This is a genomic window from Aliiglaciecola litoralis (genome assembly GCF_039523355.1).
Taxonomy (GTDB): domain Bacteria; phylum Pseudomonadota; class Gammaproteobacteria; order Enterobacterales; family Alteromonadaceae; genus Aliiglaciecola; species Aliiglaciecola litoralis.
The window spans coordinates 115,343-173,013 of the sequence record NZ_BAAAFD010000005.1 but is presented as its reverse complement, the minus strand read 5'-3'; the positions used below and the strand labels follow the sequence as shown (position 1 = coordinate 173,013).

Here is a 57,671-nt window from a genome sequence, read left to right as displayed (position 1 = left end):
ACCGAGGTAAAAAGCATTTCAAATTTTTGTTGCGCTTTACTGACGGCATAGTCACTGTCAGCGATGCCCTCAAACAACACCTATTGCAAGAGTATGGCTATTCAAACGTAGTGGTAATTCCAAATGGTGGAGAAAAATTCGATGAAAAGACGTTTAACTCATATTCCCCAGAACCGAAGTTGGAATCGTTTTACTTAACATTTCCAAAACGGATAATATGGGTGGCGAATTTTGAATACATTCAAGGCTTAAGTGAAGCGCAAAGACTAAGCGAGCAATGCAGCAATAATCATATTGGGCTTATTATTGTGGACAATAGTGTTAATGGGGAACTGGCAAAATCCTTTTCTGGAGAACACGTTTATTTCCTAAGAAATCCTTCGCGAGATGAAATAGCTTATGCAGTGTCCCATTCAATGGCTGGGATTGCCTACTATGATATGCAAAAATATGAGGATTTGGGCCTTCCGTTCTATAATAGTCCGTTAAAAATTTATGAATATCTAGCTAATGGATTATGCGTCATAACGAATCTCTCAGAACAAGATATCCCCCATACCTATGGACGGCTAATTCCATCAAATAGCATTTCTGATCTAGAGCATTTATTAAGTGGAAATGGTGCAAATGACACTTATCGCTCTTGGAAAGAAGCCGCTTTGGAAACAGAATTATTTTTGAAAAGCCTTTCACACAAAACAGGAAGACTTCCGTGAGCAGTTCAAAAGTTGCTGTCATTATCCCTGTTTTTAACGATACCAAACGGTTAAAGCTTTGTTTGACGGCGTTATCACAGCAAACCTACCCGACAGAGTTATTTGATGTTTTGGTAGTCGACAATAATTCAAGCGAGGATATCAAGTCGGTTGTTCAAGAATTTCCGTTTGCACAATATTTGTTTGAAGCCAAACCTGGTTCATATGCAGCAAGAAACAGAGCATTAGAAAACATAGACGCAGACTTTATTGCGTTTACAGATTCTGACTGTATTCCTCAGCCAAATTGGCTGGAAGCCTCTATCCATTGTTTGCACAGTGCGTCTGAAACGGTGGGTGCTGTAGGTGGAAAAGTAGTTTTGTTTGCAGAAAACGAACGACCTAATCTTTGTGAATACTACGACATGGTGACAGGTTTCAATCAACAAAGTTATATTCTTAAAGATAGATTCTCCGTCACTGCCAATTTGATTATTCGACGGATCGCGCTTGAAAAAACAGGTCCTTTTAATGACCAATTAATGTCAAGTGGAGACAAAGATTGGTGTTTGCGAATGCAGCAATCTGATTTTGAGTTAGCATATTGTGAGAAAAGCCAAGTTGCACACCCAGCGCGGCACAGTATCAAACAAATTAAGACCAAACTTAGGCGTTTGTTTGGCGGCTTTTATCATAATCACAAACATGTAAAAAAAGATAGACTCTTTCAACCGCTAGGTCTGCTAGAAGCGGCAATGCCACCGATGAAAAACATTCGTCAAATGCAACAAGCAGACATCAAACTTTCGGCCATAACAAAGGTTAAGTTAATCGGCTTTTTTTACTACCTTAAGCTCTATACCCTGTTTTTTAGATTGGGATTGATTTTCGGTTTAATAAATACCACTGAGCGCCTTTAAATATATCAATCAACAAAATAAGATTGCCAACGGGTAGCGCTGAAGTGCGCTTTTAATTCTTCGTAATTATCAATAATTTGAGAAAGTGAACGAGTTTCCTTTTTCAGATCATTGACGGGTAGTTCAATTGGATTAATACCTATAAATTCCTGAACCAGATTAAAGTGTTTAGGAATATCTGAAGCAAAGGTTTCGTAACTGATTTCGAGTAGTTCTCGATCTTTAAACTTATCTCTTACCATTTGTGCGTACAACTCACGTTGCTCAAAAAATTTCTCACATTCTGGAATACTTAACGTGATGGTCAAAGTTGGGCGCTTAGTTGCGTCATTAATCCCCCACACACCGGTTTTTTTTGCAATGGTAACCGAGCATAGCGTAGCTAAGGAGTTATCTCGGTTAAGCATAATTAGTGAGACATTTTCGTTGTCAGCAAGCCATCGCCAGACGTCCTGAAATCTTTGTTTATCTATTTGGTCGGGGAAAACCTTAAACCCTACAGCCTCAACATTTGCTTGTTGAGGACAAAAAATTATTTCTTCAAGAAACTTTCGATTATCACGATCTCGTAATGCCAACATAGAAAGTGACTTATTGTCGTAACCTGGATAATTGAAGGTGATATGGTTGGAAGTAAAAACCTCAGCAAAAGCTTTGACACCAGGGTGAGACTTTAGCCCTGAAGTTAGTACCGACGATCCACAGCGCTGGTGTCCAAAAATCACATAACGTTTGTAATCATTATTGTTAGCATTGTCGCCAGCTAATCGCGAAACCAATTCTCTTGACGGGGACGGTGACACATATGACAAAGATCGCCGAGCCAGAGCTCGTAACATTCCTTTCATTTTTAATTCTCCGTTAGAATTGCGTTTTAAGTCACTTTCAGTTTATAACGTTTGTCATTATTAACTCGTTCAAAGTTAGATTTTAATGCAAGCCTAGAGTCCGTTTAGCATTGGCTCTTTTTACTAAAAAATGACACTATAGGCTGTCAGCAGTTTTAACTCGACGTTTTTGATTATAGTTATTATCCCGCCAATGAAGGGTAATAAGCACAATAAACCATCGATGTTAAACTCAAAACCTACTTACAGTCGAATACAATGTCAAAAGTGAAACGATACTTCCATTTATTTATTCTCCAACATTTTGATTTGTACCCATACAGAAATTATATGACGAAACACAAATGTGTATTTATTCATATTCCTAAGGCCGCAGGCACCAGCATACTTCAAACTTTGAACGGCAAGAATACGCATATTCAAAGAGACCATGCTAACGTCCAAACGTTTATTGCATCTAACAAAGCACTATTTGAAAAGTCATTCACCTTTACGATTGTAAGAGAGCCAACAGATCGCGTCTTATCAATATACAAATATCTAAAAAACGGCGGTAACGGTCGAGGAGATTTGAAAACGGCAGATTTAATTAATGCTAAATTTAAAAACATTAATGACTTTGTCATGCACTACATGAGTGTTGATCTGTTATCAAATCAACTTCTATTTAAGCCTCAATATACTTTTATTTGTGATGAACATTACAATATTAAAGTAGATTTTGTCGGACGCTTTGAAAGTCTGGAACAGGACTTCGCACATATATGTAAAGTATTGAACATTCATCGCAAGCTGAAAAAAGTTAATACATCAAAACACACAGACCAAGATTTAGTTCTTTCAGATGAGTCTAAGCAGAAAATCTCGCAACTTTATAATAAAGATTTCGAACTCTTCTCTTACAAAAAGCCAGTTTAAACTTCGGTTGATTTTCCGTTGGAAAGATAATCGACTGACCTACGACTATTCAAGTGGTATTGCTTGCTTTTCGCTCCGAAAAATCATTTTTCTGCAGCGTGTAATTGGATAAATAAGCTGCAACATGACAACTTTAAACAAAGAGCCTTTTACTTTTGTTTCGCATGGAAAGTTAGGGTCTGGGACGCCTGTGGTTGGGTAAACGTTATAATCTTTACACTGGGTTCCAAAAAGGTGATCCCAGATGCTAAACGACACGCCAAAATTCTTATCATAATATTCTTTTTCACCAGAGTGATGAACTCGGTGTGACTGAGGTGTTACCAGCACATAACGCAACCATCCCCAATTGCTTTTGATGTTTGAGTGAACCAATCGGTCTTGCAGTTCATGAAAAAACATATAGCCAATCGCAATGCTAAGCCCATCTTTGAAGAAAACGGTAGGTAACAATTTAATGGTGCGGGCTATAAATTGATCAAATGGGTGCACTCTGGTTACCGTCAAAGGATTCATAAAGGTTTGAGAATGATGAATTTTATGAAATTCCCAGAACAACAAAATTTTGTGGCGAATTAAGTGGTGGAACCAACCCAAAAAATCAGCAACAAAGTAACCAAGCACAATGACTTGCCACTTAGGCAGGCTAATTTGTAATTGGCGAACCCAGTCGATAAGTGGTGCGGCTGTCGTTTTCAAACCGTACCAGTATAGTGGCATAAATAGACACATATTGGCGATCCAAACAAACGTCCAAATTAGATCGATTTTAATGTGGCGAACGCTGTCATGTGAATCTTGGGCTGGAATAAATTGCTGTGCAACAAACACTATCGCAAATGCGGCGTATAACTCCCAACTACCGAAAGTTTTAGTCCAAAAATAACGATAGATGAGTTCCACTTCCATGTTCCAAGCAGCAGTAACATGGCTATTGGTATGCAGGTCGTATTTAAAGGTTACAACACTCACCAATGCAGCAAAGACTAAAGTCACACTTATCAGTATGACCAGTATAGAACTTCCATTTAAATGATGACGCATAGTTTTCTAAGCCTTAAAAAAACTGTGAGCTTTGCTAAATAATCAGCGCAAGGCAATATTCAATAGTTAAATTAAAACTTAACCATTGAAAAACGCTTGAGAATTCTCTACACGCTTATGAGTCAACTATATGCTGATTGAAGCGCTTTTTGAAGTGTCTTCAGCAAGCACGGGTATGAGAAGTTGGATTAACCGTCCAGCTTACATTTATCTAATTTTACGCCAAAACACTTTAACACGCCAAAAATTCATTTATTGCTGTGTGGGCTGCTGACTTCTTCCCTCAATGTTTGGTGCTCTTCCTAAAAGTTCTGAATAAATAGACTGCAACTGCTTAGCACATCTAATATCATTGAACCGTTCTACAATCATATCTCGCGCGTTTTGAAGGGCTGCAAAATCCAGGGAAGGGTAATATTCAACAAAATACCCTAAGGCTTCGACTAAATCGTCTAAAGATTTCTCTTGTACCTGTTTGTAAAAAATCCCACTCGAATCTTCAAATATCTCAGGTGTACCGCCAGATCCAAAATACACAACGGGTTTCCCAGAAGCAACGGCTTCTAGAACGGCAACACCAAATGTTTCTGCATGGCCGTTACTAGCAGTTATTGATGTATGAACATATAAATGGCTTTGACTTACAAACTTAAAGATATCAACATGATTCACGGCTCCTTTAAAGTGGCAACTCTCTTCCACGTTGAGAGACTTCGCAAGCCACTTACAATGGCTTAAGGTTTCGCCTTCCCCAATGAACACAGCTTCTACACAGGTAATTCCTCGTTTTTTCAGTTCCGAAATTGCCTCGATTAAATACTTCTGACCTTTTAAGTCTATAAACCTTCCGACGTGAATAATCTTAAAAGTTTGACCTGCACAAAATGGCAGATAAGACTCGTAAAAAAGTGTTGAATCAAAGCCATTGTGTACTACCCTGACCGACTCTTCATCAAAGCCAAAACGTGACACTGCATGCTTTTTCAAAAATTTGCTTGGTACTGTCACTATCAATCTATTATTTTGCGCGTGTTTTTTAATGATCTTTTCATAAGGATAAAACGCTTCGCTCTCGACAAAAACATCAAATCCGTGCATCGATAAAACAACTGGCGTTTCATTTTTGCAGACTTGCTGAATGTAATATAGAAAATAAGCGGCGGTACCAAAATGGCAGTGAATAATTTCTGGTTGAAATTCTTGGAGTATATTGTCTGCCGCTTTAAAGTCCGTATTGTGACATCGCCCTCTGAGAAAATGAATTAGATTAACCGCTTTCCGCATCAGAGAGTTGCTGTAATGCGTCGATACATCATAGAGCATCTCGTTGGTAGCTTTATTGGACTTCATTACAACATGGGTCATTATTGCATTCTGGTTTCCCAACCGTGCTCCGTTTTCCAGTACCGTTTGAACAAACGTTTGAGAGATAGGGAGATAACGCCTGATGTAATGCAGTATTTTCATAGGTTTAAAGTGTCTTGTATCCAAATATTATTGACCAAATTAAGCTCATGAATGATTGTGGGTTTCTTTATATTTTTTCATTTTTCAGATTTTCCAAGCTATTTTTGATTGATTTATCAAATTCATAGATTGCGAACGTAAGCACAGAGAAAGATATCCCATAAACGCAGAGACTTACTAAGAAGTTTCCCATATCGAGTTGAGCGATAACGATACTAACTGCATAGATTCCTAATACCAAAATCGACATAGGCTTTATCATCATCCAAACTACACGCCCAATTTGAACGTTGAGAACTTTGTTGATGACAAAGTATTGCGCAGCAGGAACACATAGCAGCTGAAAAATAAGCATCGATGTGACAAGGGTAAATATTCCGAACCCTGATGAAAAGTACATAACTATGGCGTTCAAAGGCAAAATATACAGATTCCAATAAAAACTCAAATGTGTCTTGCCTGAAACTTGCACAACCGGACCATTTAGGTTTGAGGACGCAGTTCGAACGAACCAAAAAAGAGATAAAGCTGCTAGCACAGGTGTATAGTGGCTCGCTAGTTCTTCACCGTAAATCACGTATAGAGCAAAATGTGAAGCTCCAACTAAAGGAGCATAAAACAGGGATAAGACAAACGCTTGCACACGGAAAATATCATAATAGGCGGTAACAAACCGCTCCTGTGACTCTTGTACGTGACTGAATAACGGTAGTGCTAACTTATTAACAATCGGCTGAATTGCCTGTGCTGGCTTGCTGGCCAATTGTTTTATTAAGTGGTACGCACCTAGATCTTGAAGCGGTAGGATCATTGACAAAATGATTGTATCAATCTGTCTTCTTGTTATATTTAACCACTGACCACCAAGATCATACATTCCAAAACGAATCGCATTTTTTAAGATACTTGGCTGCCAACTTAATGTTAAGTTGGCAATGTCACTAAATGCAATGAAAATAGCTAACAGACGAGTAAACTGAAAGCTAAGCGCTGCACCAATAAGACAATATAAGCCCAAATCCATAGTCAGCAAGGCAACGATAAACGCAATAACGCGAGAGAAAATATCTATTTTGGCTAACGTATGGTGTTTGAAACTCAGCAATGCCAAGGTTTGATATTGTGAACCCACGGCATGAATGATTAATAGCACACTGAGAATAGACAGTGGATGTATTAATTCAACTTGGTTAATTAAGTAAAGAAACGGATAAGCGACGATTAAAACGACGAAAAAAGAAATTAGGCCAACGATAATGGAAAGTAAAAAAATCGTATTTCTTTCGTTTTCTGTTACAGCGCGATTATGCATCAAATAATTGGAAATACCACCTAGGGCGACGGCCGCAAAAATCTCGACGAACACGTTTAGAATAGCAAATTGACCAAAGACAGCAGTCTCAATATATCGAGCAAGTATCGCCAATTGCAAGAGTTGCAAGGCTATATTTACTAAAGTCGCCATCGTTGTCCATTTTGCAGATCGCGCTATGATGCTCATACTTCCCTAGAATATTTGTGATGGTTTGCACTATTGAAGTGATACCCATACTAACGTATTTAATGAGCTAAAAGCGAGATACATGTTAGTTTTACCTAGGTTTATTTCACATTTCCGTATCTGCAATGAGTGCGACTTAGTAACCAAGTTTTTTCCGCTTAAGCTTAATAAAATTAATAGTTTTTTCTCGCTGAGGATAATTTTTTTAAATACGAGAGTTCATCGAACAGCATGACTAAAAAATTCCATCGATAGGCACTCTAATATTCAACCGGTATTCACTTTTGACATAAGGCTGGTATGTTGTATGCTTATTTTCCACATACTCGTAAGAATTAAGAATTAAGGAAAATTCGAGTGTTATTTAATTCTCATGAGTTTATCTTGCTCTTTTTGCCCATCTGTTTTGTTTTATTTTTTGCTTTATCCAACATACATCGACGGATATCGATAAGCTTTTTAATTTTAGCTTCACTGTTTTTTTATGGATGGTGGAAAGTAGAATATCTCGCCCTGATTATATTATCCATCGCATGCAATTATGCTTTTGCAAAAGCCATTTCCAAATGGCTAACATTATCAAAATTCAAGTCTAAATTGTTACTTACATGCGGAGTATCGGCGAATTTGCTTTTGCTTGGTTATTACAAGTATGCCAATTTCTTCGTAAGCCAAGTAAATGTATTGCTTGTGGATGATATCTACTTTTCAAAAATTATACTTCCTCTAGCAATTTCCTTTTTCACATTTCAACAAATTGCATACTTAGTGGACTCATATCGAAAAGAGATCGAGCATCACAGTTTTTTAGAATACTGCCTTTTCGTCACTTTTTTCCCGCAACTCATAGCCGGACCCATTGTCCATCACAAAGAAATGCTGCCACAGTTTTTTAATGAATCGAGTTTTAAACCTAATGCAAATCACATCTCGATTGGACTAACACTTTTTAGCATCGGCCTTTTTAAGAAAGTAGCGCTAGCCGATAATGTTGCAGTTTATGCCACTCCAGTTTTTTCCGCAGCAAATGGCGGTATTACGATGTCAGTCGCTTTAGCATGGCAAGGAGTCTGCGCATATACATTGCAGCTATATTTCGATTTTTCAGGCTATTCAGATATGGCATTAGGCTTGGCAAGGTTGTTTGGTATTAAATTACCTGAAAATTTCAACTCGCCATACAAATCAACTAGCATTGTCGAATTTTGGCGTCGGTGGCATATAACATTAAGCCGCTTTCTTCGGGATTACCTTTACATACCACTTGGAGGTAGCAGGACAGGCAAAAGTCGACGATATTTAAATTTAATGCTTACGATGGTTTTAGGTGGCTTATGGCATGGTGCTGGATGGAACTTTATTATATGGGGTTTTCTGCATGGCTCATACTTGGTAATCAATCATTTTTATACTGCAATTAGAATTAAACTTTCTTCAGCTCCACCGTCTACCGTTGAAAAGCTATTTTATTGGCTTCTCACCATATTTGCAGTCATCGTAGCATGGGTGTTTTTTAGGGCTGAAACGTTAGATGGCGCATTACATTTACTTAAATCAATGTTTGGTTTTTTAGAAGTTCACGGTTCGCAACCTAAAAGTAACTATTATGCTTGGTGGCTTATAACCATGCTATTTTGCATCGCTTTTCTTTTCCCAAACAGCAATCAAATTATAACTTGGGTTGAAAATGTTGTGCTCTGCACAACGGCTAAACGTCGTTACCTGAGTGTTTCTGTTTCTGCTTTTTTCGCTGCTCAATTCTTTATCAGTTTTGGATTAATCAGCGAACTCTCAGAATTTTTGTATTTTAATTTCTAAGTGAGCGGGACCGGGACATAATGAGCATACTCCAAAAATATATATGGTCGTGGTTTACCAGCTTAGCCGTTTTACTTGTTATTATCGCAACGATCAATTTTACAATTGATCCGCTATCTATGATGAGTTTAAAGCCTCCTACGGTTATTGCTGCAGGTTATGAAAGACAATTTAAGCCTTGGCAGGTAAAAATCAAGCAACCCTCAACAATATTATTGGGAAATTCTAGAAACCTTTATAGTTCAGATACAACCATAATAGGTGGTGCTGACAGTTATAATTTTGCCGTAGCTGGAATTGGAATGAATGAGCTATTAGAGCAGTTCAAACACTTGTTATATGTGAATCACCCCAAAAACGTTTTTTTAGCTGTAGATTACGTATGCTCTAATTCACCAGCTCAAACTTACATACACTTTTACCACTCGCCAATACAAGAATTCAAAGCACAGTTATATCGACTTAAGTATCTGATTTCCACCAAGACCTTAGTTAATTCAGTTAAGGTACTGCGAGAAAACGTCTCTTTTTTTTCTCCCTCCGGACAAAGAGAAACATTTCTATTTAATTCAGTAAATGGTTATTCACTTCAACAACGTGTAGAAAACCGGGAAGCAAGTCGAAGTTCAGGGGGCAAACAAAAAAATCCAGTGTGCAATACTTCGAGCCTAAAATCGTTACTTACGTTAGCACATCAATCAGAAATTAATTTAGTCTTGTTCACTAATCCAGTGCACGCTCGCTATTTAACACTAGACACCGAACTAAGCTTGCCTGGCTTTGGATTGCTGTCAAATAAAAAACGCACTGTTGAAATTAATTTGCTGGTTGCAGAAGAGCTTAACAAGCAGCCATTCCCTTTTATCGATTTTATGCTAATTAACGAACTCACAACAGAAAGTTTAGACTTTACCGCGGCTCATGAACCGATTTATTGGTGGGAGTCATCTCACTATAAAACAATCCTTGGTGACCAAGTGATGAATTGGCTTTCCAACTACCCTCAACACCAACAATCGAATATCGGCTTTCCGATAACAGCAAGCAATGTCACTCAACACTTACAACAACAAACTATCCAACTCGAAGCCTCGAATAAAGCAGCTTTGCATGAGTAAACAGTTTGGTGAAACTAAAATAAGTTCTGCTTTAAATTACTTTTGGCCAAGAAAACGCTACTGTTTATGCAGTTTCTCTTTATTAGTTCAATGAATCATTGAATAATGACAGTATATAATTTATCCAACCCTTCAAATAATAAGCCAACGTTGATACCTAAACCTGAGATGCAAGTAAGTGCTTAAAAATATTAGAAACAAAATAAAACACATACTTGGTAATGAGACAAACTCATCAATTTTAACCTTGTTATCAGGTTCTACTTTATCGTCTCTCATCGCCTTAGCAATGCTTCCGGTAATTACGCGTATTTACAGTCCAGAAACGCTTGGTGTCTTTTACTTTGCTGTATCATTAAGCTTAACCATATCACCCGCCATCGCATTTCGGTACGAAATGGCTGTGGTACTGTCAAAAGCTCGAACGGCAGCGAATAATGTTTGGTTTCTAAGCTTATTTTTAATAACGATAAACACCTTATTTTTGTCTCTCTTAGTGTTGCTCAGCACTCTTTTGGATTACAAGTTACTAGGCCAAAGCAGCAGCATTATCGCTATTGCTGTTATCTTCACTTTTTTAAATGGGGTAACGCTGTTAAACCAACAAATGCTGGCGAGTTTCGCTGATTTTTCTCGTATTGCTCAAAACAACTTAGCTAAAACAGCAAGTTACAGCATCTTGGCTGTCATTTTGGGATATCTGTCTAACAGTTTTGAAATGTTAGCTCTGGCACACGCCACGGCGATGGTTTTAGTAATTTATTTGGCATTGAAAGGAAAATGGAAGCTCATCAACGTTCGAATTAGCCGACTTAGAATTAAGTATGCTGCCAAACGATTTGATAAATTTCCTAAAATAAATACCTTAAGCGTTTTTCTGAATAATTTATCTCTGTACCTGCCCGTTTTCATGATCACAAAATTTTTTACCTTAGAGGACGTGGGTTTTTTCATGCTCGCAACTCGCATTGTGGAGGTTCCATATCGTGTGTTAATGGATTCGTTTAGAGGCGTTTATTACAAACATGCAAGTCATGCATTCCATGCAAACGAACTAAAAGCAAGCTATCTTAGTATGCTAAAGAAACTCATAATTGTAGGTTTACCAGTCACTTTAGGATTATTCGTTTTTTCTGAGCTATTAATAGTGACGCTATTTTCAGAGGAGTGGAAGCGAGCGATACCCTTTATTTATTTGCTTTTAGGGTTTAAGTTTTTTCAGTTGCTGTACAACCCTTTAGCATCAACTTTAGTGATTCTTGAAAAACAACACTTTATTCTTATATTGGTTACAGTTTCGCTGGTATTTAGATTCTTTATCATGCTCATATTCAACGAAACCGTTTTTGAGTTGTTAACAGCATTCGTCATCTCTAGCGCGTTTTTTTATGTTTTATATAACCTTGTAATATTTACGATGGTTAAAAAGCAAAAACCAAGCATAAAACCATGAAGGATTGAATAGTTGAAAAAACTCATTCTACACGTTGGATTACATAAAACGGGAAGTACATCTATCCAACAAAGTCTTTTTCAAAATAAACATAAACTGCGGGAACAAGAGTGGCACCTTTTTAATTATGCGCCTAACGGTGCGTCAGAGCCTACTGGAAATGCGAATAAGTGGGTTCAGTTTAGTGGTGAAAAAGAACACTTTTCGGCAAAATTAGACCTGAATATATGTAGTCAACTAAAAAAGATTTCATCTAACGTGATTATCACAGCTGAAGAAATGGCTTGGATAAACTCGCCTGAACACGTGCAAGAAATCAAACAAGCATTCGATGACATATTTGATGACATTAAAATAATAATGTATCTACGCCGTCAGGACCGTCACTTTATTTCTCATTTTCAACAGGGCTATAAATACTTGCATTCCACAGCCCGCACCTTTTATGGTGATCACTTGCTTGACGAAATAAAGCACTCCCCTTATTACGCAAACTATTTAAATTATTATGACAAGGTGCGTTTATGGGCAGATTCCTTTGGTAAAGACAATATTGTCGTTCGAGTTTTCGAGCGTGAAAAATTAGTAGCTAGGGATATTGTCACTGATTTTTACTATCATTGCGGTCTAGATAAATCACTTGTCACTGCGATTTCTACTAATGAGGCATTTTCACTGCATAGACAAGTAATCAATCGCGCTCTATTTAACTTTGCAGAGCCTAGTTGGTATTCATTTAAAAAATTAAACTGGCAACGACCAAAATCGGAAAGATTAAATAGACCAATTGGTTTGGACTCTAAACTATCAGAAAACATAATGAGAATGTATGACTTATCTAATTCGCAATTGGCACAATACCTTGGATTAGATGGGGCTCTTTTTTCGCAAGATGATCAACAATTTTTAAAGAGCCATGATAATTCGATTAGTGTTGAGGATGCATCTGAGATTTTAGGTAGCGTATTAAACACTTTCCATAGTATGTCGATAGCCAGATTTTCTTACTTAAAGTATAAAAAATACAAGAGAAAGCTGTATGATCGAATAAAAGAAACAATAAATAGCAATTCCCATTGAATTAGTTAAGGACAAGTTAAAATGACATCTTCAAGGTTAGATAATGTCCAGAATATTTTGCTAATGGGTATCTTCGCTTTTCTGATCGTAACCGTCCCAACCAATTGGATTCAATTTCCCGACTCCGGTTACTATCTTGCAACATCCGAAAATATGCTAAACGGATTGGGTTACTGGTTTAATGGTTACCCGAACCTGCAATATTATCCAGGTACTTCTACAGTAATTGCAATTCCTCTATTTTTATTTGGCCTTAACTTTACACTCCTGCAAGGTTTCATGGCGCTAATATCCCTTACTGGAGTGTTCTTAATTAGTCGCTATTACCCCACAAAAGACTATGGATTAGTCGGTTTTTTTACACCATTACTAGTGTTATCAAGCTCGATTTTTAGTATTCAGATATACGCTTTGTTATCTGACGCCCTGTTTTTAACACTATCAATGATTGCCTTAGTTTTGTGGCGCGAGTATGACAAGAGTAAATCTTATAAAATGCTATGGCTTTGTGCGTTAGTTGTTGCTTTAGCACCACTTGTCAGGCTGCAAGGACTTTTTCTGATTGGAGCATTTGGATTAAGTTTGCTCGTTAACGTATTTACTAGTTCATCTGAGAAGCGCACTAAACTATTGATTGAAGCCTTGATTATTGGCATTTTGGTTATGAGTCCATTTGCTTTGTGGACGCTTAGAAATTATATGTTACATAGCCCAGATACATTCAATATGGCCAATAATTACTTTTTTGGCTTAGAAGGATTAAGTATCTACGCAAAAGGATTACAAGGTGATGTGTCCGCTGAACATGTATCTTCTGTTTGGGAGTTTGTATATCTAAGAACCACTTTATTCATGGGGGGCTTATTCGAGTCATGGTATGGTGGAATGAGCCAGCTGAGCAGAACAATCGTTACTCTTTTCATGCTTACCATTAGCGCATTAGGCCTCAAACCTTGGGCAAGAAGAGCAAGCAAAATTGAGCTTATCTACGTTGGCATTTCGCTTCTGTACTTAGCCAAAGGTATTTTAGCGGCAAAAAACCTTCATATCGTTTACCGATACTGGGTACCAATGCTGCCGTTTATCATCATCATCATGGGATTAGGGATCAGCAAACTAGTAAACTTATCAGTGTTTGGAAAATGGAGAATAGTCCCTCGGACCGCCGGTATGTTATTGGCAACATTATTACTAATAACAGGCTCTTTAAATTTAACAGACCATATTACACAATCGGAAAAATATGAAATCGAAGCACAGGCGGTTGCCCGATTAACAGAGTTTGCCCAACAAAACCTTCCTCAAGATGCGGTGGTTGCGACTGTAGATTGGGGCATATTACCTCGCGCCTTGCAGCGCCAGTCGTATCAGGTATTGAATGATCCAAGCTTCATCCAAACAGTGACGCGCATGGCCAAATATCAAACTAAATATTTAGTCACTTATGGGAAATTCGCTCGTATGAATGATCCAGCGAAGGCGATGATCGCTGCCTATACCGAATTGTTTGACAAGCAGTTTAGTGTTTTTGATGATAAACCCAATACGCAAATTGAAGTCTATAAGGTAGACATTGACCGATTAGCCAGTGAGATACTAAAAGACCAAATTACAACTGGAGCAGATCAAATCGAAGGCTAACTGCCATTATGACGTCATATCACTCTGGACTTCACCAAACGCGCATGAAACTTCAACGGCGACGCATCCCACGGGGTGAAACGCTTTAGGCGCAACAGGTCATCTCCGGGGCTTGATGTGCCCCAATCGGTGACCACGGCTGTTTGATAGCCTGCTTGTTTCACTAATGCCACTGTTTCGTCGGTTAAATCTTTTCCGTAAGAACCATTGGGATAGGCAAAGTGTTTAACGGCTTTACCTGTCCAGCCTTCGAGTTGCTGCTTACAGCGACTGATTTCGTCAAATTGCTGCTCTGTCGATAATACTTTTAAGATGGGATGGTTGACCGTATGACCACCAATTTCAACACCTGTGTCGGCAAGCTGTTTGACTTGTTCGGCGTTCATCATACGTGGTGCAGGATCAGGCAGTTGATTGTCATCATAAAGCTGTTGTACACCACTTAAGCGCTCATCTATCGGCAAGTACTTTAGCCTCATCAGTTGTTTCTCAGCTAAGGCATTACGATTATCCCAATCACCTAATGTGACGGTTTGGCCTTCAATATTTAGCGATGTTAGATTTGGGTCCTTAAACAGATCCAATACGCGGTCATTCCACATATCCGCGCCTTCGGTAAACGCAGTCGCTACGTATACCGTTGCTGGTACGCCATACTTGGCCAGTATAGGCTGAGCAACGGTCAAATTATTCAAGTAACCGTCATCAAAGGTAACGCAGATAGCTTTGGCTGGTAGTGTGTTATTTTCAAGATGTTTAGCGGCATCAGATAAGCTGATAGGCGTAAAGTAACGGCTGATCAAAGCCATCTGCCAATCAAAAGTATCTGCCGTTACTTCATAAGGGCGCATGGGGTCGAACTCTTCAAGTACCTGATGATAGATCAGAATACTCAGCTTGCTGCCGCTTAGTGCTCGGTTGATTGCCGATATCAGACTATGCACGGAAACCTGGCGCCTCTTTTTGTAACCACAACTCTAACACCACCATGATCCAAATTAACTCACCATAATATCCGGTATGAACGCTCTCATGTGCGTTGCGAGCCTGATCAATGAGGCTTTCTTTGACGATATTACGCTGCTTAAATTGATTCAATGTGGTGATGGTGAGATCTTTTAACGTCTGGTTTTCTTTCATCCACACGCCAAACGGCAGACCAAATCCATGCTTACTTTTATTCAATGTTTCATCGGCTAAAAAGCCTTTGCATGACTTTTTATAGAAATCACGTAACTCACCGCCCGGCAGCTTAACGTCAGCGGGAACGGTACAGCTAAAATCAACGATGTTTTTATCCAGCAGTGGATAACGCACTTCCACACCCGCCAATTCACACATTTTGCCTACTTTCACCAGATCATTATCTGCTAAGGTAAATTTCCAATCGAGGAATAACATACCATCCACCGGATGATCGCTTTTACATTCGTCAAAGCGCTGTTTGAGCTGTTGTTCTGGCAAACTTGGGTTTACGTCACTAAGCAAATCGGCGTGAAAAATATTCTCCACTCCTAGTTGATTAACAAAATTGTGGGTTTGTAATCGAGCCGGTAATTTTACTCTGGCCTGATTTAAATAGCTGGCGACTTTTTTGAAACCAGGCAGTGCCCGCGTAATAGGATTATTGAAAAACACATTAACAGTGTTGCCCAACCAGCTAGGTAAACAATAGTATTTTTCGAACACTTTTTGCTTAGCGTAGCGCTCGTTGCCCGCAAATAGTTCGTCACCACCATCACCGGCCAATAACACATCGACACCGTGCTGTTTGGCAAATTTGGCGCAGAAATAAGCGGCCATTGCAGAAGAATTACCAAAAGGCTCGTCAAAATATTGCGCAACATTGACAAATTCAGCGGCCGCTTCTTCGGGCTTGAGATACAGCACTTCATGATCTGTATTGAAATGCTTAGCGGTTAATACTGCGTATTCAGTTTCATCATAGCCGGGGACTTCAAAACCAATGGAAAAGGTTTTCGCTTGCTCATTTTGGGTTTTAGCCAACATGCCCGCTACGGTTGAGCTGTCCAAACCGCCACTTAAGAAAGCGCCCACATTGCCCTTGGCGTGAGACTTCACTGCCTGCTCAATGGTATCCAAACTTTGCTGTTGCGCTTGTTGCTGATTTTCCAGCTTAATGGCAAATTCTGGAGAATATAATAAGGATGTCGTTTTGGTGCTGCCGGCAAAAGATACTGCTTTACCCGGTTCCAACTTAAACACCTCTTCATAAACCGTGGTTGGCGCGGGAATGCAATGAAAGTAGATGTAGTTATACAGCGCCTGCTTACTTACGGTGAGTTCCATATCACTGCGCGCTTTTATCGATTTGAGCGATGAGCTGACGATCAGTTGAGTATCACTGTTGAAGTAGTAGCATGGCTGTGAGCCTATGTGATCACCAAACACAATAGGCGGCGACGAAGCTGGCTTGAGTAAAATCCAAAATTGGCCTGATAGTGTTGCGTAAAGACCACTTACTGAGCCAATTTGCATGTAGGTCTTCAACACTTGCTCTGCAGTAGCGGGTTGATTGTCAATGAGCACATAGCCTTGTATAACCACTGCGCCATTTTTATCGCTGTAGTTATCGGTTTTATCATTGATATCAACGATAATATCTAGCCCATTACTGCCATTAACTCGGTGCCACTGTGAATCCACGTTCCCTACCCTTATCTAATTTTTGTTCTGGTTCAATTCATTAGCTATCTAAATCGCGCCATCACTTTGCCTAGCAAAGCGCCTTCGAGCGAATGGCTTGGTTTTCCTCGTATAATATACAGTAAAATCAAACACGCAACATAGCTCCCCGCGCCCACCGCCACTTTAATCAATAACAAGGCAAAATGCGGCAGTGAAAACGCAGGAAGTTGCCAAATCGCCAACGCCATAACGGTCACGGCAATCAAGGCTGGCCACCAGCTTAACAATAGGGTGACCAATGATAATTCCAGCGCACGGCTAATACTGACTAAAATAATAGGCAACACCAGCATTACACTGATAAACAGCGCTTTTGGTAAGGTTGCAGGTTCATAATAAACTAACGTTATACCAATGGTACTGAGTAAGATGGCGTTTCTAAGCCACATCAAGCCATTTGATAACGCCTCTTTTTCCATCATCACCAAAAACTGCTCACTAAAGAACATTAACATGCCACCGACCATGGCATACAGGCTAAACCATGCCAGCATCGGGATTGCGGCCAACCATTGCTCCCCTAACACCACAGGCACGAAGTCTTCGGCCACCAATGAAAGTCCGACTCCAACCGGTAAGAACACGTATACGGCAGCGGCAAAAGTCGTAATTAAGACGTCTTTAAAGTTCGGAGTATCACGTAATACGGACAGGTTCGGGATCAACCCTCGGATCACCGGCATCAATAATTCTTTAGTGAATAGTCCGGCTAGATTGACAGCAATATGATACAGCCCGAGAAATTCAGCAGAAGCAACGCGACCCACCACCGCCACGTCGGCCTGGTTATTGATGTATCGCCCTAAACTCAGTGGCACAGTCGACTTTGAATACTTGAGCATGTCACGCCAGTTGTATAGCGTCAGCTTAGGCCGATAAGGGTGTAGGTAGTAACTTAGTAAACACCCTGCAAATGCCGACACCAGTTGCCCGAATACCAACGCCCAAAAACTTTGTAAGTACCACGCAAAGCCAATAGTTGCGGCAAGGTAGATCAGCCTAGTCCAAAGCGTCAATACAAAATCGACTTTAAAATTAAGCTGTTTTTGCGCAACAAACACACCAAAGTTATTTAACCCTTGGATGATCCTAACCAGCGCTAGACAATAGATCACTTCGGTAAGTACAGGCTGACTATAGAATTGAGCAATCCAAGGCGCGGCTATAACAAGGGGAATAGCGACAAAGAAGGCTTGAATTATGCCTACCGTCCAAGCAGCGTTGAAAACGCGCTCGTCGTGCTCTTTGTAACGCAGAATATAAATATTTAGACCCGCTTGGGTCATCGACTCCAGTAATGCCACGACTATGGTCGCCATGGCAATGATACCGAAATCGGCAGGCGTGAGTAATCTGGCCAACACAATCGTGCTGACCATCCCTATCAATTTTGAACTCCATTTAGATAGGATTGACCAAACAATACTTACCAGCGTATTGGTTTTTACCGGCTCAGTCATAGTTAAACGGCATTATGCCGTATATAGCATCAATCGTATCTTCGGGTGAGGTGTAAACCTGTTCGACCTTGCGGGTCTTAATATTAAGCGCAACAACCAGTGAATTATTGCCAGAGGAATACTTAAAGTTGCCTTTGGTTAAAAACTTAATCTTTGATTTGAGATTGGTTTTACGCAGTTTAGAGTAACCAATGTAAAACATATCTCCATCAATATGCAGTCCTCGGCACCATCCCATTGGGCGATTCAACGCGTTACCAAAGGGGTCAAAGGTTTCAATTACGCTGCGATTTTGCGGGTCGCAGAATACCAAAGCACCATCCACTCGAGTAAATACAATTTTGTCGTTCCAACAAACGCCGTCGTGCACGCTGACATCGCCGCCCATGCTGATATCAATTTTATCTTCAACATTGCTTAGATTGACCGCATCCTCTTGCGTACAACGCGTCGCCCATAAATCATTATCAACTTTAAACACAAAATTGGGGTGACTGTCATGGGGTCGCGTGGAATGCACCAATCGATAATCCGTATCGGGATCAAATCGATGCCAAGGATCTTTACCCTGAGTGTTGATAATCCGTTTGATATGACCATCGGTTTTATCCATCACCACTATGTTGTCTAGGCCAGTAGACGATGCCACTAGCTCATCATTGATGATATGTGTCGAATGAATATTATGAAAACAAGGATGAGAATAGACGCTTTTCAGTGTTAATTCGGGTAGCGAATATTGGTGCACTTCGGTATCAGTGGGTAACCAAAGCGTGTCGCCATCAACGCAGCCTGCAGTAAATTGCAGATTAGGATGTTCCGCTGGATAGTTTTCGCCGCCTTCTTCTTTACTGAGTACGGTGACAAATTCGCCACTGTCTAAATCCAGTTGAACCAAGCTCGCTTTGCCGTAATATTTACCTTCGCCCAATTCAAATCCATTGGGACGCAAACACCCACCGGACAACAATAATTTTGCCACCTTCTACGCTCCTACTACTTATTTGACGCTTCAAATTCCGCGATTTTATTTTTAAGACCTTGAAGCGGATAACCTAATTGATAGGCTCGTACTGCAAATTCTTTGGCTTTTTCAACATTGCCTACATCGACATAGGCTAAACCAACATTATAATTTACTTCAGCAGAGTTAGGCGATATTGCATAGGCTGCCAAAAATCTTTCTAAGGCCTGTTGATAATCATTTTTACGATAAAAATAAATGCCCCACGTTAAGTAGGTCGACGCATCATTGGGATAAATTTTTGCCGCTCTTGCAAAAAAACAACCGGCATCGTAGGGCGGCTCGTCCGTATCAAGTCTTTGGCGAAATGAAGGGGAATTCTGCCACTGATGCTCATAACGAGCATATGCATCTAGCGCTGCGGGATGATTTGGAATTGATCCGAGTACAAACAATAAATCGCCCGGTTGCTTACTGGTCTTTCCTTCGATCAGCCGACGTACTTTTTTAGTAAAGTGCGCGGACTCAACCAAGTACAACAATCCACCACGGTAGGTACCGGTACTCTCTCGGGTCTCCGCGCCATAATAATTAAAGGGCTTGCCTCGTCGCCAACCCATAGTCATACAATCAGCGGCGTAGGCTTGGGCTACGGGGAACACAGCTGCGCACACAAAGGACATGATGCAAAGGGCGCGGACGAAAAATCTATTGTTATTATCCATACAAATTCACTTTATTGCTTTGAGAGTTAACAGTCCCACTAGCGTGTTGTGCTGGAGACTTGGCCTTCACTTTGCTTCTAACAATGTGAATTGAAATAGCGCTGACTAAGCCTACGATTGTATAAAACAAGTCGAAATAGGCCAAGCTTACATTACCTCCAGTGATACAATACCCCACTAAAGACAGGTTTAACATGCTACACAGACTCACGAGCCAAGCCTGTTCATTCTGTTTCGCCCATCGTCGATTTTTAAAGTTGAGCCTTAAGGTACCCAACAAAATCATTAAAAAGATAAACAAGCCAGCAAATCCATGATCCCCGAGAACCTGCATGTAAATATTATGCGCCGCTTTGGGTTTCAAATCTTTTGGTATGGCAGGTGTTTCAATTGGACCAAAATAATTGGTCATTGGTGCATAGTATCTCCATAATATAGGGTCTTTAACCGCGTGGAATCCGCCACCTGTCAATGGGTAATCCAGTGCAATCAAGGTGGAAATTTTCCATGCCCACAAGCGACCAATAAAAGAGCCATCTTCTTGTGCTGCGCTACTCACTGTGTTTTGGCGCTCTTTCCATTCCCCTGGCGCAAACGCAAAAAACAAAGGAATGATAATGGCTGCAGCCACGCCATATAACATTTTCCGATCTGAGGTCCACCAAAATGCGGCGGCTAAAATCATTAAGCCAATAAAACCACCACGTGAATAAGTACCGATGATCGCGATAACATTCATTAGCACGAGTATTTTTAGCCCTCGTTTTAATAAGAAATGTTTGGTCACACTGATCAAATAGAGGATCAGCGGAATACACATGTTAATCGCAACGGCTAAGTCGTTCCTATCAAAGATAATACCTGCTTTACCAATAATCCGGTGACTACCACCTGATAGTCCAAATTTGACTGCTTCCATCGCGGCGTATGATGAAATAGCTAACACGATCGCCCAAACTAAGGTGTCAATATGCAGTCGCTTGTAAATGGTCAGCGTTACAAAGAAAAACAATAAGATCACTTTGATAAACTGATTCCAATATTCCCACACATAATAGGAAAACGAACTTTGGTTAGTGGCAGTGGATATCAGCGTCCAGATGGCAAACATCAACACCCAGAAGCTGAGATTATCCATTTTCCAAGACTTATATTTTTGCACAAACAGATAAGCTAACGCAGTAATAATAACGATGGTTAGGTTCAGACGAAAGCTACTGGAAAAACCGAAAGCCCATTTCGCGGGTGCCGTCAGTGCTATCCAGACCCATGCAGCCAAGCCTAAATAGGGGCGCTTGAAGCTATAAAACACCGCGAAAAACAAAAAGCCAACCAGCAACATGTCACGTAACATCAGTCTTCATCCTGCAAACTTGACCACCAAAACAGGTAGCAGACAGCGCCAATATCGACCATCAAATATAAACTGTCGATCATCCTACATTTACCTTACTTATTACATATCGATATTTGCCCGATTTCTCTGCGGCAATTTCAGTTACTGATTCCACGGTGATGTCCACTTCGTCACCCAACCTTGATTTTAGCCCTGTCACGATAGTATCACGCATGGTTAGGTCTACCTCACCAGATTTGGCTACCACTTGCACATGGGTATGTTGCACGCTTTCTTGGACAATCTTAAAGGCTTCAACAGAGTCCATGTCGCGTAAAATATAAATCAGCGATAAGCCGTGCAAAATGGTGCCATCCGCTGCCACCACGAAATCGGTACTACGTCCTTCAATAGATTCCAACATAGGTAAGCCGCGACCACAAGCGCATTGTTTATCCGACATCACGGCAATGTCACCGGTTCGATAGCGAATAAATGGAAACTCTGAAGTCCCTAGGTGAGTAACGACTATTTCACCAGATTGTCCGGGCGGCAGTGGATTGCCAGCGGGATCGACGATCTCTACTACAATATCTTCATAAGATAAGTGCATGCCACCTTGTGGGCATTGATGGGCAATAAAGCCTGCATCCCGTCCACCATAGCCATTGGCTACCGGACAGCCAAACACGGCTTCAATGTTTTCTCGCTGATAAGGATACAACCGCTCAGACGTAACGAAGGCAACTTTAATGCCGAGATTATCCATTTGAATATTGTTTTGTTTGGCGGTTTTGGCTAATAAATCGAATACCGACGGGTAACCAAACAGCATCTTGGGTTTGGTGCTTTTAATGGTTTCTAGAAAAGACAATAACTTCTGTTCGGTCATATCAAAGGCAGGAATAAGCTCTGAGCGAAACAAGGCATCACGAAATAACCGCACTTTATCCTGTGCGCCTAACTCAATGGGTGACCCCCAAGCGACGATTTCTTTGTCGCCGATATCCACGTCCCACCAACGTGTGGCGCGCCATTTTTCGGCTACATCATGGGACACGCGCTCATTGCCTAATAAGAAAATCAACGGCTGTCCAGATGAGCCGCCGGTGTTGAAACGTGCCAGAGGACCTGCGATATCGGATTTGAGCGCATCAAAATTGGCGGAAATCGTGGCCTTGTCTAAAAAGGGTAGCTTGACTAGATCAGCACTGCTGCGAATATCTTCTGGCTTAACCCCTAATGTGGAAAACAGCTGGCGATAGTAAGGAACATGTTTTGCAACGGTTTTGATAAACTGTTGTAAACGCTCAGACTGGCGCTGATGTAATGTTTGCGCATCTAACCATTGGGACGCTTCAAGCTGTTTGCGGATCCGCACTGTGTCATGCTTTTTAAGCTTTTCGTGCAAAGGGAATAACACCTTAGAAACGATTTTTGTATACAAGCTGGCCATGCTCTATTGCTCCGTGTCTTTGACTAACGACTGAAAAAGTGTGTTGAGCTTAGTCATGCGGGTATCCCAATGATTATTATTGGCGTATTCGATGATGGCTGTCCTATCCCAGTTTTTTGATAATCCTGAGTTAATCGCCGTCAATAATGCATGGTGATCATCAAAAGGCACAATCTCACCTACACTATCGCTGTTCACCACTTCTTTATTGCCCCCGACATCAGTGGCGATCACAGGAGTGCCACAAGCCATGCTTTCTAAGATCACGTTTGCCCAGCCTTCATTAGCAGTGGCAAGCACGAAAATATCGGCGGCGGATAAGGGCACACTAAGCTGCTCTGGCGGCAGCGAACCTAAAAATCGCACGTGCTTTTCCACCCCAAGCTCTTTGCACTGTTGTTTAAGCTCTTGCTCTATATTACCTTCAGCGCTCGCCCCACCCACAATCAAGTAGACTAATTTGGGGTAAGTTTTCAACAGCTCTGGCATGCAGGCTATGACGCGGTGAAAACCTTTGCGTTTAACTAATCCACCCACAGTGATCATGACGTTGCTATCGGTATCAATTGCCAGTTTTTGACGAGCCAATTTTTGCTCGATAACCGTGAACTTATCGGTATCCACGCCATTGCCCACCACCGTAAATTTGTCTTGCTGGGCCCCAATGGATATGGCCAAATCTTTTAAAGATTGCGACACGCAAATCATATGATCAGCTTGCTCCCAAGCCGCTAACAGTAATGGCTTTTTTAAAGGGTCTAAACTGTGCGACAGCTCGGTACCACGTAGGGTAATGGTCACTTTTTTAGCAAGCGATTTAGCAATTTCAGTGGCGGCCAGTCCATCTGGGTAGGTAAAATGACTATCGATAATATCTACGCCCTGCTCTTTATCTATCTGAACAATAGTGCGCTTTGCGGCTCGCGCCATCATTGCCCCGTCCCACTGGCGAAATAATCCAGGGATAGCAAGAAATCGTGGGAAATGTACGGTGATCCCATGCTGTACTTCTTTAAGTGCAGGCATTGGCCGGTAGTTGGGTTTAAACCAACGAATAATACTTTGACCGGGAAACCAAGGAACCGGACTGACAACCTCGATGTCGGCAAATCTACCGACCCGAAACATACGCTCACGCACAAATAATCCAGACTGTTTACGCACTGAGCTTGGAAACAGCGAACTGAGAACAACAATCTTCAGTCTGGACATGGGTACTTTCTCTATTTTTTTCGCGCCAATAACGAGTTATATATGGCTTCATAATTAGCCACAGAATTTTTCCAATTACGCACTTGGGTAACAAATTCTCGGCCATGGGTGATCATCTCAGGCCATTGTTGGCGATTACTCAAAATATCCACGGCAGCATCGGTTAATGCCTGCACCTTACCACTTTCAAATAGCCAGCCTGTTTTACCGTGTTCAATTAATTCTTTATGACCACCCACATCTGACGCTAACACCAGCTTGCCTTGCGCCATGGCTTCGAGCGGCTTAAGCGGTGTCACCAGCTCGGTTAGGCGCATAGGTTTGCGCGGGTAAATCAACAAGTCGACCAAACTATAGTATTTACCTACGTCTGAATGTGGCACTCTGCCAGGCATAATCACATGCTCTTGCATTCCCAAACGGGCTATCTGAGCTTTCAAGTTGGCTTCTTGTGGCCCACCACCGACCAATAAAAACATCGCGTTGGGAATTTGTTTTAAAATGCAGGGAAGGGCCTCGACGATCAGATCTAAGCCTTCATAACCATAGAATGAGCCTAAAAATCCAATGGTCACTTTGTCTTGTAATTGGAACTGCTGTTGTAATCCCTGATCACGCTCAGTGATCAGATTAAATTGTTCAATATTAACCGCATTGGGGATCACGGTAATTTTACTATCTGCCAAGCCTCGCCCTAATAGGTCTTGACGCAGTCCTTCGCAAATCGTGGTCACCGCATCGGCGCGATGCACTACGTTGGTTTCCATTTTACGTGTCAGGCGATAACGAATATCCCCTTCTTTGCAGGTGCCATGATCGACCGCAGCATCCTCCCAAAAGGCGCGGATTTCATATACCAGTGGTAAACCCGTTTTCTTAGCAGCCTTAAGTGCAGCAAGACCATTAAGTGCAGGGGAATGTGCATGCAAGATATCAGGTTTTTCTTGTTCTATGGCTTCGAGAATCCGATCGCGCAAGGGATTGACCAATGCCAACTGGTGCAGCACCGGTATCTTACTGGTGAGTCCTGTTGGGGGTTGGGTACGATAGAACTTAAGTCCATCGACCTCTTCAATAGCCGCTTCACAAGCACCCTGTTTCGCGCTGGTCACATGGGTGGTTTGCCAGCCTCTGGCCCGCTGTTGATTTAAGATTGAACGGGTGCGAAACGTATAACCACTGTGTAGCGGAATGGAATGATCCAGTACATGCATTATTTTCACGATTTAAGACGCCTTTTGTTGACGTAAAAACGATTCGAACATCATCAAGGTCCACAGCGAAGCACTGTTGTCTCGTCGTCCAGTGACATGATCATCAATCAATCTACGTAAGTGCTTTTCATTAAAATAGCCAGACTCGGTCATTTTCTTTGACAACACGCCATCATATAAACGGTCTTTGAGTGGGCCTCTGAACCAGTTCGCTAACGGCACAGCAAAGCCCATTTTCTTGCGATACAGCACGTCGTGAGGCAAATGCGGTTCAAGCGCTTTTTTAAACGAAAGCTTGCCTATGCCATGCGCCAAGTTTTTATCGGTTGGCACATTAAACGCCCATTCCACAAACTTATGATCAATGATCGGCACCCTAACTTCCAATGAATGCGCCATGGACGCTCGATCTACCTTGGTCAGAATATCGCCAACCAAATAGGTTTTCATATCGATGTACTGAGCTATCTTAGTCTCGTCGAGGTGCTTCACTTTATCGCCGTACTTTTTAAACACTTCAAGGGAGTTGTAACCATTGAGGCTGCGTTTATAGTCCTCGGAAAACAGTTTTGCCCGCTCGTCAGTACGCAAGATGCTCATGGTATTGTGGTAGCCTTCTACCGTGTCCATCGCCATTGATTGGAAGGTGGTTTTAGCACGCAAAAACCGTGGTGCCCAATCGAGTTTTGGATAGTACTTCCCAAGCGGGCTAAACAAAGGTTTACGAACACCTAACGGCAATATGTTGCGGACTTTTTCCTCTAGCTGATGCCTTATGTAACGACTATAACCAGCGAACAATTCGTCACCGCCATCACCTGACAAAGCTACTGTTACATGCTTTCTGGCTAACTGACACACTCGGTAAGTAGGAATAGCAGAGCTATCGGCATAGGGTTCATCATAAAGATGCGCAAGTTGATCCACTAAATCGAAGTCATCTTGCCCTACAATCTCAACGCGGTGATTGGTGTGATAGCGATCGGCCACCGACTGCGCGTATTCGGTTTCATTAAATTCTTTCACATCAAAACCAATGGCACAGGTGTTCACAGGCTCGGATTGCAGCTGAGACATCATTGCCACCACGGCGCTGGAGTCTACTCCGCCGGACAAAAAAGACCCTAATGGCACGTCTGCGACCATGCGAATATCGACAGCTTCTTTCAAACGCTCAATCAGTTGCTCGTCAATTTCTTTTTGATCTAGCGGATTTGCATAATCAATCGGCACATCCCAGTATTCTTTAGAAGCTGGAAGTCCGTTGTCACCCTTGTGCAGCGTTAATGTATGCCCAGGATCTAATTTAAACGCATTGTGATAAATAGTGTGCGGCTCGGGTATGTAACCTAGGCTAAAGTAATCTTCGATAGTGGTATTTCGCAGGGTTTTATCGAACGCAGGATGCGCGGTTATCACTTTTAGTTCAGAACCAAAAATAAACTCGCCATTTGGCAGCAAGCTATAAAAGAACGGTTTGATCCCCAAACGATCACGGGCAATGAATAGCGATTGCTTTTGTCTATCCCAAATGGCAAATGCGAACATGCCTCGTAGTTTGTGAACACACTCCTCGCCCCATTCAAGATAGGCATTGAGGATAGTTTCGGTATCACCGTGAGTATTGAATTTATAGCCTTTGGCAGCGAGCTCTTGGTGCAGTTCTTTAAAGTTGTAGATCTCACCATTAAACACTACGCAAGCGCGTTTATCGGCACTTAGCATAGGTTGCGGGCTGCCTTCTAAATCGATAATCGACAGTCTTCTGTGCGCCAGCGCTACACCAGGATCAAAGAAATAATCCCCTGCATCTGGGCCTCTGTGAATCTGTCTGTCGTTCATTTGGGCAATCAAACCTGCATCGATATTGGCTTGATCCGACAAATGAAAAATACCGGCTATTCCGCACATTATTCAATCCTTACTTCTGGGCGTTCTATCATTATTATCCGCTGTAACAGTCTCGGTAAAAGGCTATTGAGCTTGATATAACTGGTGATACTTGCTCACCATTGTATCTATACTAAAGTTTTCTACACAATGTTTTCTAACCAACTGGCTGTTTTTGCTTGCCAGTTCACCGTCATCCACATAGTGTTTCATCGCGCTACTCAGTGCAACGATGTTATTCACCTCAACCAAATGGCTGGCTTGCAATGAGGGTTCAATCAACTCCGGATTACCACCTACGCGGGTAGCAATCACCGGCAAACCAGAAGCGGAAGCTTCTAAAATCGTATTCGAGATCCCTTCAGCCAGCGACGGCAACACAAAGACCGTCATGCATTTCATCAAATCAGCAACATCACTGCGATTACCGGCGAACCAAACAAGATCACTGATACTGGCCTGCTTAGCGCGCTCTACAAGCTGCGACATAAGCACACCATCCCCCACAATAATCAAGCGTAACCGATGACGCTCTTCTGGGCACAGATTTACCAGTTGAATAAAGCCTTCCAATAAGAACCCTTGATTCTTAACTTCAGCCAAACGACCAACGGTGCCAAACACCAGTGATTGTTGATTTATAAACCCTTTAGGGGCAACCTCTATTTCGGTACTTTTGGGTTGGAAGGTATCGATATCAACGCCATTGCAAATATGGTGGATTACCTCAGGCTCGACATTGATGGTGTGTTGCAAGTAGTCATAAGCTTCGGTGGATAGTGCAACATATCGATGAATATAGGTTTTCATAAACCGCCGAAGCAGTTGATATTTTTTGTTCTGGCCATGCATGTCGTTTACATCCCAGCCATGTTCACCATGGATCCGGTATGGCACATTACACCACCACCCCACTAGTTGGTTCTCCAAGGTGGCGGTATTTCTGGTGTGCAGAATATCTGGCTTGAGGCGTTTTAACAATTTGCGCAATTTAAAGAATATCGAGAGATCATTACCATCGCGTTTTTGCAAATCGTAGAACGCCACGTTATCAGTGACGATACGTTGGCAAAACTCTTCACTGAACCCTTTTAGAGTCACTATCGTGTGTTGATACGCTGCGCTATCGAGCCGATTAATTAAATTTACTACACCGTTTTCCAGTCCCCCGGTGTCGAATCGGTAGATGATGTGCAATATATGTTTGCGCGACGACGCCATGTTATTCGCCTGACAATAAAGCTTGAGACTCGCCGTTAAAGAACGCATCGGCTTTTTGCTCTAACAAGCGTTTGTCTAGATCGCGTTTTTCAATGGGCTTGGACATGACCAGAATATAGCCATTTTGTGGTTGTCCAATTAACGCCTGCACGGCCTGTACTAATTTGATTTCAATCGCTTTGTGAGTTACATGCCAAGGGGTGACATACGCATAGGTTAGTAGGCGATTGCGACCATAAACATCGGTAATTTCAAGCGTTCTAAAACGCTCATTGGCATCGTCAGACACAATCGACCAACGTTCGATATTATACAAAGTGTTTCGTCCGTTGATCAGTTCTTGGCCTTGAATATTGCCGTTGTAGTAAGCGTAGAAATAGTCAACCCCATCTTGCTGGCCTATCGCCTGATGGGTGGGATTGATAAAGCTTGGTAGCCAACTCACATCAGAGGGGGCTTGGTCGGTATTGAACACCTTGCTAATGGCCGGCGTCACTGAGCTAATTGGGTTTTCAAAGGCCAATTTATAACTAACCGATGCGACTAAGAGAATTGCTAACCCAATACCAGGTTTAACAAGCCCAGACAGATCCAGTTTAGGACCTGCAGGGTTGTCGATAGTTTGCTTCTCTGGCAGCGGATCGGCCCAGCGACCACCGACAGTGAACATAATAAAAATAACCACACCAAAGAATACCCAGCCATAAACTAAGTGATCGACACCAGTGGCATATTTCATATCAGACAAATGCGCAATCATAACGATGCCATACGCCCGTATCCCATTGGCCAGCAAAGGCAAAAATATTGAGAATAAAATAAAAATAGTACGCTTTTTAAAGCTGTTGTAATTCAAATACGCAAACAAAGTCCCTAGGGTAAAAGACGCGATTAAATAGCGAATTCCAGAGCAGGCCACCGCCACTTCAAAGAGTCCGCCGGGGATAGCGATGTAAAGTCCCTCGCGATAAACTGGAATGCCGGTTAATTCTATCGCAAAGACCGTAATATCGGCTGTCAGCTCTTGTAACTGAGGGATCATGAACTCCCCTACTGGTACGCTAAACAACCAGAAAAACGAGGTGAACAGCAGGACTCGTGCCACTTGCCCACCGAGTAAACACCAAATCATCATAGGCAGCATTGCAAAGGTGGCAAACTGTTCAATTACCAGAACTTGAGCCATGCTACCAAATAGCCAAAGCACTAAGGTTCCAGCAACAAAAACTAAAGCAAGCAAAGACGGTTTCAATTGCACCTGATGCAATTGCGCCCACTTAAGCTTAATCAAATAGATGCAGATGGGTAAAATGATAAAGCAGTGAGCAAAGGTTTCAGAGCGATACCATATCGCCACTGTAGACTCGATGCTGGCGTAAAATAATCCTCCCCACAACACAAAAATTGCGAATAAATATTTGAATATACTGCTTTTCAAAAACGTCATAATTACGCCTTAAACAAGTTCGGTAAACCACTAAGAGTGGCGGTCCATTTTAAATTTTCGATAATCCATTGGCGATTCTCAGGAGCTTCACAAGACAAGTCGATATAGTCACAGACCAGCTTTGAGAACACATCAGCGTCATCAGTTACTTTAATATTTTCTGTTTGGGCCTCGATACCTTCAATCGCCATACTGGTAGCGATAACCGGTTTGGCCATGGCTAGCGCTTCAAGAACTTTGTTTTGGATGCCACGGGCAATTTGCAGCGGCGCGACGGAAATACGCGCCTGTTTAATGTAAGGTCTGACATCTTTTACTCTGCCCGTTATGTGAATACCTAGAGTACCATCCAATGCCAAAATGGCTGTCGTTGGATTACCCCCGACCACATAAAAGGTCGCGGTGGGCTTATGTTGTCGAACCTTCGGCCACACGTGCTTTACAAACCACAGTACTGCATCCACATTAGCCCAATAATCCATTGCGCCGGTGAAGACCACATCAGGATTGCCTTCATTCAGGGGTTCAAGTTCAGCACTAGGTGAAAAGAAGTCGATGTCGACGCCATTTAACATGCCGCTGACTTTACCTTGGGTTTGACTCGGTACTTGTTGTTTAAATAAATCCGCCTCAGGACCCGAAACAAACAAAGCGTGAGCAGAATCTTCGGCAACACGGTTTTCAAAGGCTTGTAACTTCTGATGTTCGCGGTTATACACCCATTTACTGATACCGCTTTTACTTAGCGCATATTGACGCCATTTATCCGAATCCACATCAACATAATCGACAACTTGATGCAGCTTTTGCACATGCTTTTGGGTAAACATGGCCATCACTGATGAGTAAATGAATACCTGAGAGATCTGTTTGCGATCGATCGTCTCATCGACCCAATCTTGCATCTTGCGATTGGCGTAATAGCATTCTGAAATCGATTTACCGCTAACAAATGCTTTTAGGCCTTTGAGTTTACTGAAGGTTTTATTTTGATTTAGTAAAAAGGCTTCTTGGCAATATTCATCCAATTTACCAGCGTACTGCCAATCATAAGGATCATCCACAAAGCTTGCGAGATAAACATCAAAATGCGCACTGAGCATTTTGAGGATATTGAATGAACGTATTTTATCGCCTTTATTGGGCGGAAACGGAATCCGGTGACACAAAAATAATAATGGCGTCTTTTTCATCTGCTATCCCAAATATTTAGACAGCAGCGGACCAATTCGACGGCTCAACCACACTGGTAATTTTTGCCACATTTTAATGAACAGCTGATACTTTGGATTATTCGGGCTTAAGTTAGGTAAAGTTTGCGCTTTGACTAAATGAAATTGATAGTGCAATGCCACCGGCTCCATGCCCCAGGTGCGTTTATACTTAAACGCGCCTGAGTCATCTTTACTGCGCCCAAAGTCAAAGTAATCGCATTGTTTGTTGTTCTTTGCATGGCACATTAATTGGTAATACATAAAATCATTACTTTTTAGGCTACGAGCCTCAAACAAGCCGCCACCGTAAAATGGCATGACCTGTCCTTTGTAATAAAAGCTCAAAACCGACGATACCGCTTTGTTGTCTTTTTCTACCGTGAGTACATCACACGCATCCGTAAATTCACTTTGTAATGCATCGAAATATTTAGCGGGGAATACCGGTGTGCCTAGATTACGCACACTTTCAGAATAAACGTCGTAGGCGGTTTGCGTATCGTTATCAACGCGGAAATTGAGGTCGTTTTTAAGCGAATGACGCACCACTGCGCGTTGCTTCTTTTTGATGCCCGCGAGTATTTTGTCAGCATCTTCGGCTAGCTCACATCCAAAAGTCGAATGTGCACATTTTTCCGTTAGCTGAGGATTATTGCGCGGAAATGGATAACGAAGCTCTAAATAATCTACACCCAGCTCATGCGCTTTGTTGATTGCCTGTTGCTCAAGAAACAACATGGCCTCTTCACTATCCGATGCCACACCGCCATTCATACAAAAGGGCGTTGAGATCAAGGCATGGCCAAATAGCAAACTTTTTTGCTCAACCAGAGGCAAAACCGCAACAATATCTTGTCCAGTTTTGGCATAAATATAATGACATCGGTGTCCATAGACAGATTCAATAACTCGTTTCCATCCGGTGAGATGAAAAAACGTACCCGTGGCGGTGTTATCTACAAAGGCGTCCCACTGCTTGCACTCTTGCAGATTGTCGCCAAGCTGACTTAGGGTAAAAGTATCAGGCACTATGCCACTCCATACACGTCTTTCATGGTCGACCAATTAAAGTCTGTTAATAATCGCTCAAGCTTCGCTTCGGTTTTATCCAAGTTTACATAATGTCTAAAACGCGATTTAAGTGGTGCATTTGTCAAACGAGGTTGTTCGGCGTCAATTTCCCAAGGATGGAAATAGAACGAGTAAGGTTGTTTTTCTACCTTAAGGTATTTGTTAACCAGCATTTGCGTCATTTTATAAGGATAAAGACGAAAATACCCTCCCCCACCTATGGGTATTTGCCTGCCCATCAGTTTCAACGTTGGAATAGGGATTTCAATGATATTTTCTGGCCGTTGATAGGCGAATCGAGGCCAATCAGGAGTACCGTATAAATCATGCTTCACTGGGTAAGTACTTGAGCTATATTTAAATCCCAACTCGGCAAGCACTTCAAACGCCCATTCATTTTCATAACCAATTGAAAAGCTGGGTGCTCGGTAGCCCGCTAACGATTCACCAATCAAATCTTCCAAATGATTTTTGGAGCGGGTGACATCATCAGAAAACTCTTTTCTTGTTTGCTCATAAGCGCGCCGGTGTGCGTAACCGTGACTGGCTATTTCATGGCCTTGAGCATGAATATCTTTAATCAACTGTGGGTAAAGTTCAGCAACCCAGCCAAGTACAAAAAAGGTCGACTTAACGTTCGCTTTGCCAAATACATCCAACAGGCGACGGGTGTTATTTTCCACTCTAGGTTGATATTGATCCCATTGATCGGGTTTTATAATTGAATCGAAAGCAGAAACGTGAAAAAAATCTTCAACGTCGACAGTCATTGCATTTAGCGCTGAATTTATCACGTAATTAACGTCCTTTACCGAAGAGTACGACTTCCACCGCCTGATTAGAATAAGCATATCTAATAGCAGGCTTTGGTGCTTAACATAGTAAAGATCAAACTTTAGTTTTTCCATAGAGTCTTCAACGCTGGCACCGTAGGGATAATTTAACTGGGCCCAGCCAGCTAACCCTGGCTTCACGTTGTGACGCTGATTGTAATACGGTATCTCTCTTATTAACTGTTCGACGAATTCCGGTCGTTCTGGTCTAGGTCCAATAAACGCCATTTCGCCTTTAAAAATATTGAACAACTGAGGCAACTCATCGATACGATATTTGCGAATAAAATGTCCAATCCGAGTGACCCGGGTATCGTTTTGCGTTGCCCACTTGGCACCGTCTTTTTCGGCGTCAGGTCGCATACTACGAAACTTAATTATCTTAAACAACTTACCGTTTAGCCCAACCCGCTCTTGTCTGTAGAATACCGATGTTCCGGTTCTGCGACCATCGTCTAAATAGATAACCATCGCCGTAAGCAACATAAATGGCCAGGTGAAAAACAGCACTATAGAGGCCACGACGGCATTGGCACTGTATTCAAGAATATCTCTTAAGTAATTTTGAGAATTAAATCCGTTGGAATACACCACCCAACTTGGGTACATCAGATTAACCACTATTTGGCCGGTCTCTCGCTCCATAAAATCGAGTAAGTCGGTAATTTCCACACCCCGTAAACGACAATCAAACAAGACTTCAATCGACAAGGTGCCGCGTCTTTGATCGCAGGCGATGATAATTTCATCTATATCGTTATCAATTACGTAGTTGCGAAAATTATCATCAATTTTGACATGCACTAAGCGTTCGTTACGAATACCGTCTTCGCGGTTATCTCCCGGAATAGGAATAAAGCCCAGTAATTCGAATCCCAAACGATCGACATCCCGGCGCATTCTTTTCTCGATAATCGACGCTCGTTCACCTGCGCCAATCACCACGATACGCGAACGACCTAACCCCAATAGCCCAAGTCTATTAGTAAAATAGCGGAAGGTTACCAGTGATAAAATCACCACCCCAGCAGCGACAGGCAAGAAGTAAGAATGCATGCGTAGTTCAGACATAACCGTACTGGTAATCACTTCTACCACAAAGTAGGTTAAGGCCAGGCTAACAAATATACGCCTGATTATTCCGCGGAAGGTTTCACGTAATTTAGCTTCGTAAAGTCCAACAGACAAAGACGATACCAACACTAAAAATGTCATCAAGGATATGTTTGCTGCCAACTTTAGAAAACTTGGCGATTCAATTTCAAATAGACTAACAACAAGGAAATTGGCCAAGTATGCAGCATAAGATACGATCACTGCTTCTGCTAAAACGAGAGCATTGGAGCGTTTATTCTGTTTGTTATTGGTCGCTGCCATTAACGCTTACCTATGGATTTTTTTGACAAATTTATCATATGCTAAACGAATCTTTTGATATAGACTAACTTTTCTGGTCCGCCATTATAGAGATAAACACGCTCGGGTAAATGGCAGATTTGCTACATTTGTATCTGATTGGATAGGAAATACATAATATGAGAGCAAGTAGATTAGCACAGTTACTTATTGTAGTTGCTGCATTAGGAACAATTTCAGCATGTACGAGCACAGGTAATACCTTGCCTGAAGCCACCACTCGTTCTTCTTTAACCACTAATATTGACAACTACAGTTACTTGATTGGACCTGGCGACAGTTTGTCCATCTTTGTTTGGCGTAACCCAGATGTATCGGGTTCGTTTTTAGTCAGACCCGATGGTATGATCACGACGTCTTTGGTCGAAGATATTCCAGTTTCAGGGAAAACACCTACCGCATTGGCTCGAGATTTAGAACAAGAATTAGGTAAATATATCCGTGACCCAATTGTTACCGTCAGTGTTTCCGGCTTCAATGGTCCATTCAGTGAGCAGGTTCGTGTCATGGGTGAAGCATCTTCACCACGGGCTATTAGTTATGCCGAAGATATGACCTTACTCGATCTGATGATCAATGTCGGCGGCTTAACTGAATTTGCTGATGGAGATGGCGCCAAGTTAATCCGAGTCGTAGATGGGGTCCAACGCGAGTTTTCGGTTAGACTGGACTCATTAATCAAAGAAGGTGATATATCGCAAAATGTCGATATTTTACCGGGGGATATTTTGATTATTCCTGAAGCGTGGTTCTAGGCACACTGAAAGTTGAAGTTAAAAGTTGAGATGAAGTATCTATGTTAGGAATACAGGAAGCGATTGACCAAGTCCTCACCTACTTAAAAGGTGTGTGGATCAAGAAGCGTTATATCATCATATCTACATGGTTGATCTGCCCAATTGGATGGGCTTATGTTGCCAGCTTACCAGATCAATACGCGTCTTCGGCGCGTCTGTTTGTTGATACCAGCAGTCTACTGCGGCCGTTATTGCGCGGCCTTGCAGTATACAATAACCCCAACGAACAGGTGAATCTGGTGGCGCGAACGCTGCTTAGCCGACCAAACCTTGAGAAGATTGCCCGGGAAGCCGATTTAGATATCACGGTAACCACTCAAGCTGAGATGGACGAGCTAATCAACAACATGCGCAATGACATCAAGCTAAATGGCACAGCAGACCAAAACATCTACAACATTAGCTACAATTCGCCTTCGCCTGAACTGGCACAAAAAATTGTGCAAATTACCCTAAATGAATTTGTTGAATCATCTCTTGGTAATAATCGCCAAAGCAGTGATTCGGCGGAAGAGTTCATTAATCGCCAAATCGAAGAATACGAGCAGCGCTTGGAAGAGGCAGAGCAACGCTTAGCCGAATTTAAAGTCAGTCGTATTGACCGAGCGCCCGGTTCTACTCGCGATTATTACTCCCAGTTACAGCGTGAAATTTCAGACTTGCAAAGTACTGAGTTGCGTTTACTTGAGCTCAACTCGCAATTAACTGCAGCAAAAGCACAATTACAGGGTGAAGCTCCGGTATTTGGACTACAAGCACCAGACTCTCGCGTGGCCCCTAGCGTGACAACCCGTTACGATGGTCGAATTGCAGCCTTAGAAGGTCGTATTGATGAATTACTGATTCAATATACTGAGCTGCATCCAGAAGTGGTAAAAACCAAAAACTTGCTAGAATCTTTATATGACGAACGTGAGCAACACATCAAAAGTCTAACCGATGTGGCGGAAGTAACCGGCTCTTATAGTCAGTTTGGTAATATCAATCAAAACCCAGTTTACCAAGAGTTAAAACTATCTGTAGCGCAGATAGAGAGCCAAATGGCGCAACTCACCGTAAGAGCTGAAAATACCAAAAATAAAATTAGAGAGCTTGAGCGCGTGGTAGATTTAGTGCCACAGATTGAAGCTGAATCTCAAGGTTTAAACCGTGACTATCAAATCACCAAAGAAAAATACCTTGAGCTGATCAGTAGACGTGAACAGGCCGAGCTTTCTCGTAAAGCAGAAGCCACGTCAAACGATGTACAATTCAGGATCATTGAACCACCGAGCTTGCCCAATAAGCCCTCAGGTCCAAATCGTATTCTATTTTATTCGCTGATTTTATTTGTTGGCTTTGGTACTGGATTAGGTATTGCCTTCTTGGTTAGCCAAATAAATCCTGTGGTACTCAGCCCCAGTCAATTGGTCAGTAGTTTTGGCATCCCTGTTTTTGGTAAGGTATCGCATATTGATGCCGAATCACTTGCCAAAGCGGATAAGCGACGCATGCTAGTATTTAGTGCGTCTAGCTTAGCGATTCTGTTTATTTTCATAGGTTTGGTCTATGCCGATATTGCATATGGAAGGCTGCCCATTTATCTATTGGAGAATTTGATATGAGTACAATAGAAAAAGCCCTTCAAAAAAATAAAGCCATGCAGTCGAAACCAGATGCGGAAAAGAAAACCAGTCTGGAAGCGGCACAGGAAAAGGCCAACGAGTTGGCGGCACAACAACAGGCTGCCACAGACGCCATGACAGCATCAGCAGAAGTTGAGGCTGCAGCACAAAGCAAGCAACCAGCAACAGATGCGCCTTTAACGGCGTCAGTGAGAGCTGAAGAAACGCCAGAAGTACCGACACAAGAAAATCCGTTACCCGTTGAAAACGCAGTTCCACCGGTTATGGGTCAACCAATGCCTCCTACTTCATCTGCTGCGATTTCTAGCGCAAACAGTAAAAAGAAATTTATCTCTTTGAGCAATGTTCAAAAAGAAGGATTCGTCTCCAATATTGGTCGCCACACCATCAATGAAGAGTACCGAGCGATCAAACGTAAAGTATTGAGCAATGCATTTGGCCCTTTAGCCAAGACGCTCAATAATGCCAATATTGTGATGGTCAGTAGTCCTAACCCAAATGAAGGTAAAACCTTTACCGCGATTAATCTGGCCCTAAGCATTGCCTTGGAGCAAGATAAAACCGTGTTATTGGTGGATGCAGACGTACTTCGTCCCAGTGTAATGAAAACACTGGATCAGCCGTTTGAAAGTGGATTAATGGAATACCTATTGGGTGAAATCGATGATTTGAGTGAAGTTATCCATCACACCAACTTAGAAACGTTGAAAATTATCCCTGCGGGCAAATCTCATCATCTGTCTACCGAGTTACTTGCCAGTGAAAAGATGTTGGAATCGGTCAGTGAGTTTGCTCACCGTTATCCTGATCGTGTGGTTATCATCGATAGTCCACCGTTGTTAGGCATTAACGAAACCGCCATTCTAGCCAACCTTGCAGGCCAAGCTGTTGTTGTGGTGCAAGAAGGCAAAACATCGCTAAACCGCTTGTCACAAGCCGTCGATCATCTCAACCCAGACATGGCTAAAGGCTTTGTGATCAACAAAGCTAAGGCAAGTTCGAAAGACAGCCCCGGGTATTATGGTTATTACTACGGAAGCGACGAATAATAAAATAGTAAGGGAATTTACCTTGAAAAAAACGCTGATTGCACTTTTGCTGCCTGCCTGTTGGGGCGCATATGCTGGAGATATGAGTTATTCCGCACAAGTGGAAACTTCCTATATCAATATCAAGAGTGATACTGGCGCGTCTGATCCTAATAGTTCAGACACCTTTTCAATCAGGCCTAGTTTAGGGTTAACTTATACTGCGAATAGAGCGCGCGCCTCTTTAATAGCGAATCATCGTTATTTGGACAGGCATGTTTCAAGTACCTCAGTGACAAATAACAGCCGCGAAAGTAATTTTACCGATTACACCTTCGACGCAGAGCTATTTGCCATAGAAAATGTGTTGAAATTCAATGCGCGCGGAGCACAAACCTATCAAAATACCGACATCAACAATGGACTTATCAATGATGAGGTATTTGGTAGCCAGCAATTGGCCAAAACGCAAAGAGGCACTGTTGGCGCAACCTTTACACTGCCCAATCCCGACTATTTTAATTTCTCAATGGCGGGCAATTTAACCAAAGTTAAAACTGACCGTACCACGCTAGGTAATTTTAATCTCAATAGTGACAACACCAATATTACTGCAGTGTTGAGTGAAGGTGATGAAGTAAAACGGGTTAGTTGGAATATTACTGCCGAACACAGAGACACCAACGGCACGGGCCGAAACGATATACTGTCGAAAACGGTTGATGGCGTTTTTTATGTTGGATTAACAGATGATTGGCGATTTGTCGTCACCGGCCGAGAAGAAACTAACGAATTAAAGTCAGACCAAGTTGATACCACCAGAAGCCTTGATTACAGCAGTGCCGGTATTGGCTTATCCTATTTCCAAGATCGAGGGCGCTATATCGATGTAACTTACAATGTGTCCTCTAGACAAGAAGCACAAGGTAACGAACGAGATAGTTTCATTGGTTTGAATTTTAATTGGCGGTTTTCTTCGCGCACCTCTATTCAAGGCAACTATGGCAAACGATTCTACGGCCGCAGTGCCAGTTTTCAGCTAAGTCATAGACTAAAGAAACTTAGAACCCAAATTTCTTATGCTGAAAATTTAACTACCTTTTCTCGGTTGATAGCGGGTGATACGGTGACAGGCACTTTTGTCTGTGCCATAGGTGCAGTGGATATAAGCCAGTGCTTGCAGCCAGCAACGGTAGATTATGTGCTTCAACCTGGCGAAGAGTTTAATAATTTCGACTTTACCATTCCTGAAATCAGTGAAGAGGCTTTGCTTCGTAAAAACCTCACTATGAGTACTGGCTATCAGTTTCGTCGCATAAAAGCCAATCTATCAATTACACACACAGACACTGAATACCTTGATTCTTTGCGCAGTCAAAAAACGTTTAACGTTAACCTAGCCTTATCCATGCGATTTGGCCGCAAGTCGACGCTCTCTTGGACAAACGGTTACTCTCAGTTTGACCGAGAAATTAGAGATGGAGTTGATGATGACTCGGATACTTGGCGCAGTGGGTTGAATTACAATTACAATGTGTCTAGAGAAATGTCAGTGCGAGCGGGTTTCCAAGTAGTTAGCAGGGACTCACCCGTGTTAACGCAAGATTTCTCATCGCGTCGATTGACACTAGGAATGACCTACAAATTCAAATAGTGTCCGATTCACTAGTATCGGTAGCCTTTATTAAAACTTGATAATGAACCAGGTTATCAATAACGCCAAAAGCACAAAGGTACCGGTCTCCTTCAAATATTTTCCAGGAAAATACGACTGACGACGGTTAGTCCGTCGTTCTGTTTGTTGCTCGCCGTGCTGACCCACTGGGTTTAAACGTCCCATCGTATTTACCTACTTGAATTGAACGGTAAAGTTTATACTCATCTACAGTTAGAGAGGATCAACTCCTAATAGTTCAATATTTATACAACCTTAGGATGTTATCGGCAAAAACACGAAATTATGTAGAAAATTAATTGGTCTAGTTTTATAAAAGATGTGTTTTAACAGGGAGTTACATGCAGTGGGCCTTACGCCCACTGCCTAGCAGGTAAAATACGATGTGGGGCTAGTCGTCTGATTTGAGACGCACGTAGGTTTTGTATTTTTTCTTAAGTAGGTTATCAATATAGCGAGTAAGCTTAATTTTGTGGCTGATCGCGTTATCTAGTGCATCGGTTAACTCATTTAACATGGTTTTGTAATACTGCACATCTTTGACTCTGCCATCTTCAGTCATATCTGTCATCACAGCGCCGTTATTATCACCTGCTGCTGAGGCTGGTGTCTTGGGTGTGAGATCACTCCCCTCTTCTGGTCGAAACATTTCGTCTGACACTTCAACAGTCACGGTTTTGATAGCTTCTTCGTCTAAATAGGTGAGATCTTCTAAAAACCCATACAACAAGACTCTGTCCATCAAGGTATTTATTCTGCGTGGAACACCATTGGTGAATTTAAAGATCTTTTCAAAGGCACCATCTGAAAATAGCTTGTCGTTTTTCAACCCCGCGTGCTCTAAGCGATACTCGATGTACTCTCGAGATTCATCTAGGGTTAACGGAGCCAAATGACAGGAGGCCACAATACGCTGTCTAAACTGCTCCATATTGGGCGCTCTGAGAATAGGTTGCAGCTCTTCTTGGCCTAACAAGAAGCTTTGTAACAGCGGCTTGCCCTTTTGCTGAAAATTAGACAACATCCGCAGTTCTTCAATGGTTTCTAATGGCAGGTTTTGCGCTTCATCCACAATCAGCAAGGCACGTTTGCCTAAGCTATGTAATTTAAATAAGTAGGATTCTAGGTCTTTAAGAATATCAGCTTTGGTTTTATTCAGCGTATCAATTTCAAATTTGCTCGCCACCATTTTTACCAGTTCATCTGGCGAAAGTTTAGGGGTAACGATTTGCGCTGCTACAATATCGTCTTCGATATTATCCAAAAGGCTATTTGCGATGGTGGTTTTTCCGGTACCAATGTCGCCGGTAATCACAATAAAACCTTCCGCTTGCGATAAGCCATATTGCAAGTAAGACATGGCTCTTTTGTGCCATTTACTGGCAAAAAAGAAACTCGGATCAGGGGTTAACTGAAAAGGTTTTGAATTTAGTCCGTAATAACTCTCATACATAACGCAAATTTATCCTGAAATCCTGTGAATTAATCTGTCTACTTGTCGGTCACCTGGCTAGTTTCATAAGCAAAATGACGCACTCTACTTGCCTCTAGGTAAATGCATCATCGTATTGAGACATCCCTAGTTTACCTCTGCGCTTCGTCCGTGGAGGCAAACGCAATGACCTAGGCTTATACACTGCCAGTACTTTAACGAGCCGCGCAGCTAGGCGCAAACTTATTCTATCACTAATGAGGTATGATTAACCTAACCAATAGATATGCTTTGCGTCAGTGTTCAATCAGCTTACGTTAACGACCTTGGCCTACTCGGCGGATTGGACCAGATTATTGATAATACTGGTGGTCGACACACCGTCTTCAAAATTCAATACTTTTACCTCACCACCATTGGCCATTACTTGTCGACCTCCTGCGATGTCAGCGACTGCATAATCACCGCCTTTGACGAGGATATCTGGCAAGATCTCACTGATCAGTCGCTCGGGTGTTTGCTCGGTGAATTCAACCACCCAGTAAACCGATGCTAAGCCTGCCAACACCGACATTCTGCGACTGACATTATTAACCGGACGGCCCGGTCCTTTGAGGTCACGAACAGATTGATCTGAATTGACCGCCACTATCAATTTATCCCCCAGCTGTGCGGCATTATGCAAGTAAGAAACATGACCTGCATGCAAGATATCGAAGCAACCATTGGTCATCACAATTTTCTCGCCTCGGCGCTTTGCTGCATCCACAGCAATGGCGAGCTGCTGTTGGGTCATGACGCCACGGCCATAATCAGCAATGTCCCCCATAGCTTGGCTAAGCTCGTTATAGCTTACCGTCGAGGTGCCTAATTTGCCGACCACGATGCTCGCTGCGGCATTGGCTAGCGCACTGGCGTCTTCGAGCGAGCACCCGGCGGCCATAGCGACACACAGGGTAGAAATGACGGTGTCACCGGCACCTGTTACGTCATACACTTCTTTGGCTTTTGCCGGTAAGTGGACTTCGCCCTGATCTTTTTGCAGTAGCGTCATGCCCTTTTCAGAGCGTGTTACTAAAAACGCCTGTAATTGCAACTCCGTTATCAACCCCTGAGCTTTAGCTACTAAGGTCGATTCATCCTTACAGCTTCCCACTATGGCTTCAAATTCGCCCATATTCGGAGTCAATAAAGTCGCACCTGCATACTTGCTAAAATCACTACCTTTTGGATCGACCACAACGGCAATATTCTTTTCTCTGCACAGTTGAATGAGATGTTGAACATCGCTCAATGCGCCTTTGGCATAATCAGACAAAATGACCAATTGCACCGAATCTAAATGTTGTTGAAATCGCTCGGTAAGCTCAGATTTGTCGACATCCGCAAAGCTTTTTTCAAAATCGAGGCGGATAAGTTGTTGGTTGCGACTCATCACCCGCAATTTAGTAATAGTGTCAAACCCACCTATTTGACAAAAGTCACACATCACACCGATGGAGCTAAGTGATTGATTTAAAATTTGCGCCGATTCATCTTGGCCAGTTAAACCAAGCAAAGTCACATTTGCACCCAGCGCAGCGACGTTCATGGCAACGTTTGCCGCACCACCAGGACGATCTTCAATATCGCTGATGGCGACTATCGGTACCGGTGCCTCAGGAGATATTCTACCCGTAGGTCCAGTCCAATAACGATCGAGCATTACATCCCCTACAACCAGAATGTTGCAAGTAGAAAAATCAGGTAGCTGCATAAGTGAAAATTCCATACCAAATACGAATTGGCCGAATTATACCAATTTGACAATGAAATGCTTTGATTAAGCTGAAATCGTTAAAACACAAGCGCTAAAAATGAAAATTGCCACTGTATTTCGATTTGGTGAATGCTAATTAATGTCAGTAATGCTCAGCAGTGCAACGGCAAGACAACATAAAACGTACCAATAGCAATGTGACGTTTTAGGACTTATTAGAAGTTCAGTTTGACCAATTAAGCGCTTGGCTTAAATCACATAAAAGTAAATTGCGAAATAGTGACATGCACATCCCGCGATAACGAAAAAGTGCCAAATCGCATGGGTAAACATCAGGTGTTTTTTGACATAAAAAATCACCCCAATACTGAAGCACAGTCCACCAGCCACTAACAACAATAAGCCATCGAAGGGCAAAGCCTGATACAAGGGATAAGCCAAAACCACGGCCAACCAGCCCATCACCAAATAGGTGATCACTGACACGCGTGGAAAACGATGACGAACAAAGACTTTGAAAGTCACCCCAAAAAGTGCAATTGCCCATATGACGCTTAATGACGTCCAACCAACCCAACCGCCAATGCTAACCGCCAATATGGGTGTATAGGTTCCGGCAATAAGTAAATAAATGGCGCTGTGATCTACCAATTTAAACAGCTGTCGTGCGCGCTTTTGTTTGGCACTATGATATAGAGTTGATGAAAGAAACATGATGGTTAAAGACGCGCCGTAAATCGCCGATGCGGTGATCGCGGTCGCCGATTCACTGCGAATTAATAGATAAACAAGCCCCAAAACAGCAAAGATAAGACCAATGCCATGACTTAAAGCGTTGATCAGCTCTTCTTTGGGCGAATAACTAAAATCTAAGGCGGAGGAGTCGCTTTTCACTGTGTACCCGACTTGAAAAAAGAAAGAAGCTTACCCTTTGAGCGTACACTTGTACACTCAAAATAATAATATACCTGCCCGAATTGTTATAAATGCCATCGCGTTGCTTTTGCAACCTTTATTTGCACTTTTAAATTAATCGTCTGATGATAAACTCAATAATATTACTGTCACGCTGCTGAGAAGCCGCATCTTGCGACTTTTCACTCGTTGTATTCTAGCCAATAGCACATTGTGATGACCATGTTAAACGGCTCACATCAATGTTAGGCCACCTGAACGGAACTTCAATTTTTGCAAAATCAACCTTGGACGCTCTATTTAGTAAGGAATAACCTCGGCAATTTATATTGTGGGATCTGTACAGACTTAGCTCGGCGCTTCAGCGAACATGCCAGTGGCGGTAAGCGCTGTGCCAAAGCGCTCAAAGGGAAAGGACCGCTGGTATTGGAGTTTGCCACCTATATCGAAGATCGCTCACGCGCACTCAAATTGGAGTATTGGCTAAAACAGCAATCTAGAGCCTACAAGCTCGCCTTGGTCAAAGGTCACGCTGAATTGCCTGAAGCCTGTCAACGCTACTCTTCAGCAGCCCTGAAGGAGATTAATCAGCAGGTATATTGAAACAACTAAATTAAAACAAACCACTGACAATCATGGCAATGCCGACACTAAGCGCCAACTCAATGCTGGCAACGCCGACATTGTGTTGCTGATCGACTTCTTGGATGATGTTTAATCCAGCCAACACCGCGCGTTTGGCAATAATGACCAGCACCACTAACAATAATGTGAGTGCCATGCCGACGATCAACCAGCCAGTGAGATTACTCACATACCCAACCGGATTGTATTTCAACAAACTACTGGCGGCGGAAACCACTATCGCGGTCCCCAATAGATTGCCTGAATGTTGCAATGCCAAGGCCATTTGACCTTTAGTGATGGATTGTTGAAAGGTGCCGCTTTGGTTATTTTCTTTATAACGTCGTTCGTAAATACGCGTCGCGGTTAGCAAAATTGCCTGTGTCACTACAAAACCGGACAGTACCGCAAATAAAGCATTGAGATCAAACCCCTCTACCCACATCAACACACTGCTAACGATAATTGCGGTAGACACCGAGCTTGCAGCATCTATCAAGGCAATACTGGTATTTCGTTTCTTAATTAAGGCTTCTTTATCGAGACGATTGAGAATGATTTTATCATGCAAGACACGCCCGATTTTGATCAGTAACAGTCCGACTAAACCGTACAGCAACATACTCAACGCAGCGGTCAAATAGTCTGATTTTTCCGAACTTGCGGCGGCAGCGGCCAACACGATACACAAAGATAACATCCGTCCAGCGACGCTGATCCCAAAAGCAAAGTTATCCTGCGCACAGAGTTCATCAGAAGTACTGACCGAGGCCATTTTGCCTGACATCAAACGCAACGCAAACAACAGGCATATTGCAATCACAATATCGATTGCTAAGTAGTACCAGATGTCTGCAGAAAACGGGACTGAATTGACTAATTCTTGCATGCTGTATTCCAAATCAAAGGGGTTTCTCAACTAAGGCTTGTTTGTATTAACATATCATATAGCATGGTTCGTCGATGATCACTATGGTCACACCTATTGCCTTTAAATTTGCTCGGATGCCACAGCCCAATAATCGCAACGAGTATTTCTTTCGTGGATAAACAAGATGACAAGTGGCTCTTCTAATATTGATGAAAAAGCACAGGCCTATTGGCAGCGTTTGAATGACGTCATGCCCCAGACACATTGGCCAGACGCGCAACAGCAGCAACTTCTTAAGTTGTTAGGGCTAAGTGACTTTATCGCTGAGCAGCTTATTGCTAAACCACAGATGATCAGTGACTTACTATCAGTATTGGCCCACCCGCCCGCTGCGGTGGATTATCAAGGCGAATTGAAAGAACGCATCATGCCATTGAGCGATGAAACCGCCCTACACCGAGAAATACGCTATTTTCGCCATACTCACATGGTGAATATTGCGGCCTTAGACCTGCTTAACTTGCAAAGCATAGAGACGTCACTGCAACATACCTCTGATTTGGCGGACGCGCTCATTAATACTACTTACCAATGGCTGTATGCGTGGTTTTGCGACAAATATGGCTGCCCACAAGGCCCCTATGGTCCGCAACCCATGCTCATTCTAGGGATGGGAAAATTAGGTGGTAGAGAACTCAATTTCTCCTCAGATATCGACTTGATATTCTGCTTCCCTGCCGCCGGAGAGTTAGCCGGTGCGCGCAAGCCTCTGGAGCATCAACAGTTTTTTACCAAATTGGCGCAACGCTTGATACAAGCGTTAAATCAAACCACCCAAGATGGTCAAGTATTTCGGGTCGATATGCGATTGCGTCCACTAGGGGAAAGTGGTCCCTTGGTTATGAACTTAGATGCATTTGAAGACTATTATCAAGAGCAAGGCCGCGAGTGGGAGCGCTACGCTATGGTCAAAGCACGGGTGCTAAACGATAGCTCTGAATACAGCAAACAGTTAAAGGATATTCTAAAGCCTTTTGTTTTTCGTCGTTACATCGACTATAGCGCGATGGATTCATTGCGAAAAATGAAGTCACTGATCAACCAAGAGGTTCGCCGCAGAGGATTGGTTAACAATATTAAACTCGGTGCCGGTGGAATTCGCGAAGTCGAATTTATTGCCCAGAGTTTTCAGTTGATCAAAGGGGGCCGGACAACGGAGTTACAAATAAACGGCCTGATTGCCACACTGGATATCTTGATTGAAGAACAACTATTGCCCGCCGCAGAGGCCGCGCAATTGAAAGAGAGTTATTTGTATCTGCGTAAAGCCGAACACAGCTTACAGCAGTTTGCAGATCAGCAGACTCAAGAGCTCCCTGTCAATCAACTAGACAAAAGCCGCCTGTGTCAGGTGTTAAATTTCGGAAGCTATCACGAGTTCGAGCAAGCGCTTGCTGCTCATATGCGCGCAATTAACAGTCAATTTCAATTGTTAATTGGTGATACGCCTATCCCTAATGAAACAGAAGACTCACCGCAGCTCAATGACTTACAGGATGCATGGCAGCTAAAATTAAGCCAAGACGAAATGGTAGCGATTTTTAATCGTTACTTAACTGACCAGCTAGCCAGCTTGTTTGCTGTGCATATCATGGATTGCAAAACTCAAATTGACAAAAAGCACCCATCCGCCCGCGCTTTAGATACGTTATCCGCTTTAGTGCCACAACTTCTCAATCAAATCATTGACATGACCAGCAGCGTGCAACAAGACACCGACAGTGTGGCCTTGTTGGAACGGGTGTTACACATTCTCATGTGTGTTATTCGCCGCACTACCTATTTACAATTACTACTGGAAAACCAAGGTGCTCAACAGCAGCTTGTGCGGCTGTGCTTTGAGAGCCCATGGATAGCAAAGCAAATTGCGCGCTACCCTATCCTATTGGATGAATTACTCAATCCAGCACAACTGTATAATCCCACGCCTTTCCAAGAATACGAATCTGAATTAACGCAGATGTTGCTCAGAGTGGAACCTGACGATCTCGAGCTACAGATGGAAACCCTGCGGCAATTCAAACAAATCCAACAGCTCAGGATTGCAAGCGCAGATGTCACAGGTGCTTTACCAGTGATGAAAGTTAGCGACTACTTAACGTATTTAGCCCATGCACTGATTGCCGAAGTGGTGAATATGGCATGGCAACAGATGACCGAGAAATACGGCACGCCGCCTGGCACCTCAATTCAAAACAAACAGTTTGCCGTGATCGGTTATGGCAAGCTAGGTGGCATAGAGCTTGGTTATGGCTCTGATCTTGATGTGGTTTTCGTCCATTGCGTCGATACTCAGACTCAAACGGATGGCAGTAAATCGATTAGTACCAATCAATTTTATATCAAACTGGCACAACGCATTATGCACCTATTCATGACCACAACCTCGTCGGGGCAGTTGTATGAAGTCGATATGCGTTTGCGCCCTTCAGGCAATTCAGGGTTATTAGTTTGTCATTTAGATACCTTCGCACAATACCAATCCGAGCAAGCTTGGACGTGGGAGCATCAAGCGCTGGTCAGAGCCAGAGTGGTGTTTGGGTTAACTGACATGGCAGCCCGTTTTGACAAAATCCGTGAACGTGTCCTATCTCGCCCTAGAGAAATAGACAGCCTAAAACACGAAGTGTGTGAAATGCGTCAAAAAATGCGCGACCATTTAAACAAAGGCGATCAACAGTGGCTTGACGTTAAACAAGATACCGGCGCCATCGCGGATATTGAATTTTTGGTGCAGTTTTGGGTGTTAGCGAACGCCAATCAGTTACCTGAATTATGTCAATGGTCAGACAATGTCAGAATTTTAGAGCAGCTTGCTGCATTGGATGTTATTTCGGAGCAAGATAGAAACCAACTCATAGACGCATACCTAGACTATCGCAATCAATCTCATCACCTGACGTTGAAACAAAAATCGATTTTGGTCGATAAAAATCAATTTTCTGAGCATCAAAGTAACGTCACCCGCATTTGGCAACGCACTTTTGAACAGTCATAGTCGCACTAACTAACCTGAAATCTGGATAAGATGTGTCGAGCAAATAAATAATATTTAAGTTTGTCGGCCAAAACGATTCTATCAAGGTAATCGGGTGCAATGCTCTCTTACGTAGGGAGACGATCCTTCCATGATCACCAAAGAGCGTTGCTTGGGGCATATGTAAGCCTGCACCGTATCCTCAAAGCTACTGTCAATGGCGCTGGCAATTTTAGCTAAAGAGCCTGCCACTGTGTTGTCCATTTGAAATTGGTTTTTGATAATGAAGTCTTTATCTAATTCCCAAATCAACTGCATCCCTTCACTTTGGGCAATATCGGTAATCGCTTCTCGCACTGTACTACCAGGCCTGAAGCTACGAAATTTGTGCTCGCCAACCCAACGAGCAGGGATATTACTTTGAATACTTTCCATGTCTTTTAAACGGTTATCCAATGGGGTTTTGGCAGGATTGACTTCCATCACAAAGTCACCAATGTCATCTTCATAGGGTTGACTGGAGGACATTCTATAAGCGGTGTAAAAGTCCGTCATCCCTTGCGAGACACTTTTTTGTTCACCTTGGCCTTGCGGTTTTGGCTTGGACAGGTTGAATTGCTGTAGGTTAAGGATGATCACTGCAATAATGATCAACGCCAGCGCCAGACCAATGTGTTTGGCCCAAAAAATAACCGATGACGAACGCTTAACCATGTTGTTTATCCCCTGCTTTGCAGCTATTCATAAAGTGATGGATCCGTTTCATTCGGGCGAGTTTTAAATCGCTTATGCATCCACAAATATTGAGCTGGGGCAATCTCCACTAACTCTTCCACTTTTTCATTTATTCGTGTTATGTCTTTAATATCGTCCCCAGAAGGGAAATCCTTGAGACCAGGAACGAATTTAACTTTGTAGCCCGAGTCAGTTCGAATCGACACGATAAACACGGTTTCACAGTTACTTTCTTTAGCAAACAGCAGTGTGCCTTTAGTACTGGCCACTTTATCCACGGCGAAGAAAGGCACAAATTCACTGCGATTTCGTCCATAATCTTGATCGGGTAAATAGAAACACACTTCTTGCTGGTCAAGTGCTTCAATTAAACCCTTAACGTTACGTTTGTGGATCATGTATTTATTTGAACGCGCCCGACCTCTGTACTGCATGTACTCCATCAAAGGATTATTGTGTTTACGATAAAACGCCACTGATGGGTGATGCACACCCGCAATACGACAGCCTAACTCTAAATTCATGTTATGAATTGCCAGCCCAAGCACACCCTTTCCTTTGTCTAAAATTGCCTGAACATGTTCATAACCTTCTATTTCGCCATGCTTACGCACACGCCAATCTGGCCACCACCATCCCATGCTGGCTTCCAAGATCGCCATACCCGCATGATCTAGATTTTCATCAACCATGTGCTGGATTTGCTGCGGATTTTTTTGCGGAAAGCACAATTCCAGATTACGCTTTGCTACATCCACGCGTTTTTTGGCCACTTTGGCAAGGATCTTACCCAAACCTTTTCCCAGCCATAACTGAACTTTATATGGCAGCCAAGAAACCGTGTATAAAATGGCAATACTTAACCAGACTGGCCAGTACTGGGGAAGCAAGAATGACCATCTAAAAGGAGGCGCTTTTACCTTTGCATTCGACAAACTATGTTCTCTTTTTCGCATTTCGTTGTATTGTAAATAACAAATGCCTCAGATACCAATTGTAGGACAAGCGGATTTTAGATGAATGATCACCACAGTCACAATGAATTAGATGCCAATTCGCTAACTTGGTTGGAGCTAAGCTCCATTGCAATGCTAATTTGCAACCGTGATAATCAGGTTATTTGGTGTAATTCAGCTGCCTGCAGTTTGTTTGGTAAAGTTGAAAATCAACTACTCAATCAGCCCCTTGAGTCTTTGAGCGGATCCACTGCGTGGCAAGATCACATTCGAGCTCACAGCCATGATCATTTCAGCCAGCAAAAGGGGCCTGTTGAGTTGTTAAATGCCAAGCGCCAATCAATTTACCTAACAATCAACGCGGATAAGGCTCACGGCGCGCAGCACACTCTGCTGTCTCTGGTTCCTGCATGTCATGGCGATCAAAATCAAGATAAAGCGTCAGAGTTAAAAGAGCAAAGTGAAATCACCGCAACCTTTGGTGTGGGTATTTGGCAATACAATATTGATGACGATCGCTTAGATTGGGATCAGCAAATGTATCGTTTGTTCGAAATTACCAGTGAACACTGCATTAAATCACCAGATGATTGGTTTAACTTGATCCACGCCGACGATCAAGAAATGGCAATTAATGAATTTCAACAATCATTACGGCGCGAAAGTGTGTATGAAGCGACATTGCGTCTTAAATCTCCCCAACAATCTGAAAAAGTGATTCAGCTATATGGTCGCACCGTCGGTAAGTCGCGTAAGAAACGCAAACTGATGGGGATCAGCTATGACGCTACTGAGCAGTTTAAAACCCAGAAACAACTACTCGATAGCAACGCGAAAAATGCTTTTTTAGCAAAGGTAGTAGAAGAAACTGATAATGCGATCATTATTTTTACTCCAGGCATGCGCATTAATTGGGTCAATCACGCATTTACTCGCATTAGTGGTTATACCGAATCAGAGGCAATTGGTAGGTCACCTGCAGAATTACTCGGCGGCCCGCTGACAGATAAAAAAACGTCTCAAGCGTTAATCAAGTCACTTAAAGAGCAGCGCCCTTTTACCTGTGAATTAATCAATTACAATAAGAATGGGGAACCTTATTGGATACGGTTAAATAGTCAGCCGATGTATGAAGATGGTTTGTTATCTGGGTTCATGGCAATAGAAACAGACATCACTAAGCAAAAAGAATATGAGCAACAACTGATTAAAATAAACCATCTACAACAGGCTATTTTAAACAGTACTAAGCAGATCATTGTTTCGACCGATCTCGACGGCCACATTGTAAGTTATAACAAAGTGGCTGAAGAGTTACTGCAATACCCCAGACAAGAGGTCGTGGGAAGCGCTACCCCAGAGTTATTTTTCTTGCATAACGCCATGCTCAAACATGCACAGCAAATTGAGGAAAGAGCCAAGACCAATGTCAAAACCGGTTTTGAATCATTAACCTGGGTAGCTAAACAAGGCCTAGCCGAGGAATATGAAACCGTATTTCAAAGTTTAGATGGCACGACATTTCCGGTGCAATTAACCGTGAATGCGGTGATCAACGAGCACTCTGACATTGACGGGTATTTATTTGTCGGACGGGACATCACTGAGTTAAAACGTATTGAGGCAGAGAAGAAACGCAGTGCATCCTTGTTAGAAGCTACCGGAAAAATTGCCAAGTTGGGTGGCTGGGAGCTTGATGTCGAGAGCAACACCCTGTTTTGGACACAAGAAGTGTACCGAATCCATGAACTCCCCATCGGCAGCGAAGTGGATAGTAGTGATGCGCTCAATTTTTACGCCCCTGAAGCACGTCCATTGTTGTCTGAGGCAATTCAACAAGCCATCAAATACGACACCCCTTTTGATTTACAAATGCCGTTTATCACCGCCAAAAACAATCGCATTTGGGTGAGATCAACAGGCCATGTGGAACGCAATGATAACGGCAAAGCAATTTTAAGAGGTGCATTTCAAGACATCACTAAATTAAAACTCGCAGAGGAGCAAGCCAAAGAAGCCAGTCAGGCAAAAAGTGACTTTCTGGCCAACATGAGCCATGAAATTCGTACACCGATCAATGGCATCATCGGTATGAATGATTTACTGCTCAGCACCCCATTAAACAAACAACAGCTGCGGTTTGCCGAGCTTGCGAAAGTAAGTGGTAATGCACTTTTGGCATTGATAAACGATATTTTAGATTTTTCTAAAATCGAAGCTGGCAAACTTTCCATCGATAATATCGAGTTTGATCTACACGATATGCTAGAGCACTTTGTCGAGACATTTTCATTACGAGCACAAGAAAAAGAGCTAGAACTGATTTTTTCAATGACCCCTGCCGTACCTCGATGGGTCAAAGCCGATCCTGGCCGGATCCGCCAAGTGCTGACCAATTTGACCAACAACGCAATTAAATTTACTCAGCAAGGTGAAGTCAAAATTAAGGTCAACTTTGTCCATGGTGACACGGCAGACAAATTAGTATTTTGTATTATTGATACCGGTATTGGCATTCCCCATGAAAAACAGCAACGGCTGTTTGAAAAGTTTGATCAACTGGATACTTCCACTACCCGTAAATATGGCGGTACCGGCTTAGGCTTGTCGATTTCTAAACAATTAGTGACCTTAATGGGCGGCGAAATTGGCGTTAATAGTGAATGGCAGGTTGGCTCAGAATTCTGGTTTGATGTGGTTTGTGAAACCGTCGATAAAGGTGCACAGGGATCTTATCTGCAAGCTAATTTAGCCTTATTGGCTACAACTCGCGTGTTGCTGGTTGAGGACAATGCCAGCAGTCGCGAAGTGATGCGCACCATTCTAGAATCTAAAGGCGTTGAGGTGATTGAAGCTAAAAGTTCGCCTGAAGCGTTAAAAGCATTGCGCCACCACCACCAGCAAAACAGTCTAATAGATATCGCGATCATTGATGCAAATTTGCCCGGTATAAACGGCGAAGAGCTTGCCAAAGCAATTAAAAGTGATGACCGATTTGACACGCTAAAACTCATCATTATGACCACCAATAATCACAAAGGTGATGCTAACCGCTATAAGCAAGTTGGTTTCAGTGCGTTTTTCAATAAACCGGTAAAAGCGGATGACATGTTAAGTGCAATCAAACTGATTGAGACACAAAAGCACGATGGCGCACATGCAGCCACATTGCCACAACTCATCACACGGCATAACCTGCCACACAGCTCGACAAACATGCCAAGAGTGCTTTTGGTTGAAGACAATCCTATCAACCAAGCCGTCGCCTATGAAATGCTAAAAAATTTGGGAGTGCAAATTGAAGTCGCCAGTAACGGTGTAGAAGCCATAGCAGCATTGAATAAGGCGCCTAGACCGTTTCATCTCATATTGATGGATTGCCAGATGCCCGTGATGGATGGCTACGAGGCAAGCAGGAAAATTAGAGCCGCGCAAAACGTCAAATTTGATCCGGCCATCCCCATTGTCGCGCTGACCGCAAATGCGATGAAAGGTGACGCCGAGAAATGTTATGCCGCAGGCATGGATGGTTATTTGACCAAACCCATAGTTGCCGAAGAATTGCAAAAAGGCTTAACGAAATGGCTGCGCAAATAGGTTTGGTCGGTATTCAATAAAATAAAAATTGACCTACGATGTACTTGGTCATTTTGATTCACCGAGAAAACGAGAAAGGCGCGATGACAAAAGCCATCGCGCCCCCAAATTTTGAGTATCCTTCTCAGCTATCCATCGCTATTAAACCATCCCGGTGACATCCGTATGCGCCCCTTTCCATCTATTCTCGCTCATCCTGAGTGAGTCACACATCCTGTGTGTGTCCTTTCCTTTTATCCTTTTTACACTGCACATCCTGATATGCAGCTTTCCTTATCCTTTAGGTGTCCTAGCTCATCCTTGTTCATCCATGAGTCGTTCCATCGTAAGCATCCTAATTGCGAGATATTCATCCTGAATATCGGCTTTCATCCTGAAAGTGTTCCATTTAGGCTATCCGTATGGTCTTCCTGACCCGTCGTGTTTCCTTGTGACGTGATTAAAGATATAGCAAAATCCTGTAACAAACAGAGTAATTATGTTGTTTTTTCTGTTAGGTATTAGACTAAAGTTTAAGAAATTGTATTTTTTTCAATAAATTCAATTGGTTAAAAATTTAGTAAGCAATTGGATAAGCGTTTATTCCGCCATAGACTTACACGCATGTAAGACATTTCGTACAAAAAAAAGCGCGCTTATCGCACGCTGGGATTTTGGTTTGTTGAGTTATCAACCAGAGTTCAGGTTAACTAAACCGTTTTTGAGTTACACCTTAACGTTAGGCTCAACAAAAACAGAATTTTACTGAGGACGCGGTCGGAACATTATCTGACCGGTAATGTGAGCCACTTCTAAATCTTCTACATGTTCATAGTGCCCATCGGCAAAAAATGACAAGCATTTAGGTAAAGTTACATAAACCCCCACCCCTTCACTTTCAGGCTCATCTAACATCACGCTATCAACGGCACTCATCAATACATGCCCTAAGCCGCGGTGCTGGTGATCTGGATGTACGCCAATAAATGACAACATATGATATTGATTATGAGGAATGTGATCGCGCACCCGTTGCTCTTTTTCAACCATCTGCCGAGTACCGAAGAATCCGGCAGTTAGCAGCATTTTTAATCGCCAATGCCAGAATCGACCGGGACCGAATGCACAATTTGGACTGATCAAGCACGCCACTGCCAATAGTCTTTCATCTTCAAACAGACCAATCATCGGTTGCTTGGCGGTCCAAAAGGCATTGAGCTCTTCGCGAATCGCGCTTCTTAAACGCTGCTCATAGCCTTCGTTTTCTGCTTCAAAAATATCCAGAAAAAGAGGGTCATCATGATAAGCCTGATACAAAATAGACGCCGCAATTTTTAGATCTTCAGCAGCTAAATAAACAGCCTTTACTGTGTCAGCTGGATTAAGCTCAGTGGCGGTATTGGTCATTGTGATTTTCTCTTAAACATCATTGCGGCCACTTTACAGAAATATTAACCCCATGTTAACACCTGATTAACCTGATGGCGGTATTTTGCGCTAAATTGGGTATCAAGGGCGATATTATTGAAAGAGGAATCTATAATTAGTCCTACACCGTATAAACAACTTTCTGACCATACTAAAAGGAGCTCACTATGATCGCTGAAAACCTAACAATGAATGATTTATTTTTGCAGCTTGGCTTGGACAATGATGATGAATCAATCGATGCCTTTATCGAAAGCCACAAAGGAATTCCTAGCGCCACTCGCTTAGAGGACGCTAGTTTTTGGTCTGACTCGCAAGCTACTTTTGTGAGAAGCGCCCTATTAGAGGACGCTGAATGGGCCGAACTGATTGATCATCTCGACAGTATGCTCAGATAACCCTAAAAGCGGCCTACACTGGTCAGTGGATTAAATCTGATCGTAGGCCGTGTCACCCCAACCTACCAGTTTGCCGTTTTTAAACACCAGCGGTGTACATTCATCCTTGGTTGTTATGCCATCACCATCACGCAAATGAGTGCGATAGAATAACACCCGAATTTCGTCATCACCTCGTTGGTGTAATTCACTAAAATCGGGTGTGCCCATGCGACTTTTAATTGCTGAAACCGTTGTATTAGTTTCCAGAGAAGCCACGTGCTTGCGATTATCCCGCTCAATGTCTTGCCAGTCTGAATGATGTGAGTAGTCACCTTCACCGCCGACCGAAATAACACACCCTGATAAGGTTAGTGGCAAGATCAAAGCAGCAGCTGTAAGTAATTTTTTCATAGAGTTTCCTTTTACGTTATTTAGACAATGTTAGGCAGTGGAATACAAAAACAAGGCCAACATTTATGTTATTGTTTTAAAAGGAAATTAACTCGTGCGCCAAATAACGTTAATCGATAAAATGTGCACATTCACCAATAATTAGTGTTTTTCATCATGCCCAATAACCAAAATTACATAGTGTCCTTGTGCGAAAAACTACAGGCGTCACAGCAACAACCCACGGTCGCAATGATCCGTAAGTCAGCCAATCGTTCCTTGCCACTACCTGAGGTGATTGACGTATTGAAACGCTGGAAAAGAGATCCACAGCAGTTTACTGCTGAGTTAGCGCAGCAGCCAGAAAGTGTCGTTGCGGACATCAGCCCACAGCAGCGGGTAACTGATTTGGAAGCGCGCGTTGCCAGTTTAGAGTCTCAGGTACAGCGACTGAACAAGATACTGGAACGCATTCCCTAAAGTCTGGGTGATAGCTGCTGTATAAAAGACAATAATGAATCTGCCAGCTCCTCTTGCGGCTCCAAGCCCACCTGCTCAAGCATCACCTTGCCACTTTCGTTGTCAACGCTAATGATAAAATCGTCTTCATCGGTTACCGCGAAGAACAAGGTTTCTTTTTGTTTCAATCGGCGTTTCATCAACACGTGAGCAATTAGGTTTTGTTGCAAACGCTCAAAGTCTTGTTCATTCCAAGGTAGCAGTAATTGCAGATTGCCTCGCGCAGTTTTAGCGTTCAGGTTGTCACTCCAATAACAGCTAAAATACGCCGCTAACTGCTTATCCATGGTGATATCCAACGCGTTTTCAAAGTCAGATAGCGACATCGGCTGCTGTTGCAAGACAGGTTGCCATCCGACCCATTCGTTATCTTCAGCTTTTGATTGATAGCAAGGCGAAGGCCAATTAGAATCATATTGAATGACCATCGGTTTTTGTTCGGTTTGATACAAGCTTACATAATCCGATACAAATCTTTGTAGTGCTGATTGGATATCCACGAGCTACACTTCCTAATTAAATTCAAATTGTGTCGACTAAACGAGGCTTTTACAACTGAGTAGCTCGACTGTATTACGCCGGCTAGTTTAGCGAATGAGAAAGGTAAATGACAAAAGATTCGAACACGCCAAGTGGCAAAGACACCGACATATCCTACTTAACCTTAGGCAAATCGGTACAATACGTTAGCCAGTATGCGCCCGAATTATTACAAGGGGTACCTAGAAGTTTGAGTCGCAACGAAATCGGCTTAACAGGCCCTTTGCCCTTTCATGGCGAGGACTTGTGGACAGCATACGAGCTCTCTTGGTTAAATCCAAAAGGTAAACCTCAAGTGGCAATCATGCATTGTCGGGTCCCGTTTGATACCCCCAATTTAATCGAGTCGAAAAGCTTTAAACTGTATCTCAATAGTTTCAATCAAACGAAAATCGAATCTAGCGACAAACTACAGCAACTCATCGAGCAAGATTTATCGGCCTGTGCCGGAGGCAGAGTAAGCATAGACATCGTTATGCCTGAGCGCTTTAACCAACAGCAGATCGCCGAATTACCTGGCCAGTGCATTGATCATGTAGATGTTGAAATAAACGACTATCAACTTGATCCAGAATCACTTGCCACGCCTACTACACCTGACTCAGCTGCCACTGTAGTTGAAGAAACCTTGTATAGTAATTTGTTAAAATCCAATTGCTTGATCACCAATCAGCCGGATTGGGGCAGTGTTTCGATACATTATGTGGGACCTA

Annotated in this window: 46 protein-coding genes and 1 pseudogene (2 of these 47 running past the window's edge); 18 read left to right on the top strand and 29 right to left on the bottom strand. The window is 42.6% G+C overall.

The window, feature by feature from the left end; all coding sequences use genetic code 11:
- Window positions 1–716 carry the 3' portion of a glycosyltransferase gene (locus tag ABD036_RS10565; RefSeq protein ID WP_343859633.1) on the top strand. 1,201 nt of this gene lie to the left of the window's left edge, so the window shows 716 of its 1,917 coding nt (coding positions 1,202–1,917); the start codon falls outside the window, past its left edge; its stop codon occupies window positions 714–716.
- The gene (locus ABD036_RS10560) at window positions 713–1,615 is read left to right on the top strand and encodes a glycosyltransferase family 2 protein (protein WP_343859631.1); all 903 of its coding nucleotides are present in this window, start codon (window positions 713–715) and stop codon (window positions 1,613–1,615) included. Before ABD036_RS10565 ends, ABD036_RS10560 begins: the two co-directional genes overlap by 4 nt.
- A gap of 5 nt (window positions 1,616–1,620) precedes the next feature.
- Here the strand turns inward: ABD036_RS10560 and ABD036_RS10555 are convergent, their stop codons facing one another.
- Window positions 1,621–2,463: a hypothetical protein gene (locus ABD036_RS10555; protein WP_343859629.1), complete on the bottom strand. Its 843-nt coding sequence runs from the start codon at window positions 2,461–2,463 to the stop codon at window positions 1,621–1,623.
- 330 nt (window positions 2,464–2,793) lie between these two features.
- Here ABD036_RS10555 and ABD036_RS10550 point away from each other — a divergent pair, with 330 nt between their 5' ends.
- Entirely contained in the window at window positions 2,794–3,381 is a 588-nt protein-coding gene (locus tag ABD036_RS10550; RefSeq protein WP_343859627.1) for a sulfotransferase family 2 domain-containing protein, read from the top strand.
- Between the two features lie 45 nt (window positions 3,382–3,426).
- Here the strand turns inward: ABD036_RS10550 and ABD036_RS10545 are convergent, their stop codons facing one another.
- The 3 genes from ABD036_RS10545 to ABD036_RS10535 all read right to left on the bottom strand — a co-directional run bounded on the left by ABD036_RS10545 (window position 3,427) and on the right by ABD036_RS10535 (window position 7,393).
- A complete protein-coding gene (locus ABD036_RS10545) occupies window positions 3,427–4,425 on the bottom strand; it encodes a sterol desaturase family protein (protein ID WP_343859624.1) in 999 nt (332 codons plus the stop codon).
- A gap of 252 nt (window positions 4,426–4,677) precedes the next feature.
- Window positions 4,678–5,892 (bottom strand): glycosyltransferase family 4 protein, encoded by a 1,215-nt coding sequence (locus ABD036_RS10540; protein ID WP_343859621.1) that lies wholly within the window; start codon window positions 5,890–5,892, stop codon window positions 4,678–4,680.
- 67 nt (window positions 5,893–5,959) lie between these two features.
- On the bottom strand, window positions 5,960–7,393 hold the full coding sequence (locus ABD036_RS10535) for an oligosaccharide flippase family protein (protein WP_343859619.1): 1,434 nt from the start codon (window positions 7,391–7,393) through the stop codon (window positions 5,960–5,962).
- Window positions 7,394–7,750: 357 nt separating this feature from the next.
- Here ABD036_RS10535 and ABD036_RS10530 point away from each other — a divergent pair, with 357 nt between their 5' ends.
- The 5 genes from ABD036_RS10530 to ABD036_RS10510 all read left to right on the top strand — a co-directional run bounded on the left by ABD036_RS10530 (window position 7,751) and on the right by ABD036_RS10510 (window position 14,503).
- Complete coding sequence (locus ABD036_RS10530; protein WP_343859617.1) at window positions 7,751–9,211, top strand: MBOAT family O-acyltransferase; 1,461 nt, start codon at window positions 7,751–7,753, stop codon at window positions 9,209–9,211.
- 302 nt (window positions 9,212–9,513) lie between these two features.
- The gene (locus ABD036_RS10525; protein WP_343859615.1) at window positions 9,514–10,329 is read left to right on the top strand and encodes a hypothetical protein; all 816 of its coding nucleotides are present in this window, start codon (window positions 9,514–9,516) and stop codon (window positions 10,327–10,329) included.
- 178 nt (window positions 10,330–10,507) lie between these two features.
- Window positions 10,508–11,782 (top strand): lipopolysaccharide biosynthesis protein, encoded by a 1,275-nt coding sequence (locus ABD036_RS10520; RefSeq protein ID WP_343859614.1) that lies wholly within the window; start codon window positions 10,508–10,510, stop codon window positions 11,780–11,782.
- Between the two features lie 12 nt (window positions 11,783–11,794).
- Complete coding sequence (locus ABD036_RS10515; RefSeq protein WP_343859612.1) at window positions 11,795–12,862, top strand: hypothetical protein; 1,068 nt, start codon at window positions 11,795–11,797, stop codon at window positions 12,860–12,862.
- 21 nt (window positions 12,863–12,883) lie between these two features.
- The gene (locus ABD036_RS10510; RefSeq protein WP_343859610.1) at window positions 12,884–14,503 is read left to right on the top strand and encodes an ArnT family glycosyltransferase; all 1,620 of its coding nucleotides are present in this window, start codon (window positions 12,884–12,886) and stop codon (window positions 14,501–14,503) included.
- 14 nt (window positions 14,504–14,517) lie between these two features.
- Here ABD036_RS10510 and ABD036_RS10505 read toward each other — a convergent pair whose 3' ends face one another.
- The 16 genes and pseudogenes from ABD036_RS10505 to ABD036_RS10430 form a co-directional block, all read right to left on the bottom strand.
- Window positions 14,518–15,447: a polysaccharide deacetylase family protein gene (locus ABD036_RS10505; RefSeq protein ID WP_343859608.1), complete on the bottom strand. Its 930-nt coding sequence runs from the start codon at window positions 15,445–15,447 to the stop codon at window positions 14,518–14,520.
- Window positions 15,440–17,170 (bottom strand): asparagine synthetase B family protein, encoded by a 1,731-nt coding sequence (locus ABD036_RS10500; protein WP_343859607.1) that lies wholly within the window; start codon window positions 17,168–17,170, stop codon window positions 15,440–15,442. Before ABD036_RS10500 ends, ABD036_RS10505 begins: the two co-directional genes overlap by 8 nt.
- Window positions 17,171–17,214: 44 nt before the next feature.
- Window positions 17,215–18,672, bottom strand: a complete 1,458-nt coding sequence (locus tag ABD036_RS10495) for an oligosaccharide flippase family protein (protein WP_343859604.1) — start codon at window positions 18,670–18,672, stop codon at window positions 17,215–17,217.
- Window positions 18,665–19,654: a hypothetical protein gene (locus tag ABD036_RS10490; RefSeq protein ID WP_343859602.1), complete on the bottom strand. Its 990-nt coding sequence runs from the start codon at window positions 19,652–19,654 to the stop codon at window positions 18,665–18,667. Before ABD036_RS10490 ends, ABD036_RS10495 begins: the two co-directional genes overlap by 8 nt.
- A 14-nt stretch (window positions 19,655–19,668) precedes the next feature.
- Window positions 19,669–20,361 (bottom strand): tetratricopeptide repeat protein, encoded by a 693-nt coding sequence (locus ABD036_RS10485; protein WP_343859600.1) that lies wholly within the window; start codon window positions 20,359–20,361, stop codon window positions 19,669–19,671.
- The gene (locus tag ABD036_RS10480) at window positions 20,354–21,715 is read right to left on the bottom strand and encodes a putative O-glycosylation ligase, exosortase A system-associated (RefSeq protein ID WP_343859598.1); all 1,362 of its coding nucleotides are present in this window, start codon (window positions 21,713–21,715) and stop codon (window positions 20,354–20,356) included. Before ABD036_RS10480 ends, ABD036_RS10485 begins: the two co-directional genes overlap by 8 nt.
- A gap of 79 nt (window positions 21,716–21,794) precedes the next feature.
- Complete coding sequence (locus ABD036_RS10475; RefSeq protein ID WP_343859595.1) at window positions 21,795–23,153, bottom strand: phenylacetate--CoA ligase family protein; 1,359 nt, start codon at window positions 23,151–23,153, stop codon at window positions 21,795–21,797.
- 3 nt (window positions 23,154–23,156) lie between these two features.
- Window positions 23,157–24,365, bottom strand: coding sequence for a glycosyltransferase (locus ABD036_RS10470; RefSeq protein WP_343859592.1), 1,209 nt, complete (start codon window positions 24,363–24,365; stop codon window positions 23,157–23,159).
- An 11-nt stretch (window positions 24,366–24,376) separates the two neighbouring features.
- Window positions 24,377–25,579: a TIGR04063 family PEP-CTERM/XrtA system glycosyltransferase gene (locus ABD036_RS10465; protein WP_343859910.1), complete on the bottom strand. Its 1,203-nt coding sequence runs from the start codon at window positions 25,577–25,579 to the stop codon at window positions 24,377–24,379.
- A gap of 12 nt (window positions 25,580–25,591) precedes the next feature.
- Window positions 25,592–27,490 (bottom strand): XrtA/PEP-CTERM system amidotransferase, encoded by a 1,899-nt coding sequence (locus tag ABD036_RS10460; RefSeq protein WP_343859589.1) that lies wholly within the window; start codon window positions 27,488–27,490, stop codon window positions 25,592–25,594.
- 63 nt (window positions 27,491–27,553) lie between these two features.
- The gene (locus ABD036_RS10455) at window positions 27,554–28,690 is read right to left on the bottom strand and encodes a TIGR03088 family PEP-CTERM/XrtA system glycosyltransferase (protein ID WP_343859587.1); all 1,137 of its coding nucleotides are present in this window, start codon (window positions 28,688–28,690) and stop codon (window positions 27,554–27,556) included.
- Between the two features lies 1 nt (window position 28,691).
- Complete coding sequence (gene xrtA / locus ABD036_RS10450; RefSeq protein ID WP_343859584.1) at window positions 28,692–30,137, bottom strand: exosortase A; 1,446 nt, start codon at window positions 30,135–30,137, stop codon at window positions 28,692–28,694.
- Between the two features lie 2 nt (window positions 30,138–30,139).
- Window positions 30,140–31,330: a TIGR03087 family PEP-CTERM/XrtA system glycosyltransferase gene (locus ABD036_RS10445; protein ID WP_343859582.1), complete on the bottom strand. Its 1,191-nt coding sequence runs from the start codon at window positions 31,328–31,330 to the stop codon at window positions 30,140–30,142.
- A 3-nt stretch (window positions 31,331–31,333) separates the two neighbouring features.
- On the bottom strand, window positions 31,334–32,380 hold the full coding sequence (locus ABD036_RS10440; RefSeq protein WP_343859580.1) for a FemAB family XrtA/PEP-CTERM system-associated protein: 1,047 nt from the start codon (window positions 32,378–32,380) through the stop codon (window positions 31,334–31,336).
- Complete coding sequence (locus ABD036_RS10435) at window positions 32,380–33,192, bottom strand: XrtA system polysaccharide deacetylase (RefSeq protein WP_425542567.1); 813 nt, start codon at window positions 33,190–33,192, stop codon at window positions 32,380–32,382. The genes ABD036_RS10440 and ABD036_RS10435 overlap by 1 nt, the downstream gene beginning before the upstream one ends.
- A 28-nt stretch (window positions 33,193–33,220) precedes the next feature.
- A pseudogene (locus ABD036_RS10430) lies at window positions 33,221–34,632 on the bottom strand (TIGR03013 family XrtA/PEP-CTERM system glycosyltransferase).
- Between the two features lie 158 nt (window positions 34,633–34,790).
- Between ABD036_RS10430 and ABD036_RS10425 the strand changes: the two are divergent.
- Genes ABD036_RS10425 through ABD036_RS10410 form a run of 4 tightly spaced genes read left to right on the top strand, consistent with a single transcriptional unit; the run spans window position 34,791 to window position 39,775 of the window.
- On the top strand, window positions 34,791–35,426 hold the full coding sequence (locus ABD036_RS10425) for an XrtA/PEP-CTERM system exopolysaccharide export protein (protein ID WP_343859575.1): 636 nt from the start codon (window positions 34,791–34,793) through the stop codon (window positions 35,424–35,426).
- Window positions 35,427–35,467: 41 nt separating this feature from the next.
- On the top strand, window positions 35,468–37,072 hold the full coding sequence (locus ABD036_RS10420) for an XrtA system polysaccharide chain length determinant (protein ID WP_343859573.1): 1,605 nt from the start codon (window positions 35,468–35,470) through the stop codon (window positions 37,070–37,072).
- Window positions 37,069–38,142, top strand: a complete 1,074-nt coding sequence (locus ABD036_RS10415) for an XrtA-associated tyrosine autokinase (RefSeq protein ID WP_343859571.1) — start codon at window positions 37,069–37,071, stop codon at window positions 38,140–38,142. Before ABD036_RS10420 ends, ABD036_RS10415 begins: the two co-directional genes overlap by 4 nt.
- 22 nt (window positions 38,143–38,164) lie before the next feature.
- On the top strand, window positions 38,165–39,775 hold the full coding sequence (locus ABD036_RS10410) for a porin family protein (protein WP_343859568.1): 1,611 nt from the start codon (window positions 38,165–38,167) through the stop codon (window positions 39,773–39,775).
- A gap of 412 nt (window positions 39,776–40,187) precedes the next feature.
- Here ABD036_RS10410 and ABD036_RS10405 read toward each other — a convergent pair whose 3' ends face one another.
- The 3 genes from ABD036_RS10405 to trhA form a co-directional block, all read right to left on the bottom strand.
- Entirely contained in the window at window positions 40,188–41,249 is a 1,062-nt protein-coding gene (locus tag ABD036_RS10405; protein ID WP_343859565.1) for an XrtA/PEP-CTERM system-associated ATPase, read from the bottom strand.
- A 310-nt stretch (window positions 41,250–41,559) separates the two neighbouring features.
- Entirely contained in the window at window positions 41,560–42,984 is a 1,425-nt protein-coding gene (gene hldE, locus ABD036_RS10400; RefSeq protein WP_343859563.1) for a bifunctional D-glycero-beta-D-manno-heptose-7-phosphate kinase/D-glycero-beta-D-manno-heptose 1-phosphate adenylyltransferase HldE, read from the bottom strand.
- Window positions 42,985–43,236: 252 nt separating this feature from the next.
- A complete protein-coding gene (gene trhA / locus ABD036_RS10395; RefSeq protein WP_343859561.1) occupies window positions 43,237–43,881 on the bottom strand; it encodes a PAQR family membrane homeostasis protein TrhA in 645 nt (214 codons plus the stop codon).
- A 294-nt stretch (window positions 43,882–44,175) separates the two neighbouring features.
- On the opposite strand from trhA, the gene ABD036_RS10390 reads away from it, so the two are divergent.
- Window positions 44,176–44,505 (top strand): GIY-YIG nuclease family protein, encoded by a 330-nt coding sequence (locus tag ABD036_RS10390; protein ID WP_343859559.1) that lies wholly within the window; start codon window positions 44,176–44,178, stop codon window positions 44,503–44,505.
- A 10-nt stretch (window positions 44,506–44,515) separates the two neighbouring features.
- Here ABD036_RS10390 and ABD036_RS10385 read toward each other — a convergent pair whose 3' ends face one another.
- Complete coding sequence (locus ABD036_RS10385; RefSeq protein WP_343859556.1) at window positions 44,516–45,415, bottom strand: DUF350 domain-containing protein; 900 nt, start codon at window positions 45,413–45,415, stop codon at window positions 44,516–44,518.
- 166 nt (window positions 45,416–45,581) lie between these two features.
- Here ABD036_RS10385 and glnE point away from each other — a divergent pair, with 166 nt between their 5' ends.
- Window positions 45,582–48,455: a bifunctional [glutamate--ammonia ligase]-adenylyl-L-tyrosine phosphorylase/[glutamate--ammonia-ligase] adenylyltransferase gene (gene glnE, locus ABD036_RS10380; protein WP_343859554.1), complete on the top strand. Its 2,874-nt coding sequence runs from the start codon at window positions 45,582–45,584 to the stop codon at window positions 48,453–48,455.
- Between the two features lie 81 nt (window positions 48,456–48,536).
- Here the strand turns inward: glnE and ABD036_RS10375 are convergent, their stop codons facing one another.
- Together ABD036_RS10375 and lpxL are read right to left on the bottom strand one after the other, a co-directional pair.
- Window positions 48,537–49,148: a TcpQ domain-containing protein gene (locus ABD036_RS10375; RefSeq protein WP_343859552.1), complete on the bottom strand. Its 612-nt coding sequence runs from the start codon at window positions 49,146–49,148 to the stop codon at window positions 48,537–48,539.
- 23 nt (window positions 49,149–49,171) lie between these two features.
- Complete coding sequence (gene lpxL / locus ABD036_RS10370) at window positions 49,172–50,104, bottom strand: LpxL/LpxP family Kdo(2)-lipid IV(A) lauroyl/palmitoleoyl acyltransferase (protein ID WP_343859550.1); 933 nt, start codon at window positions 50,102–50,104, stop codon at window positions 49,172–49,174.
- 81 nt (window positions 50,105–50,185) lie between these two features.
- Between lpxL and ABD036_RS10365 the strand changes: the two genes are divergently transcribed.
- On the top strand, window positions 50,186–53,722 hold the full coding sequence (locus tag ABD036_RS10365) for a response regulator (protein WP_343859547.1): 3,537 nt from the start codon (window positions 50,186–50,188) through the stop codon (window positions 53,720–53,722).
- Between the two features lie 741 nt (window positions 53,723–54,463).
- On the opposite strand, the gene ABD036_RS10360 is transcribed toward ABD036_RS10365, so the two are convergent.
- On the bottom strand, window positions 54,464–55,108 hold the full coding sequence (locus ABD036_RS10360) for a GNAT family N-acetyltransferase (RefSeq protein WP_343859545.1): 645 nt from the start codon (window positions 55,106–55,108) through the stop codon (window positions 54,464–54,466).
- A 188-nt stretch (window positions 55,109–55,296) separates the two neighbouring features.
- Between ABD036_RS10360 and ABD036_RS10355 the strand changes: the two genes are divergently transcribed.
- The gene (locus ABD036_RS10355) at window positions 55,297–55,527 is read left to right on the top strand and encodes a DUF2789 domain-containing protein (RefSeq protein ID WP_343859542.1); all 231 of its coding nucleotides are present in this window, start codon (window positions 55,297–55,299) and stop codon (window positions 55,525–55,527) included.
- Between the two features lie 30 nt (window positions 55,528–55,557).
- Here the strand turns inward: ABD036_RS10355 and ABD036_RS10350 are convergent, their stop codons facing one another.
- On the bottom strand, window positions 55,558–55,920 hold the full coding sequence (locus ABD036_RS10350; protein ID WP_343859540.1) for a DUF3192 domain-containing protein: 363 nt from the start codon (window positions 55,918–55,920) through the stop codon (window positions 55,558–55,560).
- A 156-nt stretch (window positions 55,921–56,076) separates the two neighbouring features.
- Between ABD036_RS10350 and ABD036_RS10345 the strand changes: the two genes are divergently transcribed.
- The gene (locus tag ABD036_RS10345; protein WP_343859538.1) at window positions 56,077–56,379 is read left to right on the top strand and encodes a hypothetical protein; all 303 of its coding nucleotides are present in this window, start codon (window positions 56,077–56,079) and stop codon (window positions 56,377–56,379) included.
- Here ABD036_RS10345 and syd read toward each other — a convergent pair.
- The gene (gene syd / locus ABD036_RS10340) at window positions 56,376–56,918 is read right to left on the bottom strand and encodes a SecY-interacting protein (protein WP_343859537.1); all 543 of its coding nucleotides are present in this window, start codon (window positions 56,916–56,918) and stop codon (window positions 56,376–56,378) included. The two genes, ABD036_RS10345 and syd, sit on opposite strands and share 4 nt — an antisense overlap.
- A 107-nt stretch (window positions 56,919–57,025) precedes the next feature.
- Here syd and queF point away from each other — a divergent pair, with 107 nt between their 5' ends.
- Window positions 57,026–57,671: the 5' portion of an NADPH-dependent 7-cyano-7-deazaguanine reductase QueF gene (gene queF, locus ABD036_RS10335; protein ID WP_343859535.1), read on the top strand. Its footprint extends 224 nt past the window's final position; the window shows 646 of its 870 coding nt (coding positions 1–646); the start codon lies at window positions 57,026–57,028; its stop codon lies off the right edge, out of view.

What these genes read in the sequence shown, in the direction of transcription:
- glnE (WP_343859554.1), top strand. Translation starts at nt 45,582, where the DNA reads ATGACAAGTGGCTCTTCTAATATTGATGAAAAAGCACAGGCCTATTGG.
- ABD036_RS10495 (WP_343859604.1), bottom strand. Translation starts at nt 18,672, where the DNA reads ATGACTGAGCCGGTAAAAACCAATACGCTGGTAAGTATTGTTTGGTCA.
- ABD036_RS10480 (WP_343859598.1), bottom strand. Translation starts at nt 21,715, where the DNA reads ATGTTACGTGACATGTTGCTGGTTGGCTTTTTGTTTTTCGCGGTGTTT.
- ABD036_RS10465 (WP_343859910.1), bottom strand. Translation starts at nt 25,579, where the DNA reads ATGCATGTACTGGATCATTCCATTCCGCTACACAGTGGTTATACGTTT.
- ABD036_RS10435 (WP_425542567.1), bottom strand. Translation starts at nt 33,192, where the DNA reads ATGACTGTCGACGTTGAAGATTTTTTTCACGTTTCTGCTTTCGATTCA.
- ABD036_RS10385 (WP_343859556.1), bottom strand. Translation starts at nt 45,415, where the DNA reads ATGCAAGAATTAGTCAATTCAGTCCCGTTTTCTGCAGACATCTGGTAC.
- ABD036_RS10475 (WP_343859595.1), bottom strand. Translation starts at nt 23,153, where the DNA reads ATGGCCAGCTTGTATACAAAAATCGTTTCTAAGGTGTTATTCCCTTTG.
- ABD036_RS10365 (WP_343859547.1), top strand. Translation starts at nt 50,186, where the DNA reads ATGAATGATCACCACAGTCACAATGAATTAGATGCCAATTCGCTAACT.
- ABD036_RS10525 (WP_343859615.1), top strand. Translation starts at nt 9,514, where the DNA reads ATGAATGAGCTATTAGAGCAGTTCAAACACTTGTTATATGTGAATCAC.
- ABD036_RS10510 (WP_343859610.1), top strand. Translation starts at nt 12,884, where the DNA reads ATGACATCTTCAAGGTTAGATAATGTCCAGAATATTTTGCTAATGGGT.
- ABD036_RS10555 (WP_343859629.1), bottom strand. Translation starts at nt 2,463, where the DNA reads ATGAAAGGAATGTTACGAGCTCTGGCTCGGCGATCTTTGTCATATGTG.
- ABD036_RS10360 (WP_343859545.1), bottom strand. Translation starts at nt 55,108, where the DNA reads ATGACCAATACCGCCACTGAGCTTAATCCAGCTGACACAGTAAAGGCT.
- hldE (WP_343859563.1), bottom strand. Translation starts at nt 42,984, where the DNA reads ATGCAGCTACCTGATTTTTCTACTTGCAACATTCTGGTTGTAGGGGAT.
- ABD036_RS10350 (WP_343859540.1), bottom strand. Translation starts at nt 55,920, where the DNA reads ATGAAAAAATTACTTACAGCTGCTGCTTTGATCTTGCCACTAACCTTA.
- ABD036_RS10420 (WP_343859573.1), top strand. Translation starts at nt 35,468, where the DNA reads ATGTTAGGAATACAGGAAGCGATTGACCAAGTCCTCACCTACTTAAAA.
- ABD036_RS10540 (WP_343859621.1), bottom strand. Translation starts at nt 5,892, where the DNA reads ATGAAAATACTGCATTACATCAGGCGTTATCTCCCTATCTCTCAAACG.
- ABD036_RS10535 (WP_343859619.1), bottom strand. Translation starts at nt 7,393, where the DNA reads ATGAGCATCATAGCGCGATCTGCAAAATGGACAACGATGGCGACTTTA.
- ABD036_RS10445 (WP_343859582.1), bottom strand. Translation starts at nt 31,330, where the DNA reads ATGAAAAAGACGCCATTATTATTTTTGTGTCACCGGATTCCGTTTCCG.
- ABD036_RS10470 (WP_343859592.1), bottom strand. Translation starts at nt 24,365, where the DNA reads ATGTCCAGACTGAAGATTGTTGTTCTCAGTTCGCTGTTTCCAAGCTCA.
- ABD036_RS10455 (WP_343859587.1), bottom strand. Translation starts at nt 28,690, where the DNA reads ATGGCGTCGTCGCGCAAACATATATTGCACATCATCTACCGATTCGAC.
- ABD036_RS10355 (WP_343859542.1), top strand. Translation starts at nt 55,297, where the DNA reads ATGATCGCTGAAAACCTAACAATGAATGATTTATTTTTGCAGCTTGGC.
- xrtA (WP_343859584.1), bottom strand. Translation starts at nt 30,137, where the DNA reads ATGACGTTTTTGAAAAGCAGTATATTCAAATATTTATTCGCAATTTTT.
- ABD036_RS10545 (WP_343859624.1), bottom strand. Translation starts at nt 4,425, where the DNA reads ATGCGTCATCATTTAAATGGAAGTTCTATACTGGTCATACTGATAAGT.
- ABD036_RS10415 (WP_343859571.1), top strand. Translation starts at nt 37,069, where the DNA reads ATGAGTACAATAGAAAAAGCCCTTCAAAAAAATAAAGCCATGCAGTCG.
- ABD036_RS10485 (WP_343859600.1), bottom strand. Translation starts at nt 20,361, where the DNA reads ATGGATAATAACAATAGATTTTTCGTCCGCGCCCTTTGCATCATGTCC.
- ABD036_RS10375 (WP_343859552.1), bottom strand. Translation starts at nt 49,148, where the DNA reads ATGGTTAAGCGTTCGTCATCGGTTATTTTTTGGGCCAAACACATTGGT.
- ABD036_RS10345 (WP_343859538.1), top strand. Translation starts at nt 56,077, where the DNA reads ATGCCCAATAACCAAAATTACATAGTGTCCTTGTGCGAAAAACTACAG.
- ABD036_RS10460 (WP_343859589.1), bottom strand. Translation starts at nt 27,490, where the DNA reads ATGTGCGGAATAGCCGGTATTTTTCATTTGTCGGATCAAGCCAATATC.
- ABD036_RS10425 (WP_343859575.1), top strand. Translation starts at nt 34,791, where the DNA reads ATGAGAGCAAGTAGATTAGCACAGTTACTTATTGTAGTTGCTGCATTA.
- ABD036_RS10550 (WP_343859627.1), top strand. Translation starts at nt 2,794, where the DNA reads ATGACGAAACACAAATGTGTATTTATTCATATTCCTAAGGCCGCAGGC.
- ABD036_RS10405 (WP_343859565.1), bottom strand. Translation starts at nt 41,249, where the DNA reads ATGTATGAGAGTTATTACGGACTAAATTCAAAACCTTTTCAGTTAACC.